Source organism: Bradyrhizobium sp. UBA2491, assembly GCF_002341725.1.
Taxonomy (GTDB): domain Bacteria; phylum Pseudomonadota; class Alphaproteobacteria; order Rhizobiales; family Xanthobacteraceae; genus Bradyrhizobium.
Map to the genome: position 1 here is coordinate 1 of NZ_DDOP01000023.1, position 56192 is coordinate 56192.

Consider the following 56192-nt stretch of genomic DNA (forward strand, 5'->3'; position numbering starts at 1 on the left):
GCGCCGGGCTGGGCGCCGCGGCGGCCGCGGGCTGCGGCTGCGCACCCGGATTGATCCAGCAGGCATGGATGCGGCCGTCGAGGCTGCCGCGCACCTTGTCGTCGATCTGGGCGCCGAACCGGGTCAGGCAGCGGAACGCGGCCTGGACGTGGCCGCCGGGGCAGCCGAACCGGTCATAGAGGTCGAGATGGCGGAAGGCGGTGTCGAGATCGTCGTTCCACATCAGGCGGACCACGCGACGGCCGAGCCAGACGCATTCCGGATTGCCGGCCGGGCCGTTGATGGCCTGCTGCGCCTCGACGAACTCCTCGACCTTGCGCTGGTTGGCCTCGCGCGCGGCATTGGCGTTGGCGTCGGCCTGACCGGGCTGCTGTTTGGCCTGGTCCGGCGGATTCGGCGTGCCGCTCTGGGCGAAAGCACTGCCGGCCCCGATCAGGAGGGCAACGCCAGTTACGACAAGGTGGCGCAAAGCCGTGTTCTTCAACTCAAGCAGCCGTCGACGCATGCATTCCCCGATATGTTCCTGCCCCCGCGGGATCATCCTAACGGCTCGCGTGATGCCGTCCAATTGGGTCTCCAGTGCGGCGGAGACTCTGGCGGAGTCAGATGACTGGAATTTGGAATTTTGTCCAGCAAACTCACAACTTTATCGACGCAGCGCAAAACTGTCGCAGGACAACCATGGTATTGACCTAATCCGACACTTGGCAGACGGGCCGTGACCGGCTAATTCGACGGTCCCCCGGAGGATGGAACCGATTTCGCTTCGTACGCCGCTGGCGCTTCTCCTGATCTCGCTCTCCGTGATCGCAGCCGTGTGGTGGTGGCTCGCCACGCCGATTACACTGGCGCGCGCGCCGATCGATCCCAGCGCCAAGCTGCAATGCGTGTCCTACACGCCGTTCCGCGGCGCCCAGACGCCGCTCGATCCGAGCACGCAGATTCCGGTCGAGCAGATCGAGCAGGATCTCACCGACCTCGCCAAGGTCACCGATTGCGTGCGCACCTATTCGATCGAGAACGGCCTCGACCTGGTGCCGGGCGTTGCGGCCAAGGTCGGCCTGAAGGTGATGCAGGGCATCTGGCTCGGCAGCAACCGCTTCAAGAATCTACAGCAGATCGCGATCGCGGTGCGGCTCGCCAAGGAATATCCCGGCGTCGTCACCTCGCTGATCGTCGGCAATGAGGTGCTGCTGCGCGGCGAGATGACCGCCGCCGATCTGGCCGGCAACATCCGCGCGGTGAAGGCCGCGGCGGGCAATGTCCCCGTCACCTACGCCGACGTCTGGGAATATTGGGTGAAGAACCGCGAGATCTATGACGCGGTCGATTTCGTCACCATCCATATCCTGCCGTATTGGGAGGACATCCCGATCAAGGCCAAATACGCCGCCGCGCATGTCGACGACATCCGCAAGCGGATGGCGGTGACGTTCCCGGGCAAGGAGATCCTGATCGGCGAGACCGGCTGGCCGAGCGAAGGGCGGATGCGGGAGGGCGCGTTGCCGTCACGCACCAACCAGGCGCGGGTGGTCTCCGAGATCCTCGATCTCGCCCGGCGCGAAGGATTCCGCGTCAATTTGATCGAGGCCTATGACCAGCCCTGGAAGCGCAAGCTCGAGGGTACGGTCGGCGGCTATTGGGGCCTGTTCGATTCGATCAAGCGGCAGGTGAAGTATCCGGCAGGGGTCGCGATCAGCAATTACCCCGACTGGAAGCTACAGATGGCGGGCGGCATGGCGCTGTCGGCCGTCACCTTCCTGGTGGCCTGGCTGACGCTGCGCCGCCGGCCCTGGACGCCGCGGCCGTCGGCCTGGGTCGCGGTCGGCATTTCGGCGACGACGGCAGGAGCGCTGCTCGGCATCGCCGGCGACAAGATGTATTACGAGAGCTACGGCGCCGCCGGCTGGCTGCATTGGGGCGTGCTGCTTGCGGCCGGCATTGCCGCGCCGTTGCTGACGGCGCATGCGCTGATCGCGGGGCGCTCGCTGCCGACTTTCCTCGAACTGCTCGGGCCGCGCGATTATCGCGGCAAGGGCGCGGCCGGCGCGCTGCTGGCGATCGTGCTGGCGGTCACCACCGTGCTCGCGGCCGAGAGCGCGCTCGGCTTCGTGTTCGATCCGCGCTACCGCGATTTCCCCTATGCCTCGCTGACCATGGCGGTGGTGCCGTTCGCGCTGCTGACCATGCTCAACCGCCCGAAGGAGGGCAGCCGGCCGCTCGCCGAAGCCGTATTCGCCGGCCTGTTCGCGATCGCGGCGCTCTATACGATCTACAACGAGGGCACCATCAACTGGCAGTCGGACTGGACCTGCGTGATGTACCTGTTGCTGGCGGCTACGCTGTGGCGGGCGCGGGCCGCGCAAAGCCCAGGATGAACAGCCCGATCGCGAGCCCCGACAGGATCACGTTGTAGAGCACGATCCCGAGCCCGGCGGCGATCAGGCCGCCGGTCAGCAGCACGATCGAGGGCCGCATCAGATTCAACAGCGCGATCACCAGCGCCGTGATGCCGAACACGGAATTCTTGAACAGCACGGTCGACAGCGCGCGCGCCTTGCAGATCATGGTCTGCGTGCCGGCATCGCAGGCCAGAGCGACCGGCGAGAACTCGATCGCCAGGTAGCGCACAAACAGTGCGTAGCCGACGGTGACGAAGCCGACGACCATCAGGAACTGGACCTGGTACGGGGAGAGGCGGAACGGAGGTTTTGTCATCGCGGCACTATGGTCGGGAACGGGGTCTGGGACAAGGCTCGGTCAAAGCAGCGAAATCGGTTGAGAATTGGGCCCCAAAGCCTTCGCTCCACGTGATTATTGGCTGTTTCGTCGGAACATCGAGGAGATCGTCGATGGCTCCGGCTTTTTCTCCTCGACCACCGGTGGCGGCGGCGCGGCGGCGCGCTTCGGCACCAGGCGCCGGTGCGGATGCGCCGGCTTGCCCGCGGCCGGCTCGTCCGCCTTCAGGGCGAGCTGCTGGCCGTCATAGATCGCGGTCTCGCAGGTCCGCTGCACCAGGCTGAGGCTGGCGCAAATCCTGGCGGCGGTCCCGGCGTCGTTCAGTGGTCCGGCCACCAGCCGCAGCTGCATGCCAAGTCCGTTGCCGCTTTCCTTGATCACGATGATCGGCCGCAGCGCTGCCAGCGCCGCGTTGGCCTTGGACTTCAACAGACCGCGCCACAGCGCCCGCAGCCCATTGACCGAGTTCGCGGTGCCGAGATCGACGCCGAACTCGGTGCGTTGCACCTGGGCCTTCGGCGCGCCGGCTTCGTCGTCCGTGTCGGCGTCCGGATCGGGCGTGACCACCAGCGGCACGATCGGCGCAGTGGTCACGTCCCTGGCGGTCGGTGGCTTGACGGTGTCGGTTGCCTTGCTCGCCGGCGGATCGAGCGCCGCCACCCGTGGCTTGTCGGCGGCCGGCGTGGCGGCTTTTGCATCCGCGGCGCTCGCCGCAGCGGCAGCCGTCATCGGACTGGCCGCTGGCGCAGCCGAGGCAGCAGCCAGCGGCGGCGTCTCGGCCGCTGGCGGCTTCTCCGACGCGGCCTGCGGTCTCGGCGCGGCGGGTGGTGGTTTCTTGTCAGTCACGACTGCCGGCGGTTTCTCGACCGCGGCGGTTGGCTTTTCGGGCGGAGGCGGCGGCTTGCCTTCGGCGGATCCTGGAGCCTTGTCCGCCATCGCCGGCCTGTCCGGTGCCGTAGGCGTCGTCGCTGTGGCAGCGGCAATGGCGGGCGCGGCAGCCGTCGGCGCCGCATTCGCGGAGGCAGGCGGCGGCGTGTGCGTCGCCGCTGCCGGCACAGATGCGGGCTGCTTTGCGATCGCGCCGGTCACGGAGTCCATGCCCTGCTCGAGCGTGGTAACGCGCGAATAGAGCCGGTCGCGGTCGCCGTTCAGCGTATCGATCGCGGCGGCGAGCCGCCGTGTCTCGTTGTGGCTCTCCTTGGCCAGCGTCTGCAATTGCTGGGCCTGGCGCGCGACGTCGGCTGCTGCGACCTGGTCGCGCCGCAGCGTCAGCGCCGACTGGTTGGCCATCACGGCGACCGCCACGGCGCCAATCGCGGCAAAGCCCCATGACCCGACCCGCCACAGCAAGCGGCGATCGAAAGCTTCCTCCTCGGCCAAAAAGCCGGTGGTGCTCTCGGTGTCGAAATGCGCCGCCAGATTGTCGCGATCTTTGGCCAAAGCCCCCTCGGCCCTCCTCAAGGCCCGCCGAATCACAAGGCAAAGATTAACAGGAAATCGACCGGGAACTTGAATCCGGGACGCCACGGAGGCGAATCGGTTTCTTCTGCCGGGGAAAACAATTAAAGACGCCTCGAAGAACGCCATGCGCAGCCAGCTGCGCGAGACATCGAGGAGCCGGAATGACTGCGCGAACCAGCCTGACAGTGGTGCTTGCGGCCGGCGAGGGAACGCGGATGCGCTCGTCGTTGCCGAAGGTGCTGCACCCGGTGGCCGGGCAGGCGCTGCTGGCGCATGTGCTCAACGCCGCCGCCAGCGGCGAGGGATCGCAGCTCGCGGTCGTGGTCGGCCCCGACCATGAGGCGGTCGCTGCCGAGGCGCGCCGGGTGCGGCCCGACGCCCGCGCCTTCGTGCAGCGCGATCGGCTCGGAACCGCGCATGCGGTGCTGGCGGCGCGCGAGGCGATCGCAGGCGGTGCCGACGACCTCTTGGTCGCGTTCGGCGACACCCCGCTGATCTCGGCCGAGACTTTTGCGCGGATGCGCGCGCCGTTGCGCGACGGTGCGGCGCTTGCGGTGCTCGGCTTCCACGCCGCCGATCCGACCGGCTACGGCCGGCTGGTGGTCGCGAACGGCAAGCTGGTCGCGATCCGCGAGCAGGCCGACGCCAGCCCTGAGGAGCGCAAGATCACGCTGTGCAACGCCGGCGTGATGGCGTTCGCCGGCAAGACCGCGCTCGCGATCATCGAGAAGATCGGCAACGCCAACGCCAAGGGCGAATATTATCTGACCGACGCCGTCGGCATCGTCAGGGACATGGGACTGGAGGCCGTCGTGATCGAAACCAGCGAAGACGAAGTCCGCGGCATCAACACTAAGGCGCAACTCGCCGAGGCCGAAGCCGTGATGCAGGCGCGGCTGCGCAAGGCCGCGCTCGAGGCCGGCGTGACCCTGATCGCGCCGGATACGGTCCATCTCGCGGCCGATACCAAATTCGGCAAGGACGTCACGATCGAGCCGTTCGTGGTGATCGGTCCGGGTGTATCGATCGACGATGGCGCGGTGATCCATTCCTTCTCCCACCTCGTCGAGGCGAAGGTCGGCAAGAAGGTGTCGGTCGGTCCCTATGCCCGGCTGCGGCCCGGCACCTCGCTCGGCGACGGCGCGCGGATCGGCAATTTCGTCGAGACCAAGGCGGCCGTGCTGGAAGCCGGCGTCAAGGTCAACCACCTCTCCTATGTCGGCGACGCCCATGTCGGCGCCAATTCGAACCTCGGCGCCGGCACCATCACCTGCAACTATGACGGCTTCCTCAAGCACAAGACCATGATCGGCGAGGCCGCCTTCGTCGGCACCAATACGTCGCTGGTCGCGCCGGTCACGATCGGCAACGGCGCCTATATCGGCTCGGGCTCGGTGATCACCAAGGACGTGCCCGACGACGCGATGGCCCTCGAGCGCAGTCCGCAGACCGTCCGCGAAGGCGGCGCCGCGCGCTATCGCGCGGCGAAGCTGAAGGCGAAGGCGGCGAAGGGGAAGTAGTTTTCTTCGTCGGCATTCCGGCGGGGCATAGGTTCTACGGCTCTCGGAGCCGGAGATTCGCTACTCAGGCCGCATTCTTCGCCTGACCCAGCTCGCTTGCGTTCGGCTCGGTCGGTCCGAGCAGTATGCGCCGCTGCATCTCGTCGAAGGCACGATCGGCGTTGTTCTCCCGCGTGACCAGCGACAGCAGGATCGCGACCGCGAAGGACAGCGGCATGCTGATGATCGCCGGATTACGCAGCGATACGAACCACCATTGATGCTCGATCGAGGCCAGCGGTTTGCCGAGAATGTCGACCTGGATGGTCGGCGACAGATAGATCAGCACCAGCGAGCTCAGCGTGCCGACCAGGATGCTCGCCACCGCTGCTGGCGTGGTGAAGCGGCGCCAGATGATGGCGAGCACCAGCGAAGGGAAATTCGCGGCGCAGGCGATCGAGAACGCGAGCCCGGCCATGAAGGCGACGTTCTGGCCCTCGAATGCGATGCCCAGAATGATCGCGAAGACGGCAATCATGACGGTCGCGACGCGCGCGACCTTGAGCTGTTCGGCCTCCGAGGCGGTGCCGTTCCGGATCACATTGGTCCAGACGTCGTGGCAGAGCGTGGCGACGCCCGACAGCGTCAACCCCGCGACGACGGCGAGCATCGTCGCGAACGCCACCGCGCAGATGAAGCCGAAGAAGGCGTTGCCGCCGACGGCGAGCGCGAGCAGCGGAGCGGCCATGTTGCCGCCACCGCCGGCCTTTGCGACGGCGTCGGGGCCGACCAGCACCATCGCGCCAAACCCGATGATGAAGACCATGAGATGAAAGATCCCGATCAGGCCGGTGGCATAGAGGATCGACAGCCGCGCGGCCTTGGCGTCCTTCACCGTATAGGCCCGCATCAGCACATGCGGCATCGCGGCGGTCCCGAACATCAGGCCGAGCCCGAGCGAGATGGCGTCCCATTGGCCCGAGACCACCTTCGATCCCGGTTGCAGGACCCTGGTGCCGTACTTCTCGGACGCCGCGGCGAACAGCTTCAGCGGGTTCATGTCGAAATGGGTCAAGACGAGGAAGGCGAGCAGGATGCCGCCGCCCATCAGCAGCGCGGCCTTCACCACCTGCACCCAGGTCGTCGCCAGCATGCCGCCGAACAGGACGTAGACCAGCATCACGCTGCCGACCACGACGACCGACCAGGTGTAGGGCAGGCCGAACAGCAGCTTGATCAGCGATCCCGTCGCGACCATCTGGGCGATCAGGTAGAACAGGATCACGGCAAGTGTGCCGACGGCGCCGGCGAGGCGCACCGGGCGCTGGCGCAGGCGATAGGCCACGACGTCGGCGAAGGTGAAGCGGCCGACGTTGCGCAACGGCTCGACGATCAGGAACAGGATGATCGGCCAGCCGACCAGCCATCCGATCGAATAGATCATGCCGTCGAAGCCGTTCGAGGTGACGATGCCTGCAATTCCAAGCAGCGCGGCGGCGCTCAGGAAGTCCCCCGCGAGTGCCCAGCCATTCTGCCACGCCGTGACCTGGCCGCCGGCGGCGAAGAAGTGTTCGGTGGTGCGGGTGCGCCGTGCGGCCCAATAGGTGATCGCCAAGGTCAGCGCCATGAAGGCGAAGAAGAACCCGATCGAGAGTGTGCTGCTGCCCATCTTCCCTGTCCCTTCAGCGAAGATCGCGGATGCCGGCGTCGAACACCCGGTTCGCCCACAGCACATAGATCAGGCAGAGCACGAAGGATGAGATGATGACCAGCGGGCCGAGCACGATGCAAAGCGACAGGCCGGGCGCCAGGATGGTGCCGAGCAGCGGCTTGTCGAACGCGAACAGGCCCATGAAGCCGAAATAGATCACGACCATTGCGGAGCTCAGCGCGAGCGCCAATGTCAGCCGCTTCTTCGCCAGCGCGACGCCGCGCCGCGCCGGATCGCCGTTGCCGGACGTAACCACGTTCATATCGACCCCCAAACCTTCAGCGCTTTTCGTTGCGCCAATCGGATGAGCTTCAGCCGGGCTCCGATGGAAGGGAACTATGGATTTCTGCAATCTGCCGTGCGCGGCTGCGGCAGGGCATCGGCCAGCGTGACCCGCATGTCGGGGTCCTGCTTCAGGGTGTGCTTCAGGAATGCGCGGACGGCGCGGATGCGCGGGGCAAATTGCAGGTCGCTGTGGACATTGAGCCAGACCTCGCGAACCGTGCCGGCGAGGGCCGGCAACACGGGGATGAGGTCGGGCCGGTCCCTGGTGGCAAAGCTCGGCAGCATCACGATGCCGAGGCCGCCCGCCGCTGCATTCATCTGCGCGATCATGCTGTTGGAGTGAAAGGCGACCTTCGGCTCCTCGATGACGTCGGCGAGCCAGCGCACTGAATCGACCTGGATCAGGTCCTCGATATAGGACACGAACCAATGATCCTCGAGGTCGCGAAGGCTCGCTGGCATACCGTGATGGTCGAGATAGCTTCGGCTCGCGAACAGCCCAAGCCGAAACTTGCCGATGCGCTCCGAGATCAGGCCAGGGCCGGGCGGTCGGAAGAAGGAGACGAACAGATCGGCCTCGCGCTTGTGGACGTAAACGGTCTGGGCCGATGTCACGAGTTCGACCGTGAGCTGTGGCGCGGTGCGGCGCAGATCGGCAAAGCGTTGCGCCAGGTAGAGCGAGGCGATCCCCTCCATGGTGGCGAGCCGCACGTTGCCCACGAGCTCCCGGGTGTCGCTGGCGCTGGCCTCCTCGCGGATCGCGATGACCGCGCTCTCGACCCGCTCGGCATGACGCAACAACCGCTCGCCGACTTCGTTGAGCTTGAGCCCGGTGCGGTGACGCTCGAACACCGCAACCCCGAGCGACGCCTCCATCTGAGCGATGCGCCGGCTGACGGTGGAATGGTCGAGCCGGAGCCGTTTCGCGGTCTGGCTCAGATTGCCGGCGCGAGCGGCGCACAGAAATACCCGCAAATCGTCCCAGTTGATCGTATCGAACATGACTTGCCTCCAGATTGCTCGGCCGCTCAGTGAAGCAATTCCCATTCCAGCGTACGTCAGTTCCGATCCTTCGCAACCGGCCTTGCGATAATTCCCGTGCCCGCCGGCAAGGCAGGGATGATACCGCTGCGCTTTCATCCCAGAGCGTTTCCATTCCGATTGGATCGGGACGGAGCTCTTGATCTTGTTTTGACGCGTTTTCTTCGCGCGAACCGGTATCCACTTCGCGGGAAAACGCTCTAGCCGGGATTCCTCGACATGCTCCCTCGTTTCAAGGCCGCGGCCGTCCATGCCGCGCCTGTCTTCCTCGACAGCCGGGCGACCACCGAAAAGGCGATCTCCATCGTCCGCGAGGCGGCCAGGGCCGGCGCCGAGCTGATCGCCTTTCCCGAAACCTATATTCCAGCCTTTCCGGTCTGGGCCGCGCTGTGGCCTCCGATCGACAATCACGATCTGTTCGTCCGCATGGCCGCGCAATCCGTGCTGGCTGACGGGCCGGAAGTGGCGCGGCTTTGCGCCGAGGCGCGCGGTCTCGGCGTCACCGTCTCGATCGGCATCAGCGAGCGTTCAGCCGTGAGCGTCGGGGGACTGTGGAACTCGAACCTGTTGATCGGCGAGACCGGGGAGGTTCTGGTCCATCACCGCAAGCTGGTGCCGACCTTCTATGAGAAGCTGGTGTGGTCGTCGGGGGATGGTGCGGGACTTCGGGTCGCGGAGACGCGGCAGGGCCGCATTGGCGCGCTGATTTGCGGCGAGAACACCAATCCATTGGCCCGCTTCGCGCTCATGGCGCAAGGCGAGCAGGTGCACATCTCGAGCTGGCCGCCGATGTGGCCGACCCGGCGCCCGGCAGGCGGCGGCAATTTCGACAATGTCGCCGCCAACCGCATCCGGGCCAGCGCCCATTGCTTCGAAGCCAAGGCATTCGGCATCGTCACCGCCGGCTACATGGACGAACCGATGCGCGCCTTCCTGATCGAGCGCGACAAGGCGATCGCCGACGTGATCGACCGGACACCGCGTGCGGCGAGCTTCTTCGTCGATCCGACCGGGACCGTCTTCGGCGATGAATTGCAGGACCAGGAGGGGATCGCCTACGCCGAGATCGATCTCAATCGGTGCGTCGAGCCGAAGCAATTTCACGACGTGGTTGGCTACTACAACCGCTTCGACATTTTTGACGTGACGGTCGATCGCAGCCGGCTTGCGCCAGCGCGATTCCGCGATGAAAGACGGCTCACCGCAGACGTGCAAGACGAGGCAATTCCGCCGATCGATGCCGACGCCGGATCGAACGGGCAGCTGCGCGATGCGACGAGGTTCAATTCCGATCGAAGCTGAAGCGAGTTGCGACGACGGCACGGCCCGACGCTGTGGATGGTCGGCAAGACAGTCCTGTTGCCAATGCGACAGCGTGTGACTACGCTTGCTCTCCATAGTCCCCCAAGCGCCACTGTGATCGCCCGGACGTTCATGGCCAAATTCCTTCGCATCGGAGTCCATCAGTCGAACGTCTCCGGATACACCTCGAAGGCATGGTGCATTCGGCGGGCCGGCTCGACGATCCATCTGAAGTGGGGCGCCGTCGAGGTGCAGGGTGCCGGCGCGGGGCGCAAGGTCTACTGGACGTTTCCGCCGCAGGAAAAGACCGTTCGCTGCCGCACGGTGCAGCGCGCCCAGGACTATGCCAGGGCCGCCGTCGCGCGGCGGCGCAGCCATCGCTATGAACCGCTGGTCGGCAATATCGCGAACCGGCGGAGAACCGCCGAGCGTGGCCCGGAGCTCAGGCAGGCGCTCGCCACCATCCTGTTCGTCGATATCGTCCGATCCACCGAGCAGGCCGCGCGGCTCGGCGATGCGCGGTGGGCGCAGGTGATGAACCACTATTACGCCGCCGTCCGCCGCGAGCTGAAGGCGCTGCGCGGCAAGGAGGTGGTGACGACCGGCGACGGGCTGCTGGCGACGTTCGGCGCGCCGGCGGCAGGGATCCAGTGTGCGACTGCGATCCGCGAGGCCGTCCGTACGCTGGGGCTGGAGATCCGGATCGGGATGCACGCGGGCGAATACAAGATGACCGGGAAAGAGGTGATCGGTCTTGCGATCCATATCGGCGCGCGCGTCGCGGCGAAGGCGCGGGCCGGCGAAGTGCTGGTCTCGAGCGCGGTCAAGGACCTGATGCCGGCGTCCGGCATCCGCTTCAGCGACCGCGGCGCCCACCAGCTCAAGGGCGTGCCGGAGCGGTGGCGCCTCTACCGGGTCGAACACGCAGGCATGATCCGGAAGAGTGCGAAGCGGATTTCCGCGTAGCGCTTTGCCCTGTCCGCTTTGCGGCGGTTGCCCGAGGACCGTGCTTCAGCCCTTGCGCGTGCCGATGCTCTCGCGAACCCGCTCCAGCCAACCGATGATCGCGCCGAGCGCCTGGTCGCCCTTGCCGAGCAGTCCTGCCAGTTCTCGCTCGGCCGAGCCGCGCCGTGTGGCGTCCGGATCGGGCAGCGGCGGCAGGATATGGGCGAAGTAGGTCTTGTCGAGCAGCCGGTGCAGCAGCCGTTCGCCCGGGAAGGGCTCGTTGTTGTTCAGGGCGCGGGCAGCCTTCAGCAGCGAGCGGATGTCATATTGCGTCGGGCTGATATCCGGCACCCGCTTGCGCAATTTGAGCAGCGTGTAGACCGCGACGCGCGCGGTGCGGATCGAGCTGTCCATCGTGAAGATGATGTCGTTCGACGTCTCCACGAACTGGCCCATCAGGCCGAGATTGGTGCAGCCGGCAGGCACGACATGCGGCCGGTCGCCGGCGGCGCGGGGCATGAACATCGCGGTGATGTAGGGCATCAGCGCCAGCCGCACCTTGGTGTTCGCGGCCACCTCGTCGAGCTTGTGCTCGATGCCGAGGTGATGGCACAGCTCGGCCAGGATTTCGCGGCCGGTGCAGGCCGGCATCGGCTTCTTGACGTAATTGCCCGGCTTGTCCATCAGCAGCGCGTAGACCCAGACCACGAGCACATCCTTTGGCTGGGTCGGGAAATGCGGCTGACGGTTGCAGGTGAAGCTCATCATCCAGTTGGAATCGGTGAAAGTGATGATGCCGCCGGTGACGGTCTTGCCCGAATAGGGATCGTTGACCGACAGTTCCTTCAGCCGGTCGACGAACGGAGACGGCTTGCAGGTGAGGGTGACCGATTCCCACATCGACTTGTCGACATCGCCGCAGAACTTCTCGGGCTTGCCGAAGATCGGCGACTTCCTGGCGAGGTTCTGCCACAGCGTCCAGTCACTGGCCTCACCGGGATCGTGCTTGCCGCGCGCGAGGACCGGCGCCTGGTCCATGTCGCCATAGGCGGTGCCCTCGGTCATCGATCCCGTGAGCGCAAACACCAGATCCTTCGGACCGACCGCGATGGTGGTGTCGGCGCCGCCCACCTTGGCCTTGATGCCGGTCACCGTGCGGGCTTCGCCGTCGGTCGTCATGTCGAGATCGTAGGCGCGGGTATCGAACTGCACCTTGACGCCGCGCTCGCGCAGATGCGTCATGAGCGGACGGACGAAACTGTCGAACTGGTTGTACTTCGGAAACACCAGCGCCGACATGTCGGTGAGCCCGTCGAGCGCGTCGAGGAAGCGATGCATGTAGAGCTTCATTTCGAGCAAGCTCTGCCAGTTCTCGAACGCGAACATCGAGCGCCACAGATACCAGAAATTGGTTTCGAGGAAGCCGGGGCTGAAATACTGCTCGATGGTGATGTCGTCGAGATCCTCCTTGCGCTTCAGCAGCAGGCGGATCAGCTCCCATTGCTGCGGCTTCGACAGGCCGAGCGTCGCGAAGTCGCGGATCTGGCCGCGCTTGTGCATCAGCCGCGCCTTGGAGAAATTCGGATCGTTGTCGTTCACCAGCCGGTATTCGTCGAGAACGCTGTAGCCCTCGGGCAGCTCGAGCGCCTGGATATCCTGGAACATGTCCCAGAGATTGTCGTAGTTCCAGTTCATCTCGCGGCCACCGCGAACGATGTAGCCGTTCTCGGGATCGCCGGCGCCGTCGAGCGAGCCGCCTTCGATATGCATGGTGTCGAGGATGGTGATGTCCTCGCCCTTCATGCCGCCGTCGCGGATCATGTAGAAGGCCGCGGCGAGGCCGGCGATGCCGCTGCCGATGATCCAGGCCTTGCGCGGCTCGGCCGGTTCGGTCGGTACCGGACGGTTGCGCATATAGGCGCCCATCATGTCGGGCGGAGGCAGGGTATCGTGGCTGCCCTTGTGCCAGTAGCGCGCGGTGGCGTCCGCCTCGACCTCGAAGTTGCTGTTCGGCGTGCTGGAAGGGGCGACATCAGTCATGGCGGCCTCGCTGGATGGAGTTCAGTCGCTGACGACCGTAGGCGTGCGAGCTGTCAATTTCATGGCCCTCCGGCGGTATTCGCGGAAGCTGCAACCAGAAAGCGATGCGGCGCAAGCCCGGGAGTGGCGGTCGGCCGGAGAATACCGCTCGGGCCTACCGCGCGCCGAGCACGCGCTGCCACAGCGTGCCGCCGACGACCTTCCAGCCGAGATAGAAATACAGAATGATCAGCGCGAACAGCAGCAGCGCCGGAGCGCCGGTCAAATTGAAGCCGTCCTTGGTGGTCTGGCCGGTGGCGGCGCCGATCGCATAGCCACCACCGAAGAACACGGTGATGAAATCGAGGAAGCCGGCAAGGCCGCGGCGCCAGAACGGTTTTGCGAGGGGCGGTGGCTGATCGTTCGACATCAAGGGTTCCTCGCCAGCGCGACAGACTATTCCGCCTATTCCGTATCGCCGGTCAGGTGAAGGCGACCTCGATCCGGTTGTCGGCCTTCCCGGTGATCCGGCAGGCGCGCGACACGGCATCGGCGGCGATCGCCAGCTTGAACTGATCGGGAATGCCGGAGGTCGACATCACCTCGATCGTCGCGCTATCGCGCGCCAGCCCGCGCACGGTGCAGTCGATCGATGAATGGCCGGCGTTGAAGCTGATCTTGCCGGCCTTGAACACGCGCCGCGCGGTCGGCGCGATCGACGGCGCCCGGTCGACCCAGGCCAGCGCCTGGTTGCGGCCGGCCTGCTTGGCGCCGTACATCGCAAGATCGGCGTTGCGCAGCATGTCGTCGAAGCAATTGCCGGGCGAGAGCGCCGCGCCACCGAGGCTACAGGTGACGTCGATTGTGCCGGCCGGCGTCTCGATCCGCGTCGCCGCGACGGCGGCACGCACCTTCTCGAGCACCGCCATCGCATTGTCGAGGCTGGTGTGCGGCAACAGAATGCCGAACTCCTCGCCACCGAGCCGGCCGATCACGTCGGAGCTGCGCAACGCGCAGTGCGCGGCGTTCGCGACCGCCGCCAGCACCATGTCGCCGATCGCGTGTCCATGGCGATCATTGACCTGCTTGAAGTGATCGACATCGAGCACGGCGCAGGACAGCGGGCTGAGATGCCGCAAGGCCAGCGCGGTCAGCCGTTCGCCTTCGCCGCGAAAGGCCCGCCGTGAGGAGGTGCCGGTAAGGCCGTCTTGCATCGACAGGTTTCGCAGCATCAATTCGTCGACCGCGATGGCGGCGAGATCGGTGAGCAGGCCGATGGCGTCGGCATCGAAATCGCGCGGGCGGGTGTCCATCGCACACAGCGTGCCGACCACCGCGCCGGATATTTTCAGCTGGGCACCGGCATAGAAGCGGATATGCGGCTTGCCGTGCACGAAGACGTTGTCGGCGAGGCGCGGGTCGCGCAGCGTGTCCGGAATGACGAGCGGCTGATCCTGTGCGATCGCGAGGTTGCAGAGCGCGGGTCCACGCGCGGTCTCGCGGTCCTCCATGCCCTCGGAGGCCTTGAACCATTGCCGATGGCCGTCGATCAGCGTCAGCGTCGACATCGGCACGCGAAAGATCTTTCGGCACAGTCCGGTCAGGCGGTCAAAGGCAAGCTCGCGCGGCGTGTCGAGGATGTCGAGCTCCGCCAGCACGTCGAGGCGCTGCGTCTCACGATCATGCGTGGTATGCATCGGGGTACCTCCGGCGGCGGGCACCCTCGCCGAAAGCCGTTAATGACGCGTTGACGCAACGTGCAATGCAATTCGCGGACAGCGAGTGCGTACCGGCAGATGCAATCAGACTTTGAACCCTGCGCGCAATGCAAAATGCGGGAAAAAGTCCGTGATCATCTCTCGCAGGTTGTGGCGTCGCGCGGCGGAGCGGGCTATCTGCCAGCGACAAGAAAATTGAACTGTCGATATCAGTGCTGGGAGGCAGCGTGAAAGTTCTAAAATTCGTGGAGCGGGTTCCGGGCGGGCTGATGCTGGTTCCCCTACTTCTCGGCGCGATCTGCAAGACGTTTGCGCCGGGTGCGGGCGCCTATCTCGGCTCGTTCACCAACGGACTGATCACCGGCACGGTGCCGATTCTGGCGGTCTGGTTCTTCTGCATGGGCGCCACGATCGACTTGCGCGCGACCGGCACGGTGCTGCGGAAGTCGGGCACGCTGCTGGTCACCAAGATCATCGTCGCATGGGTCGCAACCATGATCGCGGCGCGCTTCATTCCGGAAGCGGGAATAGCAACCGGCGTGTTCGCCGGGCTCTCGGTGCTCGCCATCACGACCGCGATGGACATGACCAATGGCGGTCTCTACGCCGCGATCATGCAGCAATATGGCAGCAAGGAGGAGGCCGGGGCCTTCGTCCTGATGTCGATCGAATCGGGACCACTGGTGAGCATGCTGGTGCTCGGGGCGTCGGGTGTCGCGGTGTTCGAGCCGCGCCTGTTCGTCGGCGCTGTGCTGCCGTTCATCATCGGTTTTGCGCTCGGCAATCTCGACAGCGATCTGCGCAAGTTTTTCGGCCAGTGCGTGCACCCGCTGATTCCGTTCTTCGGCTTCGCGCTCGGCAACGGCATCGATCTGAATGTGATCGCGCAGACCGGGGTCGGCGGCATCCTGCTCGGATTGGTCGTGATCGTGATCACCGGGATTCCGCTGATGTTGGCCGACCGCTTCATCGCCGGTGGAAATGGCACGGCGGGTCTCGCCGCGTCGAGCACGGCGGGTGCTGCGATCGCCAACCCGACGCTGATCGCCAACATGGTGCCGAGCTTCAAGCCGGTGGCGCCGGCCGCCACCGCGCTGGTGGCGACATCGTGCCTGGTGACGGCTATCCTGGTGCCGATCCTGACCGGATTGTGGGCCAAGCGCATGGGCCATGTACCGGCGGAGCAGTCCAAGCCCGGGGATTATCGCGCCGGCGTCGAGCCGATCTGAACCATCCTCGCAACGTCGCCCTGGCGTCACGCCCGGCGCTGGACCGGGCATCCACGTCTTCGCTTCGACCGAACAGGGAGAGGCGTGGATGGCCGGGACCCCGGCCATGACGGGGAGGTGATTGATGCTCAGAATGCTGGAAGTGGGCCTGACGATGCCGGCGATTTCCCCGTCACGCTCGCGAGGATGGTTAGCTGAAGTTAACCAGCCTTGCGCATCGGCGTTGCCGTTTAAGACTGTCGCAATCGGCAATAATTATTGAGTATCTTGCGACCGGCGATTCCCGTTAAGGGACCGTGTCGCCGCCTTGGCAAATTTTCGGCGATTTTTGGGGACATTGAACCGCATGTGCGGCATCGTCGGCATTCTTGGACGCGCTCCGGTCGCGGAGCAATTGGTGGATTCGCTGAAGCGGCTCGAATATCGCGGCTATGATTCCGCGGGGGTCGCTACGCTGGAGAACGGCGCCCTGGCGCGGCGGCGCGCCGAGGGCAAGCTGAAGAACCTCGAGACCCGGCTCGAGGCCAAGCCGCTCGGCGGCCACACCGGCATCGGGCACACCCGCTGGGCCACCCATGGCCGGCCGACCGAGAACAATGCCCATCCACACGCCACCGAACGCGTCGCCGTGGTGCATAACGGCATCATCGAGAATTTCCGCGAACTGCGCGAGGAACTCGAGGCCAAGGGCGCGGTGTTCTCGACCGAGACCGACACCGAGGTCGTGGTGCATCTGGTCGACAATCTGCTCAAGGGCGGCGTCGCGCCGGTCGAGGCGGTGAGGGCGGTGCTGTCGCAACTGCGCGGCGCCTTCGCGCTCGGCTTCATCTTCGCCGGCAATGACGACCTGATGATCGGCGCCCGCAACGGTCCGCCGCTCGCGGTCGGCCATGGCGAGGGCGAGATGTATCTCGGCTCGGACGCGATCGCGCTCGGCCCGTTCACCGACACGATCAGCTATCTCGAAGATGGCGACTGGGTGGTCCTGAACCGCAAGGGCGCCACCATCTTCGACAAGGACAACGCCATCGTCCATCGCGAGGCGATCAAGCACACCACGGCGACGGCGCTGGTCGACAAGGCGAACTATCGCCACTTCATGGCCAAGGAGATCCACGAGCAGCCGGAAGTGGTCGGACACACGCTGGCGCGCTACGTCGACATGGCGACCGAGCGCGTCGCCATGCCGGTCAAGCTGCCGTTCGACTTCAAGGACATCGAGCGCGTCTCGATCACGGCCTGCGGCACCGCGAGCTATGCCGGCTTCGTCGCCAAATACTGGCTGGAGCGGCTGGCGCGGCTGCCGGTCGAGCTCGATGTCGCCTCCGAATTCCGCTATCGCGAGGCGCCGTTGCGCAAGGGCGATCTGGCGATCTTCATCTCGCAGTCGGGCGAGACCGCCGACACGCTGGCGGCGCTGCGCTACGCCAAGTCGCAGGGCGCGCATACGCTGTCGGTCGTCAACGTGCCGACCTCGACGATCGCGCGCGAGAGCGAGACCGTGTTGCAGACGCTGGCCGGCCCCGAGATCGGCGTCGCATCGACCAAGGCGTTCACCTGCCAGCTGATGGTGCTGGCCTCGCTCGCGGTCGCTGCCGGCAAGGCGCGCGGCGAGCTGTCGGAAGCCGACGAGACCAAGCTGGTGCATGGCCTGGTCGAGATCCCGCGGCTGATGTCGGAGGCGCTGACCAACGAAGTGCAGATCGAGAAGCTGGCGCGCGAGATCTCGAAGTCGCGCGACGTGCTCTATCTCGGCCGCGGCACCAGCTATCCGCTGGCGCTGGAAGGCGCGCTGAAACTGAAGGAAATCTCCTACATCCATGCCGAGGGCTATGCGGCCGGCGAGCTCAAGCACGGGCCGATCGCGCTGATCGACGAGCACATGCCTGTGGTGGTGATCGCGCCCTACGACAAGGTGTTCGAGAAGACCGTCTCCAACATGCAGGAGGTCGCCGCCCGCGGCGGCAAGATCATCCTGATGACCGACGCCAAGGGGGCGGCGGAGGCGACCATCCAGTCGCTGGTGACGATCGTGATGCCGGACATGGGGGCGACCTTCGCGCCGATGGTCTACGCCGTTCCGGTGCAGCTGCTCGCCTACCATACCGCCGTGGTCATGGGCACCGACGTCGATCAGCCGCGAAATCTGGCCAAATCGGTCACGGTCGAATAGCCGCAAGCGGGGCCGCGACGTGGCCCCTTCAAAAACGCGTCAGAATGGCTTAGCTGGGTGTTGGACTACGGCCGCTTCGACGACCCTGGAACCGCAATGACTCCCAACCAAGTGCCTCCCGCCGCGACGGGTGAATTGCCCCCGGATGCCCCCCGCGGGTTGATGGCGCGTTTCCGCAACTATTTCCTGACCGGCCTGGTGGTGGCCGGACCGGTTGCGATCACCCTGTATCTGACCTGGTGGTTCGTGAACTGGGTCGACAATCTGGTCCGGCCGTTCGTCCCGACGGCCTACCGGCCGGAGACCTATCTGCCGTTCGGGCTGCCCGGTTCCGGCCTGATCGTTGCCGTCATCGCGCTCACCTTGCTGGGCTTCCTCACCGCCAACCTGATCGGGCGCACCCTGGTCGACCTCGGCGAGCGGCTGCTCGGGCGGATTCCCGCGGTGCGCGCCATCTATCGCGGCCTGAAGCAGGTGTTCGAGACGCTGTTCTCGGGCAATGGTTCGAGCTTCCGCCGCGTCGGCCTGGTCGAATTTCCCTCGCCGGGCATGTGGTCGATCGTGCTGATCTCGCAGGCGCCGAGCGCCGAGCTCTCGGCCAGCCTGCCGGGCGAGGAGGAGCATATTTCAGTGTTCCTGCCATGCGCCCCGAACCCGACCACCGGCTTCTTCTTCTACGTGCCGAAAAGCAAGATCATCGAGATCGAGATGAGCACCGAGGACGCCGCGACCCTGATCATGTCGGCTGGCGTGGTGCAGCCCGGTGCCAGCGACCAGAAGCGTGCGGCGACGCTCGCCGGCATGGCCAATGCCGCGCGGATCGCCAATCAGGCCTCCTTGCAGCCGGCAGCGCCGGCCAAGGTCGAGGGCTGATGCATTCCGGGCAGCCCGGCACGGCCGTTCGCATGTTGTCGCCCGACGAGGCGAGGCGCACGCTGGAGCAGGGCGGTGTCACCCTAATCGATGTCGGCGAGCCCTGGCAGCTGCTCGAGCGCGGCACCATCGCGGGCGCCCGCAATATCTGCCACACGGAGATCGCGGCCGTCGCCGCTTCCGACCCGGCGCTCGGCGACCGCGGGCATCCGGTGATCCTGACCTGCGGCGGTGGCGGCAAGGCCTCGCGCGTAGCGCAGACGCTGCGCGAGATCGGCTTCACCGACATCGCCGTGATCGAAGGCGGTTGCCGTGGCTGGCAGGCCGCCGGCCATGAGCTGGTACCGGTTGCATCGACCGAGGATGATCCCCGCTGACGCGTTGCCGGTTCACGCAAGGTGCTTGCTGAACAGGTCAACCACGCTCCCGGGCGCGCCGTCGCCGAAGAACTGCTCCAGGTTCGCAGCGGTCCGTTCGGCGACATCGGCGCTGCGCGGGAATAGCTCGCTTTCATAGCGGCTAAGCGCGGCTTCGACGTCGTCGGGAGCGGCAACAAGCGCGCGGGCCAATTCCGCGCCGTCGAGCATCGCGAGGTTGGCACCTTCGCCTGCGAAGGGCGACATCAGATGCGCGGCATCGCCGAGCAGCGTTGCGCCGGGCACGCGCTGCCATCGATGCCGGACCGGCAGCGCATGGATCGGGCGCAGCACGGGATCCGTTTCACCCTCCGTAATGAGAGCGGTAAGGTGCGGGGCCCAGCCGCGAAACTGTCCGGCAATATGCGCCAGGCCAGTTTTCGGGTCGCTGAAGTCGATGGAGTTGATCCAATCCTCCGGCTTCTTCAGGGCGACATAGGTGTGCAGCGTGCCGCTCGCATAGCGATGTGCCAGGATGCCTTTGCCCGGGGCGACGGCCATCAGCGTGCCGCTGCCGATCGCATCCGCGCTCGCCTTGTGCCGGGTGTCGCCGTCGAACAGCGACGTCTCGATGAACGAGACACCGGTGTACACAGGCTTTGACTGCGACAGTAGCGGACGGACCTTCGACCACGCGCCGTCGGCGCCGACGAGCATGTCGGAGGTGATCGTCGCGCCATGCGCAAAGGTGATGTCGTGCCGTGCGTCACTGCGCGTGGCGATCGACGTGACCTTGTGACCCCATCTGATCGCATCCGCGGGGAGCGAATCGATCAGCATGCGCCTGAGATCGCCGCGGTCGACTTCGGGGCGCGTGCCGGTGCGGCTGCCGGGATGGTCGAACAAGACGTTGCCGTCCTTGTCGACGACGCGCTTGGCATCTTCGCCGGGACGGATGAGGCCGAGGAATTCGTCAAACAGCCCTGCGGCCTTGAGTGCGATCTGGCCGTTGTGCTCGTGAATATCGAGCAGGCCGCCCTGTGTTCTCTGGCTCGCCGAAACCTCGGCTTCATAGATGGTTGCGGCAAAGCCGTGGAGATGCAGGACCCGCGCGAGGGTGAGACCGCCGAGCCCGGCGCCAATGATCGTAATCGGATTTCGCATGGTAGCGCTCCTGTGGTCGCAAGCATGCAGCGCCGGCGGCGCTGACGGCTGCGATGGCCTGACCGGTGTCAGGCGGTTGCTTTCGGAGACGCTGGCCGAACCACGCGAGGCGCGTGGTTGACGTGTACGCGACGGCCTGCCGGGCTTGCCGGTTCAGGCGGTCGTTTTTCGCGACGGCGGAGTGGTATACCGCTTGATGGGCAAAAGCAAGGCCGCGCCGATCGCTGGCAAGCTAGCCCGCGCCGATCAGCGGCACGGCTTCGTCGCGTTCATAGAGATAGAGCAGGACGCGCAGCGCTTCGCCGCGCTCACCCTTCAGCTTCGGATTGTCCTTCATGATCCGCAATGCCTCATCGCGGGCCTGGGTGATGAGCTGGCCGTGCACTTCGGAGCGCGCGATCCGGTAGCCGGGCAGGCCGCTCTGGCGGATGCCGAGCACGTCGCCTTCGCCGCGCAGCTTCAGATCCTCCTCGGCGATCCGGAATCCGTCCGTGGTCTCGCGGATCACCTTGAGCCGCGCCTTCGACATCTCGCCGAGCGGTTCCTTGTAGAGCAGGAGGCAGGTCGAGGCTTCCGAACCGCGGCCGATGCGGCCGCGCAATTGATGCAGTTGCGCCAGCCCAAAGCGCTCGGCGTTCTCGATCACCATGATGGTCGCGGCCGGCACGTCGACGCCGACCTCGACCACTGTCGTGGCGACGAGAAGGCCGATCTCATGCGCGGCGAATTGCGCCATCACGCGATCTTTCTCGGCGCCTTTCATCTGGCCGTGCACCAGGCCGACGCGATCGCCGAACCGCTTCTGCAAGCTCTCGAAACGTTCGGTGGCGTTGGTGAGGTGCTCGGTGCCTTCGGCCTCGGATTCGTCGACCAGCGGGCAGATCCAGTAGACCAGCTTGCCGGCGCCCAGCGCACGGCCGACGCCGTCCATGACGTCCTCGATCCGGCTCATCGGCACCGCGCGGGTATCGATCGGCTGGCGGCCGGCGGGTTTTTCGCGCAACTCGGAGACATCCATGTCGCCGAAATAGGTCAGCACCAGCGTGCGCGGGATCGGCGTGGCGCTCAGCACCAGCACGTCGACGGCCTCGCCCTTGGAGGTCAGCGCGAGACGCTCGCGCACGCCGAAACGATGCTGTTCGTCGACCACAGCGAGCGCCAGATCCTTGTAGACCACGTCGTCCTGGATCAGCGCATGGGTGCCGACCAACAGATCGATCTCGCCGGCTTCGAGGCGCGCCAGCAACTCGCGGCGCTCCTTGCCCTTCTCGCGGCCGGTCAGGATCGCAACCCGCATGCCGGCGCGTTCGGCCAGCGGCGCGATGGTCTTGATGTGCTGGCGCGCCAGGATTTCGGTCGGCGCCATCAGCGCCGCCTGCTTGCCGGCCTCGGCGACTGCGGCCGCCGCCAGCAGCGCCACCACGGTCTTGCCGGAGCCGACATCGCCCTGCACCAGGCGCAGCATCCGCACCGGCTGGCGCAGATCCTCGGTGATTGCGGCGACCGCCTCCTGCTGCGACTTGGTCAGCGCATAGGGCAGCGCATCGATGATCCGGTTGCGCAGATGGCCGTCGCCGGCATTGCGCACGCCGGCGGGCCGCCGCAGCGTGGCGCGGATCAGCGCCAGCGCGAGCTGGCCGGCCAGCAGTTCGTCGAATGCGAGCCGCGACCAGAACGGACCATCGGGCAGGATGTCGGTCAGCTCGACCGGAATGTGGACGCGGGTCAGCGCCTCCCGGATCGGCGGGAAGTTGCAGCGGCGCAGCACCTCGGGACTGATCCATTCCGGCAGGTCGGGCAATTTGGTCAGCGCCTGCGCGATGGCGCGGCGAAGCGAGCCGATCGCCAGGCCCTCGGTGAGCGGATAGACCGGATCGATGCCGGACAGTTTGGCAAAGCCGGCCTCGTCGACGACCCGATCGGGATGCACGATCTGCGGGATGCCGTCATACATCGCCAGCGTGCCGGAGACGTAGCGCTTCTCGCCGACCGGCAGCAGCTTCTCGACATAGCCGGGAGGGCTGCGGAAGAACGTCAGCACGACATCGCCGGTGTCGTCGCTGGCGTAGACCAGATAGGGCGCGCGCGAATTGCGCGGTGGCGGCGGGCGATGGCGATCGACGATGACCTCCAGCGTCACCATGGTTCCGACCGCGGCGTCGCGGATCTTCGGCCGGGCGCGGCGATCGATCACGCTTGCCGGCAGATGCAGCAGGAGATCGACCAGCCGCGGCGTCTCGCTGCGGTCGAGCAGATAGCGCAGCAGCTTGTCCTGCTTCGGGCCGACGCCCGAAAGCGTCGTGACCTGGGCAAACAGCGGATTGAGCAAAGCGGGGCGCATCGGCGTCCTTTACACACGACTCACGTCATGCGCGCAAGGAAACCCCAAAAGGCGGCGAATGAGGGCTGACATCGGCCGTCGCCGTCGCTATATCAAGCCCGCCCGGCACGTCCGGGCTTTTGGCGTTGAATGGATTTTGGCACATGACCGGATCGACACGATCGAGCCAGGGGCTCGATGACCGCCGCAAGCGGCTTCTGTTTCGCTGCTGGCACCGCGGCACCCGGGAGATGGACCTGATCCTCGGCCGCTTTGCCGATGCCGAAATCGCTGGTCTCACCGATCAGGAGATCGGCGAGCTCGAGCATTTGATCGAGGTGCCGGATCCGGACCTCTATGCCGCGCTGACCGGCGACAAGGTGCTGCCGGCCGAATACGCGACCGCGCTGTTTGCCCGCATCAAGGCGTTCCGGGTCGCGGATCCCCGCGCATGAAGCAGCCGATGAAATCGCCGGCCGCGATGCTCGCGCCCGGCCGGGTGCTGACCATCGCCAACGTCGCCGAGGGCGCCGAGGGGCTCGTGATCTCCGATCTGGCGCGCGCCATCGCCGCGCAGCCGAAGCGGCCGGCGGTGAGCCTCGCCGTGGTCTGCCGCGACGGTGCGCGGATGCAGCAGCTCGCCCGTGCGCTGGAGTTCTTCGCGCCCGATATTGCGGTCATGCAAATTCCGGCCTGGGACTGCCAGCCCTATGATCGCGTCTCGCCGCATTCCGGCATCCTGGCGCAACGGCTGACTGCGCTCGCAAAGCTGTCGCGGCTGACGGGCTCCGACAAGCCGCTGATCGTGCTGACGACGGTGAATGCCGTCGTGCAGCGGGTCCCGGCGCGCGATCAGGTCGCGGCGCAGGCGCTGTCGGTTGCGCCCGGCAATGTCGTGCCGATGGATTCGGTCGTGGCCTGGCTGGAGCACAACGGCTACACCCGTTCGTCCACGGTGCGCGAGCCCGGCGAATACGCCGTGCGCGGCGGCATCCTCGACCTGTTTCCTGCCGGCCTCGACCAGCCGGTGCGCTTCGACTTCTTCGGCGATAGCTTGGAATCGATCCGCACCTTCGATGCGGAGACCCAGCGCACGCATCTCGACATGCGCGGGCTCGACCTGGTGCCGGTCTCGGAATTCCAGCTCACCACTGAAACCATCCGCCGTTTCCGCATGGGCTATGTCGCGGCGTTCGGCGCGCCGGAGCGCGACGACCAGCTCTATGAGGCGGTCTCCGAGGGACGGCGCCATCCCGGCATGGAGCATTGGCTGCCGCTGTTCCAGGAGCGGATGGACACGCTGTTCGACTATCTCGACGGCGCGACGATCGCGATCGAGCCGCAGGGCGAGGACGCCGCGCGCGAACGCTTCACCCAGATTGCCGACTATTACGAAGCGCGCCGCGAGGCGCTGGACCAGCCGGGCAGTGGCGCGATCTACAAGCCGCTGCCGCCGGACAAGCTCTATCTGTCTGAGCCCGAGTGGACCAAGCTGCTCGGCGACGTGCCGCTGGCGCGGCTGACGCCGTTCGCAGTGCCGGAAGGCAGCAGCGAGGTGTTCGACGCCGGCGCGCGGCAGGGCCGCAACTTCGCGCCGGAGCGCGCCGACGGCAATGTCAACGTGTTCGAGGCCGTGGTCGGCCATATCGGCGCGCTGCAATCACAGCGCAAGAAGGTCATCGTCGCGCTGTGGAGCGAAGGCTCGCGCGATCGCATGGGCGCGATGCTGCGCGACCACAAGCTGCTCAACACCACCAGCGTCAACACCTGGCGGATCGTCCAGGCGACGCCGCGCAACGAGACCATGCTGGCCGTGCTCGGCATGGAGTCCGGCTTCGAGACCGGCGAATTCGCGGTCATCAGCGAGCAGGATATTCTCGGCGACCGCCTGGTGCGGCCGCGCAAGGCGAGCCGCAAGCTCGACAATTTCATCTCGGAGGTGACGAGCCTCGCGACCGGCGATCTGGTGGTGCACGTCGAGCACGGTATCGGCCGCTTCGTCGGGCTCCAGACGCTGGAAGTCTCCGGCGCGCCGCATGACTGTCTCGAATTGCATTATGCGGCCGAGACAAAACTGTTCCTGCCGGTCGAGAACATCGAGCTGTTGTCGCGCTACGGCTCCGACAGCGCCAATGTCGAGCTCGACCGTCTCGGTGGCGGCGGCTGGCAGGCGCGCAAGGCCAAGCTGAAGAACCGCATCCGCGAGATCGCGGGCGAATTGATCAAGATCGCCGCCGAGCGGCAGCTCCACGAAGCGCCGAAATTCCCGTTGCAGCCGCATGTCTATGACGAGTTCTGCGCACGCTTCCCCTATGACGAGACCGAAGACCAGCTTGGGGCCATCAACTCGACCTTGAAGGACCTCGAGATCGGCCGTCCGATGGACCGGTTGATCTGCGGCGACGTCGGCTTCGGCAAGACCGAGGTGGCATTGCGTGCCGCCTTCGCCGTCGCACTCGAAGGCAAACAGGTCGCGGTCGTGGTGCCGACCACGCTATTGGCGCGGCAGCATTCGCGGACCTTCACCGAGCGCTTCAAGGGTTTTCCGGTCAATGTCGCGCAGGCCTCGCGGCTGGTGTCGACCAAGGATTTGACCCAGACCAAGAAGGGGCTCGCCGACGGCAGCGTCGACATCGTCGTCGGCACCCATGCGCTGCTCGGCAAGGCGATCAAGTTCAAGGATCTCGGCCTCCTGATCGTCGACGAGGAGCAGCATTTCGGCGTCAGCCACAAGGAGCGGCTGAAGCAGCTCCGTGCGCAGGTCCACGTGCTGACGCTGTCAGCGACGCCGATCCCGCGCACGCTGCAACTGGCGCTGACCGGCGTTCGCGAGCTCTCGATCATCGCATCGCCGCCGGTCGATCGCCTTGCCGTGCGCACCTTCGTCGCGCCGCATGATCCGCTGATGATCCGCGAGGCGCTGTTGCGCGAGCGCTACCGTGGTGGGCAGGCCTTCTATGTCGTGCCGCGGATCGAGGACCTCGCCGGCGTCAAGGATTTCCTCGACAAGAACGTGCCCGAGATGAAGGTCGCGGTCGCCCACGGCCAGATGCCGCCGACCGTGATCGAGGACATCATGTCGGCATTCTACGACGGCAAATACGACATCCTGCTGTCGACCACGATCGTCGAGTCCGGTCTCGACATCCCGAACGCCAACACGCTGATCGTGCATCGCGCCGACATGTTCGGCCTGGCGCAGCTCTATCAGCTGCGCGGCCGCGTCGGCCGCTCCAAGTTGCGCGCCTATGCGCTGTTCACGCTGCCGGCACAGCAGAAGATCACCGCGCAGGCCGAGCGGCGGCTCAAGGTGTTGCAGTCGCTGGAGACGCTGGGCGCTGGTTTCCAGCTCGCCTCGCACGACCTCGACATCCGCGGCGCCGGTAATCTGCTCGGCGAGGAGCAGTCCGGCCACATCAAGGAAGTCGGCTTCGAGCTGTACCAGTCGATGCTGGAGGAGGCGATCGTCAACCTCAAGGCCGGCGTCGCCGAGCCCGCCGCCGACCGCTGGTCGCCGCAGATCACGATCGGCATGCCGGTTTTGATTCCGGAGGATTACGTCAACGATCTCAGCGTGCGGCTGTCGCTCTATCGGCGTCTCGCCGATCTCGACACCGACGAGGACATCGATGCCTTCGCCGCCGAGATGCGCGACCGCTTCGGCGTGCTGCCCGACGAGGTGCGCTATCTGTTCAAGGTCGCCGCGATCAAGGCCTATTGCCGCAGGGCCAATGTCGAGAAGATCGACGCTGGCCCGAAGGGCGCCGTAATCGCCTTCCGCGACAACAGCTTCGCGCATCCCGAACGTCTGGTGAGCTTCATCCGTCAACACGGCCAGGCGGCCAAGGTGCGGCCGGACATGAAGGTGGTATTCCTGCAGCAGTGGGACACGCCGGAAGAACGTCTCGCCGGCACCACCGAGATCCTGCGCCAGCTCGCCAATCTCGCGGAGAGCAAGAAGGCGGCGTGAGGCGACGGGGCCAGCGCACCTTCCGCGGTCGCGGAGAGATGGATGGCTTCGCCGCCCCGCAATGACTTGGAGGGGTGGCGCGGCCGATTCCGCTGGCAATACTATCCCACCGCAGGTTTCCTCGCCGAAGCAAACGGTCTGTAAAGCATGGGCCCCAATCTTCGGTTCAATGATCGGAAGCACTAAATCGCTAGTGGACATGCCTATCCGGAAGATGCCACCATAGGTTGTGGATTTCCTGGGCAGGGTCGAAAATGACCGACGGAATTTCCAGAGCTTGTGGACGTTCGCAGCCGATCGCCACGAGGTGTCATTTCAGATCGATCGTTCGGGCGATCGGAACCTGCGCTCTGCTGCTGCTGCCGCCGGGGACGCCCGCATTCGCCGCCGGCGTCGATCTGTCCCGACCCATCCGCTTCGAACTCGATATCGGCAATTTCGAGATTCCCTACGGATATCTCAAGATGCGGCCGCCACTCGCCATGTTGGAGAAACCGCATCGCCGATTCTGCATTCTCCCGGACATCGATTGCTTTCAATTGATCTTTGCGATGCCCGATGGCGGGTATTCTGACAAGGATGGAACGGACGCGCTGGTGATCTCGCGCGATGCCGATGGCCAGATCGATCTGTCTGTCCGAGCGCGTTACTTCGTAATCGCAGGCCCCGTGCAGCCAATCGGGCGGGAAGGATCTGCCGATCCGGTTCCCGAGCGGCAGCTACAGAACATTCATGCGACCGGGGTCGATCTCACCACGCCGCCGACGTTTGACGGCGCACCCCATGAACTGTACGCCCGCCCTTACCGACATCAGCCAATAGCGATCTACTACGCCTCGTTCCTGACGAACACAGCCGAGCCTCATCACATCTCGTATTTCATACAGTGCTACGAGGCCGGCACCGTTCCGAATCCGATGTGCCACGGCACCGTCGCGCTGTTCGCACATTCGGCGACCTCACACTTCGCGTTTCAGGCGCGGTATCTTGATCAGACGCCAGCAATTTTCTCGAAGCTCGATGAGCTGCTCACCTCGTGGAAGAAGTGAGCCTTATTCATCCAAGCCATTGCGAGGAGCAAAGCGACGAAGCAATCTACAGAGCCTCATTCACCAATGCGTGGATTGCTTCGCGGCGCTCGCAATGACGCGGAGATACCTCCGCTCTAGGACGCCGCGCGTTCCGCCGTTCCGAACAGACGTCCGAGCAGCGACATCGCGGAATCACTGGGGAGCAGCGTTGCGACGCTGACGGCGGGCTCGGCTCTGACATCGCGTCGGCCGTTCTGGGTGTGGCGCATCACGCTCGCCAATCGCCGCGTGATCGTCTGCGTGGTGCGCAGGTCGGTGCCGGCGAACGCCACCACCAGCGACCACTCGTCATACACGGCACCGAAATCGGCCTGCCGCATCAGCCGGCTGATGATCCGGGCGCCGTCGAACTGCGCACGGGGGTGCGAATTGTCGAAGCTGAAGCGCGCCACCGAGAGCGCGCCGCCGCGTTCGGCGGTCTGGTAGACGGCGGTGGCGAAATCGCGCTCGAACGCGGCCTTGGTCAATAGGCCGGTGCGGGGATCGATCAGGCCCTTGGCGTCGATCGCCTTGAGCATGCGGCCGAGCCGCGCCTCGAAGGCATGCTGGCGGATCATCGGCAGCGCCATGTCGGCGACCCGTGTCGGGCCGGCGGTGACGATCTCGAGATTGGGCAGCTCGTAGCGCGGGGCCAACTCGCCCGAGGTGACGATCACCGGCAGCGGGCGGAAGCGGACATCCTCGGTCAGCACGGTCAGGAAGGCGTCCATCACCCGCGTCGTGAAGCCTTCGGCCAGCACGATGCCGTCGATGTCGCGGTTGGACAGATGCTTGGCTGCGGCCTCGATGCTGAGCGCGCCGACCACGCCGGCGCGTTCGCCGAGCGCGACCGACAACGTCGGGTAGGCGCCGCCGCGACCGATCAGCAGCGTGGTGGCCTCGCCGACCGGATCGATATCGGTCAGCGCGACCGGGGCCGGCGGCACCAGCCGCCGCATCACGGTCGCATGCAGCGCGCGAACGCGCAGCGACGCATTGAGACGGGCCACCAGGCGATCCGGCAAGCCCTTGTTCTGGAAGAACGCGATCACGGTGTCGGGCAGGGTGGTCGCCGGATCGACCGCAATCAGCGGCAGATAGGGCGCACGCGCTGCGGCGCGCTTGGCGAGCGCCGACAAAGTGACGAAATCGATGCCCTCGGCGGCCGCGATGATCGCGGCCGGCTTGACCTGCTCGATCGCGCGTCCGACCTCGTTCCAGTCGGTGACGACGACCGGAAACAGCTTCGTCTCATCGAGGACAGCGGCGAACGACGGCCTTGGCGTCGCCGACACGATGAGAACCGGACCTTGTTGAGACATTCGAACGCTCGAAACCAATGCTTCAGATCAGCAACCGGCGCGATGCTAATTGGCATGGCTTAATGCGGCGTCAACACAATGCTAAGACTAACGCAATGATAAGATTTTAGCTCATCGCGGGGCCGCCGCGGTCGCGAAATGCCTCGACCATCAAGGGGTTAAGCCCAAGTTCTGTGAGCGCGTCGCGGGCCCGTGCGTTGTCCTGGGCGCGACCGGCGAGCCGGTGGCCGCTGAGCCGGTCGGGCAATGCCGTCAGCAGCGCGCCCTGGCCCAAGCGCCGCGACCATTCCTGCAACTCCTCGGCAAGGAAACGGTAGCCGCCGACGGTCATGACCCCCGACGGCGGGGCGGTGATGTTGATGGCGCCGGTCGCACGGTCGACCCGCGCGGCATATTCGGTGTCGACGTAATCCCGCGGCGGCGGCGCGATCAAGGTGTCGCCCGGAGGCGGCGGAGGCGCATAGGCGGCGACCGGAACCATAGGCCCACGCAGGCCGAGGGTGCCCTTCGGGGTCAGCAGGATCTCGCCGGCGATCGATGCGCCCGGAGCCTCGCGCGGCGCGCTGTGCGGGCCGGGCTTGATCGGGGCCGGGGCTCCGTCCTCGGCGTTGCGCCGGGCGCCGAACAGCCCGGCCTCTCCGAACAGATAGACGTCGGTCATGGACACGCGCCGCGAGGTCCAGGGCGCGCTGGAGCCGACCTGTTCCGGCGTCCGCCACAGGCCGATCACGTTGCGCAGCGTCGGCAAGCGCTCCGACAGGCCGCGCTCGTCGAGCCGCAACGCGAGCTGGGCGGGCACGATCAGCGTGTCACAGGCGTGATCGTTGAACTGGGCTTCGAATGCGTCCTCGTCGAACGGGTGATGCATGACGAGCGTGCCGCCCGACAGCAGCCAGGTCACCAGCGACGCGCAGATGCCGGCAAACGACATCGGCGCGAACGCCGACATGATGGTGGCACCTTGCGGCAGGTCGCTCTCCAGCGACATCGCGAGGCCACCGGCGATCAGGCCGAAATGCGCGCGCGGCACCGGGCGGAAGCCGTCGCTGGTGACGTCGAAGGAGATCAGCGCCGGCTTGCGGCCGTCCTGGATCATCGGGCGCGCGGTCCGGGAATCCTCCAGGATCGCCTGGTCGAGCGACGACATGCCTTCGGGCAGCTCGGCGCCGAAGCCGCAGACGTGACGGATCGAGAATGCTTCCGCCGCGGCGTTCATGGCGATGTCGGCATAGGAGACGCCGTCGATCTTGCTACAGGTGACGATCGCGCGCGCCGCGGTGCGGTTGAGCACGGATGTCAGCTCGGCCTGCCGCCACAGCAGCGGCAACGGCACCACCACGAGGCCGACCCGATAGGCGGCGAGGACCGTGAGGGCAAATTCGACCGTGCCGGGAAGCTGGACCGCGATCACGGTATTGGCCGGCAATCCGATCTCGACGAAGTGGGCTGCGATCGCCGAAATCGCGCGGTCGGCCTGGGCATAGGTCAGGCGCTTGCGAGGCTGTCCGGTGATGCGCTGCTTGTTGAGCGGATCGACCAGCGCCAGCGCTTCCGGCTGTCGCGCCAGCGTGCGCTTGAACAGGGTATCGAGCGTTGGCGAGGTGATCGACTGGTTCACAGGTTCAACGTCGGTTGCATCGCGTCGATCGGGTCCAGGTCTTGCCGTGTCAGGTCGCATCACCTGGCAGATCACTTGGATCGCGCGCCGGGTTTCTGCCACCAGGTCTCCGGCAGATAGCCCGTCAACGCCGTGGTCGAAGGCCGTTCTATCCGATTCCAGCGCGCGATCCATTGCTCTCCCAAGTTAAATAGGGGGATAGCGTAGAAGCCCGACATCAGGGCGCGGTCCAGCGCGCGCACCGCAGAGACGAAGGCCGGCCGCTCCCGTGCTGCCAGCAGCGCCGCGATCATGGCGTCGATCGCCGGATCCCTGGCGCCCATGTAGTTGCGGGTGCCCGGCGTATCGGCGGCCTGGCTGCTCCAGTAGAACCACTGCTCGTTGCCCGGCGACAGCGACTGGTCCCAGCGAACCGGGATCATGTCGAAATCATAGGCCAGCCTGCGCTGCTCGAACTGCACCGCGTCGACCACCCGGACCGTGCCCTCGATGCCGGCGCGCTTGAGGTCACGCTGATAGGCGAGGGCGAGCCGTTCATGCTCGCGCGTCGTCACCAGGATCTCGATGCGGAGCGGCGTGCCGGTCGATTGCTGCTTCAAGACCGTGCCGTCGAGCGCATAGCCGGCCTCGGACAGCAGCGCCAGCGCATTGCGCAGGATGGTGCGGTCGCGTCCCGAGCCGTCGCTGACCGGCAGGTGATACTTGCCCTCGAGAATGTCGGGCGGAATGTGCGCGAGATACGGTTTCAGCAATTCGCGCTCGCGATCGTCGGCCGGGCGGCCATAGGCCGACAGGTCCGAGCCGGCGAAATAGCCGCCGGCGCGCGAGAACAGTCCGAAATAATAGTTGCGGTTGACCCATTCGAAATCGAACAGCATCGCCAGCGCCTGCCGCACCCGGGGGTCGGCGAATTTCGGCCGGCGGCTGTTGAACACCAGGAATTCGGACGGCCGCGGCGTGCCGATCTTGATGGTGTCGCGGATCACGTCGCCGCTGCGCGCCGCCGGGAAGTCGTAGCCCTCGTGCCAGCGCAGCGGTTCGGTCTCGGTCCGGAAATCATACAGGCCGCGCTTGAAGGCCTCGAACATGCCGTTGGCCTCGCGGTAGTAATCGAGCCGGATCTCGTCGAAATTCCAGAGGCCTCGATTCACCGGCAGGTCGCGGCCCCAATAATCGGGATCGCGGGTGAAGGTCACGCTGGCGCCCGGCTTCACGGCCGTGACGCGGTAGGGGCCGGAGCCGATCGGCGGCGCCAGCGTCGTCTCCTCGAACTTGTCCGGATCGATGGCGTGCCGCGGCAGGATCGGCATCAGGCCGAGGATCAGCGGCAATTCACGATCCGCCACGCCGCCGAAATCGAACCGCACCGTCAACGGGTCGAGCGCCTCGGCCTTTGCGACTTTCGAATAATACTGATGGTGCATCGGACGGCCGTGGTCGCGCAGCAAGGCCAGCGAGAACAGCACGTCGTCGGCCAGCACCTTCTGGCCATCCGAGAAGTGCGCGCGCGGATCGATGTGGAAGGTGACGTAGCTCCTGGCATCGTCGGTCTCGACGCTGCGCGCGAGCAGACCGTACAGGGTGAACGGCTCGTCATTGCCGCGCGCCATCAGGCTCTCATAGACATAGCCGCGCTCATAGCCATAGCCGCGGACCTGCTGCACCGGAACGCCCCTGATGATCATGGGATTGAGGCTGTCGAAGGTGCCGATCACGCCCTGGACCAGCCGGCCACCCTTGGGGGCGTCGGGGTTGGCATAGGGCATATGGGTGAAGTCGGCCGGCAGCGCCGGCGCGCCGTGCATCGCGATCGCGTGGCTCTCGGCGGCCGCGGCAAGCCCACAGGTCAGGAACGCCAGCACAGATGCTAAGGCGAGCCAGACGGCGGCCAATGCGGCGCGGCCAACGCGCCCGGGAACGCATGTGCGAGGCGCCGGATTTGATTCGCGAAACGTCACACCGGGAGGTTTATCACAGGCTGCTGAAACCCGCCGTCCAGCGTGGCCAAATACTCTTGTCGGCATTGATCTTTCCGCGCGCCGCTGTATTGAAGGCGTGCAATTCGAAGGCGGGAACGCCTGTCACGTATCCGCCTCAATTGACTAGGAGACAGCCGCCCAAACGGCTATGTGTCGGCGCCTGCAGCGGTTTCGGGCGCTGCCGTTCAGAAAGGGTTTTCCGCAATGAATTTCCGTATCTTGGCCGCCCCGGTCCGGCCGCATGGGCGGGTTGTCGCCCTGATGGCGGCGACGGCTCTGTCTGCAGCGCTCCTGGTTCCTGCCGCTCAGGCCCAGCAGCCGGCGGCGCCCGCGGCACCGAAGGCTGCGCCCAAGGCGGCACCCAAGGCAGCGCCGAAGGCGCCGGCCCCGGCAGCCCAGGCTGCTCCGCAGGCCCCGGCCGGTCAGCCACCCGCCGCTGCGGCCGGCCAGCAGCCGCCCCAGGATCAACAAATTCAACTCATCTACGCCCCCTGGACCAAGTTCTGCCTGAAGGGCCAGGAAGCCAACGCCAAGCAGGTCTGCTTCACCGGCAAGGACGGCCGCATCGAGTCCGGCCAGCCCGTCATTGCCGCCGTGATCATCGAACCGGAAGGCGAGCCGAAGAAGATCCTGCGCGTCACGCTGCCGCTCGGCATGCAGCTCGTCCACGGCACCCGGATCATCGTCGACGGCAACCCGCCGCAGCAGGCGCCCTATGTGATCTGCTTCCAGAACGGCTGCATGTCCGACTATGAGGCCACTCCCGAGCTGATCGCCGCCATGAAGAAGGGCCAGAACCTCGTCGTTCAGGCGATCAATTCGAACGGCGCGCCGCTGACGCTGCCGCTGCCGCTCAACACCGAATTCGCCAAGGCCTATGACGGCCCGCCGACCGATCCGAAGGTGTTCGAGGAAAACTCGAAGAAGCTGCAAGAAGAGTTGCAGAAGCGCGCCGAAGAGCAGCGCAAGAAGCTGGAAGGCGCGGGCGGTGGTGCTGCGCCGGCTCCGGCCAACCCGGCGGCCAAGTAAGTCGTCATCAAGTAAGTCGTCATCAAGTAACTCGTCACAAGATCATCGCAATCGAAAGGCGCCCGGAAGGGCGCCTTTCTTGTCATGCGATACGGTCTGGCTGATGGCAGCTGGCCGCGCTGGTGAAGCTGCGGTTGACGTGCGATGTTCGTGACGCGGCATTTCGATCGCGCCGAGTCGCGTGCGCGTCGCTGATGCTGGGTCCGGACAGTTCCGGCGTCGAAGCACAATCATAACACCGGTACGGGAGGCCAGACGAACGCGCGGAGAGCGCCTTCGATGCGCGAAGCTGCGTGCGTGGTTCCCTGCGAACCCTGGCCGTCCACCGTTCGCAGCCATGGAAGTCGTGCAATGTCCCAGCAAGTCAACATACAGCGGCGGGAACCGGTTTCCCAGCCTTCGGCGCAGCCGGACGGCGGTTCCTCGGTTGCTGCTGGTGGCCACGTCAACCAGGACAATGTGCCCGGGGCGTTCCATCCGGGCATTGTCCATCTCGCGCTGGCGATGGGCGGATTTGCGATCGGCATCGCCGAATTCGCGACCATGAGCCTGCTGCCGTACTTCGCCCACGATCTCAACGTCAGCGAACCCGCGGCCGGCCACGCGATCAGCGCCTATGCCCTCGGCGTCGTGGTGGGCGCGCCGGTGATTGCGGTGCTGTCGGCACGCATGGCGCGGCGGACGCTGCTGATCGCGCTGATGGGCTTCTTCGCGCTGATGAACGGTCTGTCCGGGCTCGCGCCCGACTATCGCACCATGCTGGTGCTGCGCTTCCTCGCCGGCCTGCCGCATGGCGCCTATTTCGGCATCGCCATGCTGGTCGCGGCCTCGCTGGTGCCGATGGACAAGCGCACGGCGGCGGTCGGCCGCGTGCTGCTGGGCCTCACCATCGCGACGACGATCGGCGTGCCGCTTGCCAACGGCGTGGGGCAGGCGATCGGCTGGCGCTGGGCGTTCGCGATCGTCGCCGGCCTCGCGCTCCTGACCGCCATACTGGTGCTGCTGTTCGCTCCGCGTGATGCCGCCAATACCAACGCGAGCCCGTTGCGCGAATTGTCGGCGCTGGGGCGCAAGCATGTCTGGCTGACGCTGGCGATCGGCGCCATCGGCTTCGGCGGGCTGTTCTCGGTGTACACCTACCTGGCGTCGACCATGCTCGCTGTCACCCACGCCTCGCCCGCGCTGGTGCCGGTGACGCTGTGCGTGTTCGGGGCAGGCCTCACCGCCGGCAACATCATCGTGCCGCGCTTTGCCGACCGTGCGCTGATGGCGACCGCCGGCGGCCTGCTGCTGTGGTCGGCGGCGACGCTGGCGCTCTATCCGCTGGCGGCGGGGAATTTCTGGACGCTGAGCGCCGACGTGTTCCTGATCGGGCTGGGCGGCGCGCTTGCGACGGTGTTGCAGACCCGGCTGATGGATGTCGCGGGCGAGGCGCAGAGCCTGGCTGCGGCGCTCAACCATTCCGCCTTCAACGTCGCCAATGCGCTGGGGCCGTGGCTCGGCGGAATGGCGGTTGCGGCCGGCTATGGCTGGACGTCGACCGGTCTCGTCGGCGCAGGACTGGCGCTGACGGGCTTTGCCGTCTGGGTGATCGCGGTGGTGCTGGCGACGCGTGAGGGCGTCTGACTGCCGGCGGCCGTCAGTTCAGCGACGGATTGCGCGGACGGTAGCCGCCCGACTTGTCCTTCACGAAGATCTCGGCCACCTGCGAATGCCGGATCGGCTCGCCGGAATCATCCGGCAGCAGGTTCTGCTCGGAGACATAGGCGACGTACTCGGTCTCCGAGTTCTCCGCGAGCAGATGATAGAACGGCTGGTCCTTGTGGGGCCGCATGTCCTCGGGGATCGACAGCCACCATTCCTCGGTGTTGTTGAACTCCGGATCGATATCAAAAATCACGCCCCGGAAGGAGAACACCCGGTGACGGACGATCTGCCCGATCTGAAACTTGGCGGTGCGCGCTTTGATCATGGTTCGTCGATAGACCAACATTGTGGCCGATGCTAGGGGCAAGGCGGCGAATTAACCCCCGGTTTACCGATTCTAGCCGGGCGAAAACGACCCGAAATCCGGCCGAGAAACTACTTTCAGAATGATCGATATCCTCAATCTGGCGTTGCCGTATTTCGGCCTGATCTTCATTGGCTACGCGTGTGGAAAAGCCAAGGGTTTGCCCGAGAGCGGGCTCGCCTGGATGAATTTCTTCCTGCTTTACGTTTCGTTGCCGGCGCTGCTGTTCGGGATCATGTCGAAGACGCCGTTCGCCGAGCTGAACAACCCGCCATTCCTGATCGCCACCACGCTCGGAACCGTGATCGCGTTCTTCCTCGCGATGGTCGGAGGCAAGATGATGGGACGCCTGACGCTGCGCGAGGCGACGCTTGCGGGCCTGTCGGGCGCCTACGGCAACATCGGCTATATGGGTCCGGGACTGGCGCTGGCCGTGCTCGGCACCAAGGCGGCGGCGCCGACCGCGCTGATCTTCTGCTGCGACAGCATCTTCCTGTTCTCGATCGTACCGCTCCTGATCGAGCTCACCGATCGCGACCATCCCTCGCTGCTGCACGCGTTCGGCGTGGTGCTCAGGCAGATCGTGCAGAACCCGCTGATCATGTCGGCCGTGTTCGGTGCGCTGGTCGCCGCGTTCCACATTCCGCTGCCGACGGCGCTCGATCACACCATCCAGTTCCTGCAAAACGCCGCCGCGCCGATGGCGCTGTTCGTGCTCGGCGTCACCGTGGCGCTGCGCCCGTTCAAGCGGGTGCCGTGGGAGGTCCCGGGCGTGGTTGCGATCAAGCTCCTGATCCATCCAATGCTGGCGTTCGGACTGATGCTGCTGTTCGGGCCATTCGCGCAGCCCTGGGCGGCGACCGCGGTGCTGATGGCCTCGCTGCCGCCGGCGCTCAACGTGTTCGTGATCGCCCGGCAGAACGATACCTGGATCGAGCCGGCATCGGTCGCGGTGCTGATCGGCACCTTCGCGTCCGTGGTCACGCTGACCAGCGTGATGTGGTTCATCCAGAGCGGGCGGCTGGTGTTTCCTTAAGAGGAGATTCTTGGTTGACGCGTTTTCTTAACGCGAACCGGTACTCACTTCGCTTGAAAACGCTTGGTTACCGCCGCCATGACGGCGCGAGCCCCTCGCGCATCGCGAGCCGCCGCAGCGGGCCGAATGCGCCGAGCAAATGCAGGCCGGCGGCGCGCGCCGTCTGCACGCCGAGGAAATCGCTCAGCAGCGAGCGGTTGGCGATGTCGATCGCCCAGGTCCGGCTCGCAACGTCCGGCCGCCGCGCGGCGTGATAGCGCGCCAGCACGTTGGGCGCGCCGGGATCCTCGCCGCGGCCGAGCGCCTGGCCCACGATCTCGGCAATGTCGGCCGCGTCGCGCAGTCCCATGTTGAGGCCCTGCGCGCCGATCGGCGGCAGCACATGGGCGGATTCGCCGACCAGCGCGATACGGTCCCTGGCGAATTGCCGGGGTCGCTCGATCGCCAGCGGAAATACATGCCGTCCGGGCTGCACCTCGACGCGGCCGAGAATCGAATGCGATTGCCGCTCCGCCGCGCCAGACAATTCGTCATCGTCGAGCGCCATCAGCCGTTCGGCCTCCTTGGGTGCCGAGACCCAGACCACGCTGCTCCGGTTGCCGCTGAGCGGCACGAACACGCACGGACCGTGCCCGGTGTGAAACTCGGTCGAGATGTTGTTGTGGGGCCGGCTATGCCTGATGTTGAAGGTGAGGGCGGATTGCCCGAGTTCGCGGCTTGTGACCGCGATCCCGGCGGCCTCGCGGCACATTGAGTTGCGCCCGTCGGCTCCGACCACCAGCCGGGCCGAAAGGGACTGGCCCTGCCGTGTCACCACGGTGACCGCGGCACTCTCCGGCTGGACCGACGCTGCCTCGTCATCGAACCGCGTCAGCGCGGCGATTTCGGCGGCGCGATCCTCGAGCGCTGCGACCAGCGAGCGGTTGTCGATGTTGAAGCCGAACTGCTCGCGGCCGATCTCGTCGGAGGAGAACCGCACTTCCGGCGCGCGGATCAGGCGCCCGGTGTCGTCGACCAGGCGCATCGTCTTGAGTGCCGCCGCGCTATCGCCGCAGCGCCGCCAGACGTCCAGCCGCTCCAGGACCTCGGTCGAGGCGCCGAGCAGCGCGGTGGTCCGGTTGTCGGCATAAGGCACGCGGCGCGCCAACAGCGCGGTCCGTGCGCCGGCGTCGGCGAGGGCGATCGCGGCCGTCAATCCGGCCGGGCCGCCGCCTATTACGATAACGTCATAATCGAGCGAGCTGTCGGTCATATCAGGACATTTGACACGCTTGGCCCGATTTTCAAGTGATCGGTAACCAGCAAAGCTTTCCAGTGATTTGCGCGGCGGAACGCCGCAAGACTGCATATGCAAACGGCACCGATTCCTGATAGCACTGGCCGCCTATGGAGCAGACCGGCCAGCCTGACGCTTTGCCAGAACGGATGCGGACCGCCGCATTCTCCGTTCATATTTTCACGGCGCTCGGCGCCGGGGTGGCACTGCTGGCGATGCTGGAAGCGGTGCGCGAGCACTGGGCCAACATGTTCGCCTGGCTCGGGGTTGCGCTGATCATCGACGGGATCGACGGCCCGTTGGCGCGCCGGCTCGATGTGGTGCGGCTGCAACCGAACTGGTCGGGCGAGGTGCTCGATCTGGTGGTCGATTTCGTCACCTATGTGTTCGTTCCGGCCTATGCGATCACGGCGAGCGGCATGCTGCTGCCGCTGGCGGCGCCGATCCTCGGCATCGGCATCGTGGTCTCCAGCGCGCTGTATTTCGCCGACCGCCGCATGAAGGCCGACGACAATCATTTCCGCGGCTTCCCGGCGCTGTGGAATGCCGCGGCATTCTATCTGTTCCTGCTGCACCTGCCGCCGGTGCTGTCGACGATCGTGGTCGCGCTGCTGATCGCCTTGACCTTTGCACCGTTCCACGTGCTGCACCCGTTCCGCGTGGTGCGGCTGCGCTGGCTGACGCTGTGGCTGCTCGCCGCCTGGGCGGTGCTTGCCGGATATGCGCTGGCCAACGACTTCGTGGTCGGCGCGCCCGTCACTTTCGGGCTCTGCATCATCGCGGCCTACATTGTCGGCAGCGATACCCTGATCCGTCGGATGAAAGCCTTTAGAGCATGATGGAATTGATCAGTAGCCCGGAAGCCTGGGCCGCGCTGTTGACGCTGACGGCGCTCGAGATCGTGCTCGGTATCGACAACGTGATCTTCCTGTCGGTGCTGGTGTCACGGATCCCGCAGCCACAGGCCAACCGCGCGCGGCAGATCGGGCTGTTGCTGGCGCTGGTGTTCCGCATCCTGCTTCTCTCGATCCTGGTCTGGCTGATCGGCCTGACCCAACCGGTGATCACCATCCAGAGCGTCGCGCTGTCGTGGCGCGATATCATCCTGATCGGCGGCGGCCTGTTCCTGATCGCCAAGGCGACCCACGAGATCCACGCCGAAGTCGAGGTACGCGACGCCGAGGAGAAGACCAAGCCGAGCCCCAACGCGTTCTTCTGGGTGATCGTGCAGATCATCATCGTCGATCTGGTGTTCTCGCTGGACTCGATCATCACCGCGATCGGCATGGCGCAGGACCTCGAGATCATGATCGCGGCGGTCGTGATCGCCTGCATCGTGATGTACGTGTCGTCGGGACCGGTGGCGCGGTTCGTCGCGGAGCACCCGACCACCAAGATGCTGGCGCTGGCGTTCCTGGTCCTGATCGGCGTGGCGCTGGTGGCCGACGGCTTCAAATTCCACATCCCGCGCGGCTACATCTACTTCGCAATCGCGTTCTCGGCGGCGGTCGAGATGTTCAACGTGCTGGCCCGGCGCAACCGCGGCAAGGTTGCGCGCTAAGGCGTTTTCCAGCGAAGTGGGCACCGGTTCGCGTGGAGAAAACGCGTCAAAGCAAGAATCTGGAGCCTCGTTCCGATCCAATCGGAGCGCAAAGGCGCTGGGCCGCGGTTCCGGGCCGCTTGGTTGACAAGGCGGTGCCGATGGCCTTCGCTCGCATGATACGAATTTGAGGGGAGTGATCGAGATGACCAAGGCCGTGCGCGTGCACCAGGTGGGGGGCCCGGAGGTCCTGACCTATGAGGACGTCGAGGTGGGCCCGCCCGGCAATGGCGAGGTCCGCATCCGCCAGCATGCGGTCGGGCTGAACTTCATCGACGTCTATTTCCGCACTGGCCTCTACAAGGCGCCCGGCCTGCCGTTCATCGCCGGCAACGAGGCCGCCGGCGAGGTCCTGGCGGTAGGGCCGGGGGTGACCAACTTCCATCCTGGGGACCGCGTCGCCTATTACTCCAACCTCGGCGGCTACGCCTCCGAGCGCGTCATCCCGGCCGACAAACTCGTCAAGCTGCCCGACCACATCACCTATGAGCAGGGCGCCGTGCTGATGCTCAAGGGGCTCACGGTCTGGTACCTGCTGCACAAGACCTTCAAGGTCGAGCAGGGCCATCGCGTCTTGATCCACGCCGCGGCCGGCGGCATCGGGCTGCTGGCCTGCCAGTGGGCGCGGGCGCTCGGTGCGCATGTCATCGGCACCGTCGGCTCGAAGGCCAAGGCCGATCTCGCGCTCGCCAATGGCTGCGATCACGTCATCCTCTACAACGAGGAGAACTTCGTCGAGCGCGTCAAGCAGATCAGCCGCGGCGAGCTCTGCGACGTGGTCTATGACGGCGTCGGCAAGACCACCTTCCCAGGATCGCTGTCCTGCCTCAGGCCGCGCGGCCTGTTCGTGTCGTTCGGCAATGCGTCGGGGCCGGTGCCGCCGTTCCCGCTCGCCGAGCTCAACAACCATGGCTCGCTGTTCGCGACACGGCCCAAGCTCAACGACTACGTCGGCACCCGCAAGGAGTTGCTCGAAGGCGCCGACACGCTGTTCGCCGCCGTGATCAACGGCAAGCTGCACGTGCCGATCAACCACGCCTATGCGCTGAAGGATGCGGCAAAGGCGCATATCGATCTGGAGAGCCGGGCGACCACCGGTGCGGCGATTCTCAGGCCGTAACTCTCGCCGTCATTGCGAGGCGCGAAGCGACGAAGCAATCCATCTATCCCCGAGCGGTGATGTGGATTGCTTCGCTTCGCTCGCAATGACGCGCGTGTCGGCGCTTACGCCACCCGCCTTGCTGCGCCGACCTTGGTCAGCACCGTATCCAGGCAGTCGACGACAGCGGATATCTCCTCCCGCGTGACATTGAGCGCCGGCATGAAGCGCAGCGTGTCCGGCTGCGGCGAGTTGATCAGCACGCCGGCTGCGAACGCTTCGGCGACGATGGCGGCGCCGATCGGCATCTTGAGATCGAGCGCGAGCAGCAGGCCGCGGCCTCTGATCTCGCCGAGTCCATGCCGCGCCGACAGCCGCTGCAATTCGCGCTCGAGCAGCAGGCCTGCGTCGACCACCGATTTCAGGAATTCGGGCCGGCTGACCTGATCGAGCACGGCGAGTCCGGCGGCGCACATCAGCGGATTGCCGTTGAAGGTGCCACCCTGATCGCCGTGGTCGAAGCACGAGGCGTGCTCGGTCGCGAGCAGGGCCGCGAGCGGCACGCCGCCGCCGATGCCCTTGCCGAGCGTCATGATGTCGGGCGCGATCTCGGCATGCTCATAGCCGAACAGCTTGCCGGTCCGGCCGATGCCGGTCTGGATCTCGTCGACGATCAGCAGCAGGCCACGCTGCTGGGTCAGTGCGCGCAACTCCTTCAGGAACGCGTCCGTCGCGGGCCAGACGCCGGCCTCACCCTGGATCGGCTCCAGCATGACCGCGACCGTCGACGACGAGATCAACTTCCGCACCGACTCGATGTCGTTCAGCCGCGCTTTCCGGAAGCCCGAGACCTTCGGCTCGAACAGCGGCTCGAATGCCTTCTTGCCCGAGGCCGACATGGTCGCGAGCGTCCGGCCGTGGAAGCCGCCTTCGAAGGTAATGATCTCGTGCGCGCCACCCTTGTACTTGGCACCAAATTTGCGCGCGAGCTTGATCGCGCCCTCGTTGGCTTCCGCGCCGGAATTGGCGAAGAACACCTGATCGAAGCAACTGTTGTCGACCAACAGTTTTGCCAGTTTCAGGCTCTGCTCGTTGTAGAAGGCCGGGCTCGGGGTGAGCAGCCGCCGGGCCTGGGCCGCCAGCGCATCGGCGACGATGACGGGCGAATGGCCGAGTGGGTTCACGGCCCAACCCTGCACGAAATCGAGATAGCGGTTGCGGTTGTCGTCCCACAAATACGAGCCGGCGCCGCGCACGAACACGACCTCGGGGCGGGCGGTGATGTCCATCAGCGCGTCGAACGGATGGGGAGCATTGGTCATGTCGTTCTCCTCTTGGGGGCAGTCGTTGGGGAAAAAGCAGGCCGAAAAAGCAAGAAGGCCGCGCTTTGGGGGCGCGGCCTTCTCGAAAACCTTGGCTGATTTGATCGGATCAGCGATGGCGTCGGACACGGCGCAGCCCAGCATCGTCGCGGGTGCGACGACGGTTGATGGCGCGGCGGTGGGTCCGGTTCAGCTTCATGGCGCAGGCCCATACAGCCGAACGGCCGGCGGTGTCAAGCGGGAGCTGCTATCGTGACCGAGCGGCGCCCCGGAGCGTGTTAGGCTGCGGCGAGGCAATCCTGGAGGTGGAGCCATGATCAAGCTTCTGATCGAACGAGATCTTCCGGCCAATTTCGATGTGACCGATGATGCCCAGGCGGCGCGTCATGCGCGGATTGCGTTGGACGCCATCGTTGCAACGCAGGGCAAGATGCACTGGCTGTGCACCTACGCCACCGATGACCGCAAGCTGTTCGGCCTCGTGGTGGTCGAGAGCGAGGAGGTCATCGATGCCTATGTGCGCAACGCCGGCATCGGCAGCTCGGTGCGTATCCATCGCGTGCTGCGCACGCTGGACCCGGCGCTCGCCGCGCCGCCGACGGCCAACTAAAGCATGATGAGATTAGGTTGAGATGGAACGGCGTCGAAAGTTCACCTCTCCCTCGGGAGAGGTCGATTTGCTTAGCAAATCGGGTGAGGCGGTACGGTCTATCGAGGGAGCAATAGCCCTCACCCGGCGCTCCGCGCCGACCTCTCCCCGACGGGGAGAGGTGGACCGAGAGCGTGCCCAGCCGATTCAACCAAAACTCATCCCGCTTTAGTGGTTCATCACAGCAATCTTCACTGCATCAAGACGTCAAAATCACGGTGATGAAACGGCTCTTGGCGTGGTTCGCCGGAACGGAAACAGCGCATCCGCGAGGGACGCGATGAACAGTCTCGAGATCGTCAGGCCCGCGATCGTGTTAGCGTTGTTCACGCTGGCGATCTTGCTTCTGATGGGGATCAGGAGGGGCTTGTCCAAGGAAACAACCGCCGACGACTACCGGCTCGGCGAATCGCATCGGGTTCCGCCTGCGGTCAGCGTCATCAACCGCAACTACATGAACCTGCTGGAATCGCCGGTACTGTTCTACACGGCCAGTCTCCTGATCCTCATCCTCCAGAGGTCCGACACTGTTTTTGTGAGACTGGCCTGGGCCTATGTTGCGCTGCGTATCGTTCACAGCGCCGTCCACCTGACGTATAACAGCGTACTTCACCGGCTGCTGATTTTCGTGGCGAGCAATGTCGTGCTCGTCGTCATGTGGCTGCGCATCCTGTTCATGACCTGGTGAAAAATCGAACCACCAGGTGACATCAGAATCCGGCGACGGTCCCGTGCAGATCGTATTCGTCGGAGCGCTCGATCTTGGCGGTGACGATCTCGCCGACCTTGAGCGGGCGGCGGCTGGTCAGATAGACGGCGCCGTCGATGTCAGGCGCGTCGGCCTTTGACCGGCCCTTGGCCACGGTCGGTCCGACCTCGTCGATGATCACCTGCTGGCGGGTGCCGACCTTGCGCTTGAGGCGGCGGGCCGAAATCTTCTGCTGCCGTGCCATCAGCGCATTCCAGCGCTCCTGCTTGACCTCGTTCGGCACGGCATTGGGAATCGAGTTCGACGTCGCGCCGGCCACCGGCTCATATTTGAAGCAGCCGAGACGGTCGATCCCGGCTTCATCGAGCCAGTCGAGCAGATAGGCGAAATCGGCATCGGTCTCGCCGGGGAAGCCGACGATGAAGGTCGAGCGCAGCGTCAGCTCGGGGCATTGCTCGCGCCATTTCTGGATCCGCGCCAGCGTCTTCTCCTGCGCGGCCGGGCGCTTCATCGCGCGCAGCACGTCTGGGCTCGCATGCTGGAACGGGATGTCGAGATAGGGCAGCACCTTGCCTTCGGTCATCAGCCCAATGACCTCATCGACATGCGGGTAGGGGTAGACGTATTGCAGCCGCACCCAGGCGCCGAGCTCGCCGAGCTCTTTTGCCAGATCGTAGAACTTGGCGCGGACGCTGCGATCCTGCCAGGGGCTCTCGGCATATTTCAGATCGACGCCATAGGCCGACGTGTCCTGCGAGATGACGAGCAATTCCTTGACGCCGGCCTTCACCAGCTTCTCGGCTTCGCGCAGCACGTCGTTGGCCGGCCGCGACACCAGGTCGCCGCGCAGCTTCGGGATGATACAGAAGCTGCAACGGTTGTTGCAGCCCTCCGAAATCTTCAAGTAAGCGTAGTGGCGCGGCGTCAGCTTGACGCCCTGCGGCGGCACCAGGTCGATGTGCGGATTGTGCGCCGGCGGCAGCGCGCGGTGCACGGCGTCCAGCACGCTCTCATATTGCTGCGGCCCGGTGATGGACAGCACGCCGGGGTAGGCGGCCTCGATCTGCTCCGGCTCGGCGCCCATGCAGCCGGTGACGATGACCTTGCCGTTTTCGGCCATAGCTTCGCCGATCGCAGCGAGCGATTCCTGCTTGGCGCTGTCGAGGAAGCCGCAGGTGTTGACGATGACGATGTCGGCGCCGTCATGCTTGCGCGCGAGCTCATAGCCCTCCGCGCGCAGCCGGGTGATGATGCGCTCGGAATCGACCAGCGCCTTGGGGCACCCCAAGGACACGAAGCTCACTTTCGGCGCGGCGGCCTCTTGCATATCTTCCCAAATCTGCCTGATTGATGGGCAGGAGCTAGTCCCAATTGCCGAGAATTACAACCCTTTCCCGGGGCTTCCGGCGTGATATGGATGCTGTGCCGGGCCCTTAGAGTTGTCGATGAGCGCTGAGTCGTCTCCCAAAATCGTCATAGTCGACGAGAGCCCGATCCGTGCGGCCATCCTGGAGGAGGGACTGCGGGAGGCCGGCTACACGGACGTGGTCCACATCAGCGAGATGCAGAGCCTGCTGTCGCGGATCTATGCGCTCGACCCCGAGATCATCGTGATCGACCTCGAGAACCCCAGCCGCGACGTGCTGGAACAAATGTTCCAGGTCAGCCGGGCGGTCCGCCGGCCGATCGCGATGTTCGTCGACCAGAGCGACGCTGCCTCGATCCAGGCCTCGGTGGAGGCCGGCGTCTCCGCCTACATCGTCGACGGTCTCAAGAAGGAGCGGATGAAGCCGATCCTCGATCTCTGCGTCTCCCGCTTCAATGCCTTCTCCAAGCTGCAGGACGAACTCGACCGCACCAAGCACGCGCTGGAGGAGCGCAAGGTGATCGACCGCGCCAAGGGCATCCTGATGAAGGTCAAGGGGCTGACCGAGGAGGAGGCCTATGTGCTGATGCGTTCGACCGCGATGCGCGAGAAAAAGAAGATCGGGGAGATCGCGCAATCGATCCTGACGGCGTCGGAGCTGCTGAAATGACCACACAATTGCGCATCGGATTCATTCCGCTGGTCGATGCCGCTGCGTTGATCACAGCCGTCGACAAGGGCTTCACCGCCGCCGAAGGTCTCGACGTCACGCTGGTGCGCGAGGTGTCGTGGTCGAACGTCCGCGACAAGCTCAATATCGGGCTGTTCGATGCCGCCCATCTGCTGGCGCCGGTGGCGATCGCCTCGAGCCTCGGGCTTGGCCATGTGAGGGTGCCGATCGTGGCGCCGTTCAATCTCGGGCTCAACGGCAACGCCATTACGGTATCGCCGGCGCTGCACGCCGCGCTGATGGCTGAGCTCGACGGCGATCGCGTCGATCCGATGGCCACCTCGCGTGCACTGGCGCGCGTGGTCGCGAAGCGGCGGCAGAGCGGGGCGGAGCCACTGACGTTCGGCATGACGTTCCCGTTCTCGACGCACAATTATCAACTGCGGTTCTGGATGGCGGCCGGCGGCGTCGATCCCGACGAGGACGTCCAGCTCGTGGTGCTGCCGCCGCCCTACATGGTCGACAGCCTCGCCAACGGCCATATCGACGCGTTCTGCGTCGGCGCGCCCTGGAATTCGATCGCGGTCGATCTCGGCATCGGTCACATCCTGCACTTCGTGTCCGACATCCTGCTCAGCGCGGTGGAGAAGGTGCTGGCGGTGCGCCAGACCTGGTCGGAGACACATCCCGACGTGGTGGCCGCGCTGGTACGTGCGCATCTGCGCGCCGCCGAGTTCATCGAGCAGCCCGAGAACCGGCCCGAGGTGGCACGCATCCTCAGCTCACCGGAACGGATCGGCGTCGATGCCAGCGTCGTCCAGCGCACGCTCGACGGCCGGCTCAAGATCTCGCCAGACGGCACCATGCGCGAGAGCGGCCGCTACCTCCTGGTCGGGCGCGAGGCGGCGGCACGGCCCGATCCGGTGCAGGCAGCCTGGCTCTATGCCCAGATGGTTCGCTGGGGCCAGACGCCGTTCCGGCCCGAGGCGCTGAAGGCCGCCATGGCCGTGTTCAGGCCTGACCTGTACGACGCCGCATCGGGACAGCCGGCGGGCGCCGCCAATGCCATCGGCGCGTTCGCCGGTCCTCCGTTCGATCCCGCCGACGTTCAGGGGCATCTGGCTGCGTTCAAGATCGGGCGCTGGAAGCCCTGAAGGCGACGCGGCGGCGGCACCTCCGGCTGCTTTGCATGGGGTTGTTTTCAGGATTTTCGATTGGCTCCGGACCAGCGCGGTTCCCGGTGCCTCGAATTGCAGCGAATGGAATTCTCGGGCGAACCCGCGGGGAGGAATATTCCTCTCGGAACCGAGTGCCTCGAGGTAGCGGCGTCGCTATTTTCGCCGCCCGCTTGAATCCGCCCGCGAACGATATTCCATATCCACGACAATGGGGCGTTGGAGATCGACCATGCGCGAACTATCGGCGGAAGCCCGCCTGCACTTTTACGCGCGACAGATTGCAAGGAAGTCCGGGAGCGGAATTCACACCGTGGCGCTCTACAGCGCCTTCGCGGTGATCGCGGCGATCGTGTTCGGCACGCTGTCCGTCCACCCGTTCTGACCCCTCAATTCAAAAGCCGCCGTCTGATGGCCTCAGGCGGCGGCTTTGTGTTGGCTGGATACCGAGAGTTCAGTAGCCGTAACCGTATCCGTAGCCACGTCCGTAGCCGCCGCAGGTGTTGCAGGTCTGCTGGACCGGCGCGTAGTAGGAATAGCCCGGCGAGACCATCTGGGTGCGTTCCTGGGTGGCGTATTGCGGCGGGATGCGCTCATAGGCGACGCCTTCGGGCGCGACCATCACGGTCTTCGGCACCATCACGGTGCGATACTGCGCCGGCGTGCGATGCGCGACGACGCGGCCCGGCGCGACCATCACGGTTTCCTGCACGGTGCGATATTGCGGTGGCACGGTCTGCACCTGATAGCAGGTCGTGCAGGGTTGCGGCGGCGGCGTATAGCAGCTGTAGCAGCCGGCCGAGGCCGCGCTGGTGAAGGCGGCGGTGGCAACCGCGGCAATGGCGAGGGAGAGCGTGGTGCGGAACATGCTTTCGTACCCAATTTCCTGAGAGGACAATCAAAGGCTCGGAAGCAGCACCTAGCAATCAAACGGCAAGTTTGGGTTTAAGAAGACTCTTAACGGAATCTAAAGGGGCCGGCGCGGCGACCGGCCCACGTCAATGCTGCGGATCGGCGGCTCAGTGCGCGGTCTTGAACGGTGCGACTGTGATACCGGCTTGCTTCAGCGCCTCACGCACATTGCGGGCGATCTCCACGGCGCCCGACGTGTCGCCATGGATGCAGACGGTATCGGTCTGCATCTTGATCACCTTGCCGGTGACCGAGACGACGGCGCCGTCCTGCACCATCCGTACCACGCGATCGGCGATCACCCTCGGGTCATGCAGCACCGCACCGGGCTTCTTGCGCGACACCAGATTGCCGTCGTCCTCATAGGCGCGGTCGGCGAACACCTCGTGCGCCATTCGAAGATTGGCGGCTTCGCCGGCGCGCACCAGTTTCGAATTGGCGAGCACCACGAACACGAGACTGCCATCGACCGCCTTGATCGCGCTGGCGATCGCCTTCGCGGTCATGTCGTCTTCGCAAGCGACGTTGGAGATCGCGCCATGCGCCTTGACATGGGTGACCTTGTGGCCGGCCGCGGTGGCGATCGCCTGCAAGGCGCCGATCTGATAGGCGATCAGGTTCTCGATCTCCGAAGATGTCAGTCCCGGCATCGGGCGGCGGCCAAAGCCGTGCAGGTCGCGATAGCCAGGGTGCGCGCCGACGCTGACACCGCGCGCCTTCGCCAACTCGACCGTGCGCCGCATGATATCGGCATCGCCGGCATGAAAGCCGCAGGCGACGTTGACCGAGGTCGCAAGCTCGATCATCGCGGCATCATTGCCCATCTCCCAGGGGCCGAAGCTTTCGCCGAGATCGCAATTGAGGTCGATGGTTGAGGTCATGACGATCGATCCGCTTGTTGTTGGTATTTGCTTCAGGGTAGCGCAACTTGCCAGGTCGACACATCGACGGCGCTGATGGCCTGACCCGCGACATTCGCATCCCGCAGCGCCTCGATGTTGAGGCCGAAATCGTCGATGCCGCGGAGCCGGTCGGGGAGCGAACGCAACAGCTCATGGTACTTGATCGCCTCAGCCTGCGCCTCCGCGATCGTGAGAGCCTTGAAGCGAAACGGCCGGCCGGCGGAGATCTGCGCGAAGCGGCCGAAATCGGCGGTGATGACGGTCGCGATCTTGGGATAGCCTCCGCTGGTGCCGCGGTCCGCCATCAGCACGATCGGCTGGCCATTGCCGGGCACTTGGATGCTGCCGTTCACGGTGCCGTCGGAGACGATGTTGTGGCCGTCGAGATGCTTGATGACCGGACCTTCGAGGCGGTAGCCCATGCGGTCGCTGGTGGCCGAGATCTTCCACTCGCCGTCGACGAGCAGCTTCTTGTGCTCCTCTGCGAACTCGTCGTCCTGCGGCCCGAACACGATGCGAATCGGTGCATCGCTGGCAGCCGGCAATTCGATACGGCGCTCGGGCGCGCCGCTGGCGGCCTGCGTCTTCAACGTATCACCGCTTTGCAGCGGGCGCGGGTAGGGACTGCCGAGCCCGGCGCGGGCGTTGACGGCGAGGCTGCCGAACATCGGCTCGCCCTCGATGCCGTGTTCGATCGCGAGGTAACTGAACGATCCGCCGCGCGCAAAGCCGAGACTGAGGGTCTCGCCTTCGGCGAGGGTCGCCGAGCTGTCGAACGCGACGGCGCGGCCTCCGATGTCGGCGTTGCGCGAGGCGCCGGCGAGGCCGATGCGCACAGCGCCGCCGCGTGCCGTGAACGTGGCGCCGAACGGGCCGATTTCCACCGCGGCGGCAAACGGGTCATTGCCGACCAGCGTATTCGCGGCAGCGAGCGAAAGCCGGTCCATCGCGCCGCTCGGCGTCAGGCCGTAGCGTTGCGAGCCCGGACGTCCGCCGTCCTGCACCGAGCTCGCAGGGCCGATCGAGGTGACCACCAGACTGCTCATGGCGTCACCAATTCGGCGACGAACTCGCCGGCTTCGGCGGCGCGGTCCTGTTCCGCGAAGGTCTTGGCGTCGATCGCCGTGAAGGTGATGGCGTCGCCCGGCTCCAGCAGGAAGGTCGGATCGCGATGCAACTGGTAGGTCCTCACAGGGGTGCGGCCGAGCAGGTGCCAGCCGCTCGGGCCGGCCAGGCATTGCACGCCGGTCTGGATTCCACCGATCGAGATGGTGCCCGCCGGGGTGACGAGCCGCGGCTCCTTGCGCCGGGGCAGGTGCAGGGTGCTGTCCAGGCCGCTGAGATAGGACCAGCCGGGCGTGAAGCCGATCATGGCAACGCGATAGTCGCTGGCGACATGGCGCGCCACGATCTGGTCGGGCGTGGTCTGGAGCGCTTTCGCCACATCCTCGAGGTCGATGCCGTGCTCGCCGCCATAGGTGACGGGAATTCGCCAGCGCCGCGTTCCGGTCTCAGACGGCGGCGCCTTGGCAGCGCGCGCGAGCAGCTGCTCGCCGAGCGCATCGAAGCCGATCTGCACGGGGTCGTAGTGTACCAGCAGGGACCGATAGGTCGGCACGGTCTCGGTGATGCCGGCGATCGGCTCGGCCGAAATCACGCGGTCGAGCGCGAGCACCCGCCGGTTCGCGGCGTCGTCGATGGTGCGGCTGAATTCCACCGTGATGGCGCTGTCGCCACTCGGCAAAAGGCGGGGGAGACTTAAGGGTTCGGCCATGGGGTCAAAGCGGACTTGGTCGGAGCATCAAGCTAGCGTGTTTTGAATCGAAACGGAATTCGCTTCGTGCAAAATGATGCAGCAACTTCAATAAATTAATCGGCATGCGATCGATAAATTGGGCTGATCGCAGGTTTTTCTCGCAGCCCTTGACGCAACGCCTTCGCCCGGCAACATGCGGCGGTCTTTTCCTCCCATCGGAGCAAGCTTTCCAGATGTCACTGTCCACTGAGGCGATCGCGACGCTGTCGCACGTGTCCACCGCCACCATCACCACGGTCCTGCTCAAGAAGGGGCTTCGCAACATCTGGATGCGTGGCACCAAGCCCTTGAAGCCGGGGCAGGAGCGGCTGGTCGGGCCTGCTTTCACATTGCGCTTCGTGCCGGCCCGCGAGGATCTGGCGACGCCGGAATCCTGGTCGTCGCCGATCTCGACCCGGACCGCGATCGAGGCGATGCCGGCGGGCTGCATCGCGGTGGTCGATGCGATGGGCATCACCGATGCCGGCATCTTCGGCGACATCCTGTGCGCGCGCATGGTCAAGCGCGGAGTGACGGCGCTGATCACCGACGGTGTGGTGCGCGACGTCGAGGGTGTGCTCGGCACCGGCCTGCCGGTGTGGTGCGATGGCTACGCGGCGCCGCCGTCGGTGGCAGGGCTGACCTTCGTCGGCTGGGGTGAACCGATCGGTTGCGGCGGCGTTGCCGTGTTTCCGAACGACGTGGTGGTAGCGGATCAGGACGGCGCGGTGCTGATCCCGCAGGCATTCCTCGAGCACGTGCTGGCCGAAGGGTCCGAGCAGGAGCGGATGGAGGCCTGGATCGTCAACGAGGTCAACAACGGCGCCCAGCTGCCCGGCCTGTACCCGATGAATGCCGAGACCAAGGCGCGCTACGCCGCGACCAAGAAATAACGTCAAGAAAGGGAGGTAACCCCATGGATATCCACGTTTCCGGCTCGCGGCCGACCCGCCGCGCGCCGAAGGAAAATTTCACCGGCAGCGTGCTGCAGGACCCGATCAACATGGCGCCGGCGCCGGCCCGGCTGAACGCCTCGCGCGTGTCGTTCGAACCTGGCGCGCGCACCGCCTGGCACACCCATCCGCTCGGGCAGACGCTGTACGTGATCTCCGGCATCGGTCGCGTGCAGGCCAAGGGCGGCCCGATCCGGGAAATCCGCCCCGGTGACGTGGTCTGGATTCCGCCGAACGAGAAGCACTGGCACGGCGCCTCGCCGGACAACAGCATGACCCACATCGCCATGCAGGAGGCGCTCGACGGCGTGTTCTCGACCTGGATGGAGCACGTCACCGACGAGGAATACAACGACAAGGTCGGTTGAGACGCTGCTGCTCTACAAATGAAAGCCCCGCTCTTGAGCGGGGCTTTCTGTCTCTGGGGCTTGCCGCATGCGCATATTCGCCGCGCGCTATTCGAACCACGCAGCGTAGATCTTCGCGTAGCTGCCATCCTCGCGCGCGATGTGGAGCCACTGGTCGACGAACGCCTTCAGGGCGACGTCTCGCTGCATCCAGTAGGCCTTTTCCGCGAAGTCGAACGGCTTGTCGGGATGCACGGCGCACAGCACGCCGGGATGCAGCTTCTGCTGATAGCGCGTCTCGGATGCGTCGGTCATCATCAGGTCGGCGTCGCCCTTGGCGATCTCGTCGAAGATTTTGGTGTTGTCGCCGAAGACGCGGATATCGGCCGCCTTCACGTTGGCGCGGGCAAACCGCTCGTTGGTGCCGCCGGGATTGACGATGACGCGGGTGCCGGGCCTGTCGATCTCGGCGAGCGTGTCGTACTTGCCCTGGTCGGCGCAACGCGCGATCGGCGTCTTGCCCTCGCGCATGATCGGCATCGAGAACAAGCCCTTTTTCTGCCGGTCGAAGGTGATCGAGATGCCGCCCATCGCGATGTCGAAATTGTCGGCCTCGAAATCCTTCATCATCTGCGGCCAGGAGGTCGGGACGAATTCGACCTTGACGCCGAGCGCCTTGCCGAGCGACTGCGCCATGTCGACATCGAAGCCGCGGAAGGCCTTGGTCTCCTTGTCGAGGGAAGTGAAGGGCAGGTAGTCGCCGGTCATGCCGACGCGCAGCGTGCCGCGCTTGACGATCTCGTCGAGCCGCGACGGGGCCTGCTGCGCATGCGCGGCGGATAGCAGAAATGCGAGAGCGAGGCCGGCCAGCGCGCGAAGCATTCGAGTGTTCTCCATCCCACTTTTTTTGCAGCGGCTGTGTTTTCGCAGCGCCCGTAATGTCGTCGTGGCTCAGACGTCGTTGCTATCCCTGCGCGCCTGCAACAGGGACGCGCTGCGGCTGATCATCTCGTGCTTGAAATGCTCGAAGCGCTGCCGTGCTTCGGCCTCGCGATCGTCGACGAATTTGATCGCGGCGTCGCTGTCCATCGGGCCGTTGACGAGCGGGGTCGATCCCTGACCGACGGTCTCGTCGACATAGTATTGGCCGTTGTCCTCGCGCACCGTCCAGTGGAAGCGCAGTGCCGCCATCGGGCCGGGGCCGGATTTGGAATAGCCGTTGGCCTCGACGGGGGCTTGCGGTTGAATCGGCTCCGGCTCGCTCGACTCCGGCTCGGTCACTGCTGCTTCGGCGAATAGCGGTTCGTTGGCTTCGGGTTCGTTCGGCTCGGCCTGTTCGGCTGGCTCGGCCTGTTCGATCGGCGGCGGCTCGGCCGGCGATGGCTCGGCGGGCGCCGCCTCGGTGGTGGACACGGTCGTAATGGACACGGCTTCGACCGTAACGATCTCGACCGACGTTGGCAGGGGCGGCGGCATCGCGATGGAGACCGGCGGATCCCCGGCTGGTTCGGCTGCCTTGTCTGCCGTCCTGTCGGTTGGCTTGGCCTTCTCGGGAGGTGTCCTCGTCTGATCGAGAATGCTCGCGATCGTAGCAAGCGCATCGTCGGTCGGGTCGCTCACGGTTCGGTCTCCCAGTCATGACGCCGACGGAATCGTGCCGACGCCATTCCTATCTACCTGATCCGACTACCCTTTGTCAGCCCGGCGTCGCCCTTTGGTTAGCTCGGGCGACGCTGCCAAATTGTCAGGCGCAGACCGGCGGCCGCTTGTCCTTCCAGGGGCGCGCCTGCTCAAGCTGGGCGGCGAGACGGAACAGCAGCCCTTCCTCCCCAAGCTTGGCCGCGAACATCATGCCCAGCGGCAGACCCGCCTTGTTCCAGGCCAGCGGCATCGACATTGCGGGTTGGCCGGACATGTTGAACATCGAGGTCCCCGGCATGTAGCGGCGCAGCACCGGCGCGATATGGGTCAAGTCCTCGGCCATCGTGTTCAGCTCGCCGAGACGGAGCGGCGGCGCACACAGCGTCGGGCTCAGGAAGATGTCGCAACCTTCGAAGAAGGTGGCAAGTGCACGCGAGATCTGGAATGCCGCGAGCTGTGCGGCGACGTAGTCGGCGGGGGTCATCTTGGCTGAGTTCTGGCCGCTGGCGAGCGTCAGCCGCTCGACATCGTCCGAGGTCAGAGTGCGGCCGACGCGCTGCTCGAGCAGGCGGATGGTCAGCGCGGTGTTGCCGCCAACGATCGTGGTCATGACCGCGGCCGGATCCGCCGCAAGCGGCGGGGCGCGCTCCTCGACATGATGGCCGAGGCCCGCGAGCAGTTTGGCGATGTCGCGCACCGCTTCCGCGATCTCGGGATCGATCGCGTCGCCATAGGGCGACTTGTCGGTGAAGCTGATGCGGAGCTGGCCGGGATCGCGGCCGACCTCCTGGGAAAACGGCCGCTCGGGCGGTGGCGCGACATAGATGCTCGACGGCTCCGGACCGTGGATCGCGTCCATCATGACCGCGCTGTCGCGGACGCTGATGCTGAGCACGTGGCCGACGGAGAAGCCGCCCCAGCCTTCGCCGCGATCGGGGCCGCAGGGATTGCGGGCGCGCGTCGGCTTCATGCCGAACACGCCGGAGGCGGATGCGGGAATGCGGATCGAGCCGCCGCCGTCGCTGGCATGCGCGACCGGCAGGATGCGAGCCGCGACCGCGGCACCGGCGCCGCCTGACGAGCCGCCCGAGGAATGGTCGAGATTCCAGGGATTGCGGGTCGGGCCGAACAGGCGGGATTCCGTGGTCGGCATCAGGCCGAATTCCGGGCTCGAGCTCTTGCCGAAGATGGTGAGGCCGGCGTCGAGGAAGCGCTGCGCCAGGGTGCCGTTGTGGTCGGCGACGAAGTCCTTCAGCAGGCTGGCGCCCGAGGTGGTGCGGGTGCCCGCGAGCAGGTCGAGATCCTTCAGCAGGAACGGAACGCCGGTGAACGGGCCGTCAGGCAACCCCTTGGCGATCTGGCGCTCGGCGTAGTCGTAGTGCTTGACGACGACCGCATTGATCTTGGGGTCGACGGCGGCGGTGCGCGCGATCGCTTCGTCGAGCAGCTCCTTTGCCGTCACGTCCTTGTTGCGGACGAGCTCGGCGAGACCGACCGCATCGTAGTTGCCGAATTCCTTGAAGGCCATTTGAGTACTCCGCATCGCCGGGCCGATCCTGCCGATCGGCCGCGGCGCGAACGAGGAAGGCTGGAAGCTAGAGCGCGATGCGATCAGGTTGAACCGTCATCGCGCTCTTGTTTCTTGTTTGCACATGATCTTTCCGGAAAACCGCTTTCGCACTTTTCCGGATCATGCTCTAGCCGAGGACGTCCTGGTTGATGACATTCTGGCGCAGCGGATTGCCGTCCAGCACGCTCAGAATGTTGCGCGCGGTCTGCTCGCTCATGCGATCGACCGCCTCGACGGTCACGCCGGCCACATGCGGTGCCATGATCACGTTCGGCAGCGCGTGCAGCGGCTGGCCGACCGGCGGCGGCTCGACCTCGAACACATCGAGGCCGGCGCCGGCGAGCTTGCCCGACACCAGCGCGTCGTGCAGCGCCTTCTCATCGACGATGCCGCCGCGGGCGGTGTTGATGAGATAGGCGGTCGGCTTCATCAGCCCGATCCGCGCCGCGTTGAACAGGCCGACCGTCTCGGGGTTCTTCGGGCAGTGGATGGTGACGAAATCCGCCCGCGGCAGCGTCGCTTCCAGGCTCGACACCGGCTCGCAGCCTGCCGCGGTGATCTCGCTGGCCGGCTTGTAGGGATCATAGACCAGCACGTTCATTTCCATCGCAAGGCAACGCTTGGCGGTGCGGGTGCCGATCCGGCCGAAGCCCACGATCAGGACGGTCTTGCCGTAGAGGTCGAACGGCAGCACGCCGAGCCGGCTCGCCCAGGTGCCGTCCTTGACCATCGTGTGCATTTCCTGCGCGCGCTTGGCGAGCGTCAGCATCATGAACAGCGCCTGTTCGGCGACCGATGGCGAGTTCGCGGTGCCTGCGACCATCAGCGGCACCTTGCGGCGGGACAGCGCCGGTACGTCGACGGCGTCGTAGCCGACGCCGATCCGGGTCACCACCATCATGCCCTTGGAGGCCTCGAGCTCGGCCTCGCCAAATCGGGTCGCACCGAGCGCAACACCATGGACCGGCGCGTGCCGCTCCAGCATCGCCTGGAAGTCCTTGGCGGAGATCAGATTGGGAAATTCGATGAGTTCTACGTCGTCCCGCTGGTCGAGGAGCACCCGTGCCCCCGGCGACAGAGTCTGGGTGATGAAAATCTTCTTCTTGTTGGTGGCCATTTCCTGCCCTTGCGGTTTCTTGTACGCCGTCAAAGGACGGCGCCGGTCACCTCGTTTAGCAAATGCATATTGTTGAGGTCCACTGCCAATCGGAGCGGGCTGCCATCCTGCGCCCCCGCATTGGGATTGACCCGGCCGCAGAGCTGACTGCCCTCCAGCGTGAAATAGACCAGGGTCTCCATCCCCATCGGCTCGGTGACGTCGAGCATCGCGTCGAAC

Annotated in this window: 52 protein-coding genes (1 of these 52 running past the window's edge); 25 read left to right on the forward strand and 27 right to left on the reverse strand. The window is 65.7% G+C overall.

The window, feature by feature from the left end; translation table 11 throughout:
* Positions 1-505: beta-1-3, beta-1-6-glucan biosynthesis protein (locus B2W55_RS06770; protein WP_291532200.1), on the reverse strand; the 505-nt coding region annotated here is incomplete at its 3' end.
* 244 nt (positions 506-749) lie between these two features.
* Here B2W55_RS06770 and B2W55_RS06775 point away from each other — a divergent pair.
* Positions 750-2378, forward strand: a complete 1629-nt coding sequence (locus tag B2W55_RS06775) for a beta-1,6-glucan synthase (protein WP_024584022.1) — start codon at positions 750-752, stop codon at positions 2376-2378.
* On the opposite strand, the gene B2W55_RS06780 is transcribed toward B2W55_RS06775, so the two are convergent.
* Positions 2338-2718, reverse strand: a complete 381-nt coding sequence (locus B2W55_RS06780; protein WP_024584023.1) for a hypothetical protein — start codon at positions 2716-2718, stop codon at positions 2338-2340. The two genes, B2W55_RS06775 and B2W55_RS06780, sit on opposite strands and share 41 nt — an antisense overlap.
* A gap of 96 nt (positions 2719-2814) precedes the next feature.
* Complete coding sequence (locus B2W55_RS06785; protein WP_291532201.1) at positions 2815-4326, reverse strand: hypothetical protein; 1512 nt, start codon at positions 4324-4326, stop codon at positions 2815-2817.
* A 35-nt stretch (positions 4327-4361) separates the two neighbouring features.
* Here B2W55_RS06785 and glmU point away from each other — a divergent pair, with 35 nt between their 5' ends.
* The gene (glmU, locus tag B2W55_RS06790; protein WP_024584025.1) at positions 4362-5720 is read left to right on the forward strand and encodes a bifunctional UDP-N-acetylglucosamine diphosphorylase/glucosamine-1-phosphate N-acetyltransferase GlmU; all 1359 of its coding nucleotides are present in this window, start codon (positions 4362-4364) and stop codon (positions 5718-5720) included.
* 64 nt (positions 5721-5784) lie between these two features.
* Here glmU and B2W55_RS06795 read toward each other — a convergent pair whose 3' ends face one another.
* The 3 genes from B2W55_RS06795 to B2W55_RS06805 form a co-directional block, all read right to left on the reverse strand.
* Complete coding sequence (locus B2W55_RS06795; RefSeq protein WP_024584026.1) at positions 5785-7368, reverse strand: solute symporter family protein; 1584 nt, start codon at positions 7366-7368, stop codon at positions 5785-5787.
* Between the two features lie 13 nt (positions 7369-7381).
* Entirely contained in the window at positions 7382-7672 is a 291-nt protein-coding gene (locus B2W55_RS06800) for a DUF485 domain-containing protein (protein WP_024584027.1), read from the reverse strand.
* A 74-nt stretch (positions 7673-7746) separates the two neighbouring features.
* Positions 7747-8988 (reverse strand): LysR family transcriptional regulator, encoded by a 1242-nt coding sequence (locus B2W55_RS06805; protein ID WP_343206189.1) that lies wholly within the window; start codon positions 8986-8988, stop codon positions 7747-7749.
* Between B2W55_RS06805 and B2W55_RS06810 the strand changes: the two genes are divergently transcribed.
* Both B2W55_RS06810 and B2W55_RS06815 read left to right on the forward strand, forming a co-directional pair.
* On the forward strand, positions 8956-10038 hold the full coding sequence (locus tag B2W55_RS06810; protein ID WP_024584029.1) for a carbon-nitrogen hydrolase family protein: 1083 nt from the start codon (positions 8956-8958) through the stop codon (positions 10036-10038). The two genes, B2W55_RS06805 and B2W55_RS06810, sit on opposite strands and share 33 nt — an antisense overlap.
* A gap of 132 nt (positions 10039-10170) precedes the next feature.
* Positions 10171-11004, forward strand: a complete 834-nt coding sequence (locus B2W55_RS06815; RefSeq protein ID WP_024584030.1) for an adenylate/guanylate cyclase domain-containing protein — start codon at positions 10171-10173, stop codon at positions 11002-11004.
* A gap of 45 nt (positions 11005-11049) precedes the next feature.
* Here the strand turns inward: B2W55_RS06815 and B2W55_RS06820 are convergent, their stop codons facing one another.
* The 3 genes from B2W55_RS06820 to B2W55_RS06830 all read right to left on the reverse strand — a co-directional run bounded on the left by B2W55_RS06820 (position 11050) and on the right by B2W55_RS06830 (position 14699).
* On the reverse strand, positions 11050-13023 hold the full coding sequence (locus B2W55_RS06820) for an oleate hydratase (RefSeq protein WP_024584031.1): 1974 nt from the start codon (positions 13021-13023) through the stop codon (positions 11050-11052).
* Positions 13024-13177: 154 nt separating this feature from the next.
* Positions 13178-13432: a hypothetical protein gene (locus B2W55_RS06825; RefSeq protein ID WP_024584032.1), complete on the reverse strand. Its 255-nt coding sequence runs from the start codon at positions 13430-13432 to the stop codon at positions 13178-13180.
* A gap of 52 nt (positions 13433-13484) precedes the next feature.
* Positions 13485-14699: a sensor domain-containing diguanylate cyclase gene (locus B2W55_RS06830; protein WP_024584033.1), complete on the reverse strand. Its 1215-nt coding sequence runs from the start codon at positions 14697-14699 to the stop codon at positions 13485-13487.
* A 248-nt stretch (positions 14700-14947) separates the two neighbouring features.
* On the opposite strand from B2W55_RS06830, the gene kdgT reads away from it, so the two are divergent.
* From kdgT to B2W55_RS06850, 4 genes are all read left to right on the forward strand, one after another.
* Entirely contained in the window at positions 14948-15949 is a 1002-nt protein-coding gene (gene kdgT / locus B2W55_RS06835; protein ID WP_024584034.1) for a 2-keto-3-deoxygluconate transporter, read from the forward strand.
* Between the two features lie 346 nt (positions 15950-16295).
* Positions 16296-18122 carry a glutamine--fructose-6-phosphate transaminase (isomerizing) gene (glmS, locus tag B2W55_RS06840; protein ID WP_024584035.1) on the forward strand — a complete coding sequence of 609 codons (1827 nt, stop codon included), beginning with the start codon at positions 16296-16298 and terminating at the stop codon, positions 18120-18122.
* A gap of 96 nt (positions 18123-18218) precedes the next feature.
* Positions 18219-18995, forward strand: coding sequence for a DUF502 domain-containing protein (locus B2W55_RS06845; protein ID WP_024584036.1), 777 nt, complete (start codon positions 18219-18221; stop codon positions 18993-18995).
* Positions 18995-19372: a rhodanese-like domain-containing protein gene (locus B2W55_RS06850; protein ID WP_024584037.1), complete on the forward strand. Its 378-nt coding sequence runs from the start codon at positions 18995-18997 to the stop codon at positions 19370-19372. Before B2W55_RS06845 ends, B2W55_RS06850 begins: the two co-directional genes overlap by 1 nt.
* 12 nt (positions 19373-19384) lie before the next feature.
* Here B2W55_RS06850 and B2W55_RS06855 read toward each other — a convergent pair whose 3' ends face one another.
* Positions 19385-20515, reverse strand: coding sequence for an FAD-dependent oxidoreductase (locus B2W55_RS06855; protein ID WP_024584038.1), 1131 nt, complete (start codon positions 20513-20515; stop codon positions 19385-19387).
* Positions 20516-20747: 232 nt separating this feature from the next.
* On the reverse strand, positions 20748-22856 hold the full coding sequence (recG, locus tag B2W55_RS06860) for an ATP-dependent DNA helicase RecG (RefSeq protein WP_024584039.1): 2109 nt from the start codon (positions 22854-22856) through the stop codon (positions 20748-20750).
* A gap of 143 nt (positions 22857-22999) precedes the next feature.
* Between recG and B2W55_RS06865 the strand changes: the two genes are divergently transcribed.
* The 3 genes from B2W55_RS06865 (at position 23000) to B2W55_RS06875 (ending at position 27854) form a co-directional block, all read left to right on the forward strand.
* Complete coding sequence (locus B2W55_RS06865) at positions 23000-23290, forward strand: succinate dehydrogenase assembly factor 2 (protein ID WP_024584040.1); 291 nt, start codon at positions 23000-23002, stop codon at positions 23288-23290.
* Positions 23287-26805, forward strand: a complete 3519-nt coding sequence (gene mfd / locus B2W55_RS06870) for a transcription-repair coupling factor (protein ID WP_024584041.1) — start codon at positions 23287-23289, stop codon at positions 26803-26805. The genes B2W55_RS06865 and mfd overlap by 4 nt, the downstream gene beginning before the upstream one ends.
* Before the next feature lie 254 nt (positions 26806-27059).
* Positions 27060-27854: a hypothetical protein gene (locus B2W55_RS06875; protein WP_024584042.1), complete on the forward strand. Its 795-nt coding sequence runs from the start codon at positions 27060-27062 to the stop codon at positions 27852-27854.
* Between the two features lie 116 nt (positions 27855-27970).
* On the opposite strand, the gene B2W55_RS06880 is transcribed toward B2W55_RS06875, so the two are convergent.
* From B2W55_RS06880 to B2W55_RS06890, 3 genes are all read right to left on the reverse strand, one after another.
* The gene (locus B2W55_RS06880; protein ID WP_024584043.1) at positions 27971-29197 is read right to left on the reverse strand and encodes a hypothetical protein; all 1227 of its coding nucleotides are present in this window, start codon (positions 29195-29197) and stop codon (positions 27971-27973) included.
* A gap of 106 nt (positions 29198-29303) precedes the next feature.
* Positions 29304-30815 (reverse strand): class I adenylate-forming enzyme family protein, encoded by a 1512-nt coding sequence (locus B2W55_RS06885; RefSeq protein WP_024584044.1) that lies wholly within the window; start codon positions 30813-30815, stop codon positions 29304-29306.
* 71 nt (positions 30816-30886) lie between these two features.
* Entirely contained in the window at positions 30887-32620 is a 1734-nt protein-coding gene (locus B2W55_RS06890) for an extracellular solute-binding protein (RefSeq protein WP_244442308.1), read from the reverse strand.
* Positions 32621-32998: 378 nt separating this feature from the next.
* On the opposite strand from B2W55_RS06890, the gene B2W55_RS06895 reads away from it, so the two are divergent.
* Entirely contained in the window at positions 32999-33823 is an 825-nt protein-coding gene (locus B2W55_RS06895) for an invasion associated locus B family protein (RefSeq protein ID WP_024584046.1), read from the forward strand.
* Positions 33824-34174: 351 nt separating this feature from the next.
* Positions 34175-35449 carry an MFS transporter gene (locus B2W55_RS06900; protein ID WP_024584047.1) on the forward strand — a complete coding sequence of 425 codons (1275 nt, stop codon included), beginning with the start codon at positions 34175-34177 and terminating at the stop codon, positions 35447-35449.
* Positions 35450-35462: 13 nt separating this feature from the next.
* Here B2W55_RS06900 and hspQ read toward each other — a convergent pair whose 3' ends face one another.
* Positions 35463-35795, reverse strand: a complete 333-nt coding sequence (hspQ, locus tag B2W55_RS06905) for a heat shock protein HspQ (protein WP_024584048.1) — start codon at positions 35793-35795, stop codon at positions 35463-35465.
* 121 nt (positions 35796-35916) lie between these two features.
* Here hspQ and B2W55_RS06910 point away from each other — a divergent pair, with 121 nt between their 5' ends.
* Entirely contained in the window at positions 35917-36870 is a 954-nt protein-coding gene (locus B2W55_RS06910; protein WP_024584049.1) for an AEC family transporter, read from the forward strand.
* Positions 36871-36937: 67 nt separating this feature from the next.
* On the opposite strand, the gene B2W55_RS06915 is transcribed toward B2W55_RS06910, so the two are convergent.
* Positions 36938-38122 carry a UbiH/UbiF family hydroxylase gene (locus tag B2W55_RS06915; protein ID WP_024584050.1) on the reverse strand — a complete coding sequence of 395 codons (1185 nt, stop codon included), beginning with the start codon at positions 38120-38122 and terminating at the stop codon, positions 36938-36940.
* A 134-nt stretch (positions 38123-38256) separates the two neighbouring features.
* On the opposite strand from B2W55_RS06915, the gene pcsA reads away from it, so the two are divergent.
* From pcsA to B2W55_RS06930, 3 genes are all read left to right on the forward strand, one after another.
* The gene (gene pcsA, locus B2W55_RS06920; protein WP_024584051.1) at positions 38257-38985 is read left to right on the forward strand and encodes a phosphatidylcholine synthase; all 729 of its coding nucleotides are present in this window, start codon (positions 38257-38259) and stop codon (positions 38983-38985) included.
* Positions 38982-39707, forward strand: coding sequence for a TerC family protein (locus tag B2W55_RS06925; RefSeq protein WP_024584052.1), 726 nt, complete (start codon positions 38982-38984; stop codon positions 39705-39707). The genes pcsA and B2W55_RS06925 overlap by 4 nt, the downstream gene beginning before the upstream one ends.
* Before the next feature lie 184 nt (positions 39708-39891).
* The gene (locus B2W55_RS06930) at positions 39892-40866 is read left to right on the forward strand and encodes a quinone oxidoreductase family protein (RefSeq protein ID WP_024584053.1); all 975 of its coding nucleotides are present in this window, start codon (positions 39892-39894) and stop codon (positions 40864-40866) included.
* A gap of 104 nt (positions 40867-40970) precedes the next feature.
* On the opposite strand, the gene B2W55_RS06935 is transcribed toward B2W55_RS06930, so the two are convergent.
* Entirely contained in the window at positions 40971-42167 is a 1197-nt protein-coding gene (locus B2W55_RS06935; RefSeq protein WP_024584054.1) for an acetylornithine transaminase, read from the reverse strand.
* Here B2W55_RS06935 and B2W55_RS06940 point away from each other — a divergent pair.
* The 3 genes from B2W55_RS06940 to B2W55_RS06950 all read left to right on the forward strand — a co-directional run bounded on the left by B2W55_RS06940 (position 42166) and on the right by B2W55_RS06950 (position 43504).
* Complete coding sequence (locus B2W55_RS06940) at positions 42166-42423, forward strand: hypothetical protein (protein ID WP_145987173.1); 258 nt, start codon at positions 42166-42168, stop codon at positions 42421-42423. The two genes, B2W55_RS06935 and B2W55_RS06940, sit on opposite strands and share 2 nt — an antisense overlap.
* A 57-nt stretch (positions 42424-42480) precedes the next feature.
* A complete protein-coding gene (locus B2W55_RS06945; RefSeq protein ID WP_024584055.1) occupies positions 42481-42777 on the forward strand; it encodes a hypothetical protein in 297 nt (98 codons plus the stop codon).
* Positions 42778-43096: 319 nt separating this feature from the next.
* Positions 43097-43504 (forward strand): MAPEG family protein, encoded by a 408-nt coding sequence (locus B2W55_RS06950; protein WP_024584056.1) that lies wholly within the window; start codon positions 43097-43099, stop codon positions 43502-43504.
* 22 nt (positions 43505-43526) lie between these two features.
* Here B2W55_RS06950 and rimO read toward each other — a convergent pair whose 3' ends face one another.
* Positions 43527-44852 carry a 30S ribosomal protein S12 methylthiotransferase RimO gene (rimO, locus tag B2W55_RS06955; protein ID WP_024584057.1) on the reverse strand — a complete coding sequence of 442 codons (1326 nt, stop codon included), beginning with the start codon at positions 44850-44852 and terminating at the stop codon, positions 43527-43529.
* 118 nt (positions 44853-44970) lie between these two features.
* Here rimO and B2W55_RS06960 point away from each other — a divergent pair, with 118 nt between their 5' ends.
* The 3 genes from B2W55_RS06960 (at position 44971) to B2W55_RS06970 (ending at position 47121) form a co-directional block, all read left to right on the forward strand.
* The gene (locus B2W55_RS06960) at positions 44971-45561 is read left to right on the forward strand and encodes an ANTAR domain-containing response regulator (RefSeq protein WP_018271619.1); all 591 of its coding nucleotides are present in this window, start codon (positions 44971-44973) and stop codon (positions 45559-45561) included.
* Positions 45558-46715 (forward strand): CmpA/NrtA family ABC transporter substrate-binding protein, encoded by a 1158-nt coding sequence (locus B2W55_RS06965; RefSeq protein WP_024584058.1) that lies wholly within the window; start codon positions 45558-45560, stop codon positions 46713-46715. Before B2W55_RS06960 ends, B2W55_RS06965 begins: the two co-directional genes overlap by 4 nt.
* Positions 46716-46968: 253 nt before the next feature.
* Positions 46969-47121 (forward strand): hypothetical protein, encoded by a 153-nt coding sequence (locus B2W55_RS06970; protein ID WP_168200211.1) that lies wholly within the window; start codon positions 46969-46971, stop codon positions 47119-47121.
* 69 nt (positions 47122-47190) lie between these two features.
* Here the strand turns inward: B2W55_RS06970 and B2W55_RS06975 are convergent, their stop codons facing one another.
* The 4 genes from B2W55_RS06975 to pxpB form a co-directional block, all read right to left on the reverse strand.
* Complete coding sequence (locus tag B2W55_RS06975) at positions 47191-47604, reverse strand: hypothetical protein (RefSeq protein ID WP_024584059.1); 414 nt, start codon at positions 47602-47604, stop codon at positions 47191-47193.
* A 151-nt stretch (positions 47605-47755) separates the two neighbouring features.
* On the reverse strand, positions 47756-48529 hold the full coding sequence (locus B2W55_RS06980; protein ID WP_024584060.1) for a LamB/YcsF family protein: 774 nt from the start codon (positions 48527-48529) through the stop codon (positions 47756-47758).
* A gap of 32 nt (positions 48530-48561) precedes the next feature.
* Positions 48562-49596, reverse strand: coding sequence for a biotin-dependent carboxyltransferase family protein (locus B2W55_RS06985; protein WP_024584061.1), 1035 nt, complete (start codon positions 49594-49596; stop codon positions 48562-48564).
* On the reverse strand, positions 49593-50324 hold the full coding sequence (pxpB, locus tag B2W55_RS06990; protein WP_024584062.1) for a 5-oxoprolinase subunit PxpB: 732 nt from the start codon (positions 50322-50324) through the stop codon (positions 49593-49595). Before pxpB ends, B2W55_RS06985 begins: the two co-directional genes overlap by 4 nt.
* Before the next feature lie 215 nt (positions 50325-50539).
* Here pxpB and B2W55_RS06995 point away from each other — a divergent pair, with 215 nt between their 5' ends.
* Together B2W55_RS06995 and B2W55_RS07000 are read left to right on the forward strand one after the other, a co-directional pair.
* Positions 50540-51238 (forward strand): ribonuclease activity regulator RraA, encoded by a 699-nt coding sequence (locus tag B2W55_RS06995; protein WP_024584063.1) that lies wholly within the window; start codon positions 50540-50542, stop codon positions 51236-51238.
* A gap of 23 nt (positions 51239-51261) precedes the next feature.
* Positions 51262-51666, forward strand: coding sequence for a (R)-mandelonitrile lyase (locus B2W55_RS07000; RefSeq protein ID WP_024584064.1), 405 nt, complete (start codon positions 51262-51264; stop codon positions 51664-51666).
* Positions 51667-51753: 87 nt separating this feature from the next.
* Here the strand turns inward: B2W55_RS07000 and B2W55_RS07005 are convergent, their stop codons facing one another.
* From B2W55_RS07005 to B2W55_RS07025, 5 genes are all read right to left on the reverse strand, one after another.
* A complete protein-coding gene (locus tag B2W55_RS07005; protein WP_100555052.1) occupies positions 51754-52527 on the reverse strand; it encodes a transporter substrate-binding domain-containing protein in 774 nt (257 codons plus the stop codon).
* 69 nt (positions 52528-52596) lie between these two features.
* Positions 52597-53265, reverse strand: a complete 669-nt coding sequence (locus B2W55_RS07010; protein WP_024584066.1) for a hypothetical protein — start codon at positions 53263-53265, stop codon at positions 52597-52599.
* Between the two features lie 124 nt (positions 53266-53389).
* Positions 53390-54814 carry an amidase gene (locus B2W55_RS07015; protein ID WP_024584067.1) on the reverse strand — a complete coding sequence of 475 codons (1425 nt, stop codon included), beginning with the start codon at positions 54812-54814 and terminating at the stop codon, positions 53390-53392.
* Positions 54815-54983: 169 nt separating this feature from the next.
* A complete protein-coding gene (locus B2W55_RS07020; protein ID WP_024584068.1) occupies positions 54984-55973 on the reverse strand; it encodes a hydroxyacid dehydrogenase in 990 nt (329 codons plus the stop codon).
* A gap of 29 nt (positions 55974-56002) precedes the next feature.
* Positions 56003-56192 carry the end of an ABC transporter ATP-binding protein gene (locus B2W55_RS07025; protein ID WP_024584069.1) on the reverse strand. Its footprint extends 911 nt past the window's final position, so 190 of the gene's 1101 nt are visible here — the last part of the coding sequence; its start codon lies beyond the right edge, outside the window; it ends in the stop codon at positions 56003-56005.

Excerpts from the sequence above, each read along its gene's own strand:
- B2W55_RS06775 (WP_024584022.1), top strand. The coding sequence starts at position 750 with ATGGAACCGATTTCGCTTCGTACGCCGCTGGCGCTTCTCCTGATCTCG.
- B2W55_RS06780 (WP_024584023.1), bottom strand. The coding sequence starts at position 2,718 with ATGACAAAACCTCCGTTCCGCCTCTCCCCGTACCAGGTCCAGTTCCTG.
- B2W55_RS06785 (WP_291532201.1), bottom strand. The coding sequence starts at position 4,326 with ATGGCGTTCTTCGAGGCGTCTTTAATTGTTTTCCCCGGCAGAAGAAAC.
- glmU (WP_024584025.1), top strand. The coding sequence starts at position 4,362 with ATGACTGCGCGAACCAGCCTGACAGTGGTGCTTGCGGCCGGCGAGGGA.
- B2W55_RS06795 (WP_024584026.1), bottom strand. The coding sequence starts at position 7,368 with ATGGGCAGCAGCACACTCTCGATCGGGTTCTTCTTCGCCTTCATGGCG.
- B2W55_RS06800 (WP_024584027.1), bottom strand. The coding sequence starts at position 7,672 with ATGAACGTGGTTACGTCCGGCAACGGCGATCCGGCGCGGCGCGGCGTC.
- B2W55_RS06810 (WP_024584029.1), top strand. The coding sequence starts at position 8,956 with ATGCTCCCTCGTTTCAAGGCCGCGGCCGTCCATGCCGCGCCTGTCTTC.
- B2W55_RS06805 (WP_343206189.1), bottom strand. The coding sequence starts at position 8,988 with ATGGACGGCCGCGGCCTTGAAACGAGGGAGCATGTCGAGGAATCCCGG.
- B2W55_RS06815 (WP_024584030.1), top strand. The coding sequence starts at position 10,171 with ATGGCCAAATTCCTTCGCATCGGAGTCCATCAGTCGAACGTCTCCGGA.
- B2W55_RS06820 (WP_024584031.1), bottom strand. The coding sequence starts at position 13,023 with ATGACTGATGTCGCCCCTTCCAGCACGCCGAACAGCAACTTCGAGGTC.
- B2W55_RS06825 (WP_024584032.1), bottom strand. The coding sequence starts at position 13,432 with ATGTCGAACGATCAGCCACCGCCCCTCGCAAAACCGTTCTGGCGCCGC.
- B2W55_RS06830 (WP_024584033.1), bottom strand. The coding sequence starts at position 14,699 with ATGCATACCACGCATGATCGTGAGACGCAGCGCCTCGACGTGCTGGCG.
- glmS (WP_024584035.1), top strand. The coding sequence starts at position 16,296 with ATGTGCGGCATCGTCGGCATTCTTGGACGCGCTCCGGTCGCGGAGCAA.
- B2W55_RS06845 (WP_024584036.1), top strand. The coding sequence starts at position 18,219 with ATGACTCCCAACCAAGTGCCTCCCGCCGCGACGGGTGAATTGCCCCCG.
- B2W55_RS06850 (WP_024584037.1), top strand. The coding sequence starts at position 18,995 with ATGCATTCCGGGCAGCCCGGCACGGCCGTTCGCATGTTGTCGCCCGAC.
- B2W55_RS06855 (WP_024584038.1), bottom strand. The coding sequence starts at position 20,515 with ATGCGAAATCCGATTACGATCATTGGCGCCGGGCTCGGCGGTCTCACC.
- recG (WP_024584039.1), bottom strand. The coding sequence starts at position 22,856 with ATGCGCCCCGCTTTGCTCAATCCGCTGTTTGCCCAGGTCACGACGCTT.
- B2W55_RS06865 (WP_024584040.1), top strand. The coding sequence starts at position 23,000 with ATGACCGGATCGACACGATCGAGCCAGGGGCTCGATGACCGCCGCAAG.
- mfd (WP_024584041.1), top strand. The coding sequence starts at position 23,287 with ATGAAGCAGCCGATGAAATCGCCGGCCGCGATGCTCGCGCCCGGCCGG.
- B2W55_RS06875 (WP_024584042.1), top strand. The coding sequence starts at position 27,060 with ATGACCGACGGAATTTCCAGAGCTTGTGGACGTTCGCAGCCGATCGCC.
- B2W55_RS06880 (WP_024584043.1), bottom strand. The coding sequence starts at position 29,197 with ATGTCTCAACAAGGTCCGGTTCTCATCGTGTCGGCGACGCCAAGGCCG.
- B2W55_RS06890 (WP_244442308.1), bottom strand. The coding sequence starts at position 32,620 with ATGCACGGCGCGCCGGCGCTGCCGGCCGACTTCACCCATATGCCCTAT.
- B2W55_RS06895 (WP_024584046.1), top strand. The coding sequence starts at position 32,999 with ATGAATTTCCGTATCTTGGCCGCCCCGGTCCGGCCGCATGGGCGGGTT.
- B2W55_RS06900 (WP_024584047.1), top strand. The coding sequence starts at position 34,175 with ATGTCCCAGCAAGTCAACATACAGCGGCGGGAACCGGTTTCCCAGCCT.
- hspQ (WP_024584048.1), bottom strand. The coding sequence starts at position 35,795 with ATGATCAAAGCGCGCACCGCCAAGTTTCAGATCGGGCAGATCGTCCGT.
- B2W55_RS06910 (WP_024584049.1), top strand. The coding sequence starts at position 35,917 with ATGATCGATATCCTCAATCTGGCGTTGCCGTATTTCGGCCTGATCTTC.
- B2W55_RS06915 (WP_024584050.1), bottom strand. The coding sequence starts at position 38,122 with ATGACCGACAGCTCGCTCGATTATGACGTTATCGTAATAGGCGGCGGC.
- pcsA (WP_024584051.1), top strand. The coding sequence starts at position 38,257 with ATGGAGCAGACCGGCCAGCCTGACGCTTTGCCAGAACGGATGCGGACC.
- B2W55_RS06925 (WP_024584052.1), top strand. The coding sequence starts at position 38,982 with ATGATGGAATTGATCAGTAGCCCGGAAGCCTGGGCCGCGCTGTTGACG.
- B2W55_RS06930 (WP_024584053.1), top strand. The coding sequence starts at position 39,892 with ATGACCAAGGCCGTGCGCGTGCACCAGGTGGGGGGCCCGGAGGTCCTG.
- B2W55_RS06940 (WP_145987173.1), top strand. The coding sequence starts at position 42,166 with ATGTCGTTCTCCTCTTGGGGGCAGTCGTTGGGGAAAAAGCAGGCCGAA.
- B2W55_RS06935 (WP_024584054.1), bottom strand. The coding sequence starts at position 42,167 with ATGACCAATGCTCCCCATCCGTTCGACGCGCTGATGGACATCACCGCC.
- B2W55_RS06945 (WP_024584055.1), top strand. The coding sequence starts at position 42,481 with ATGATCAAGCTTCTGATCGAACGAGATCTTCCGGCCAATTTCGATGTG.
- B2W55_RS06950 (WP_024584056.1), top strand. The coding sequence starts at position 43,097 with ATGAACAGTCTCGAGATCGTCAGGCCCGCGATCGTGTTAGCGTTGTTC.
- rimO (WP_024584057.1), bottom strand. The coding sequence starts at position 44,852 with ATGCAAGAGGCCGCCGCGCCGAAAGTGAGCTTCGTGTCCTTGGGGTGC.
- B2W55_RS06960 (WP_018271619.1), top strand. The coding sequence starts at position 44,971 with ATGAGCGCTGAGTCGTCTCCCAAAATCGTCATAGTCGACGAGAGCCCG.
- B2W55_RS06965 (WP_024584058.1), top strand. The coding sequence starts at position 45,558 with ATGACCACACAATTGCGCATCGGATTCATTCCGCTGGTCGATGCCGCT.
- B2W55_RS06970 (WP_168200211.1), top strand. The coding sequence starts at position 46,969 with ATGCGCGAACTATCGGCGGAAGCCCGCCTGCACTTTTACGCGCGACAG.
- B2W55_RS06975 (WP_024584059.1), bottom strand. The coding sequence starts at position 47,604 with ATGTTCCGCACCACGCTCTCCCTCGCCATTGCCGCGGTTGCCACCGCC.
- B2W55_RS06980 (WP_024584060.1), bottom strand. The coding sequence starts at position 48,529 with ATGACCTCAACCATCGACCTCAATTGCGATCTCGGCGAAAGCTTCGGC.
- B2W55_RS06985 (WP_024584061.1), bottom strand. The coding sequence starts at position 49,596 with ATGAGCAGTCTGGTGGTCACCTCGATCGGCCCTGCGAGCTCGGTGCAG.
- pxpB (WP_024584062.1), bottom strand. The coding sequence starts at position 50,324 with ATGGCCGAACCCTTAAGTCTCCCCCGCCTTTTGCCGAGTGGCGACAGC.
- B2W55_RS06995 (WP_024584063.1), top strand. The coding sequence starts at position 50,540 with ATGTCACTGTCCACTGAGGCGATCGCGACGCTGTCGCACGTGTCCACC.
- B2W55_RS07000 (WP_024584064.1), top strand. The coding sequence starts at position 51,262 with ATGGATATCCACGTTTCCGGCTCGCGGCCGACCCGCCGCGCGCCGAAG.
- B2W55_RS07005 (WP_100555052.1), bottom strand. The coding sequence starts at position 52,527 with ATGCTTCGCGCGCTGGCCGGCCTCGCTCTCGCATTTCTGCTATCCGCC.
- B2W55_RS07015 (WP_024584067.1), bottom strand. The coding sequence starts at position 54,814 with ATGGCCTTCAAGGAATTCGGCAACTACGATGCGGTCGGTCTCGCCGAG.
- B2W55_RS07020 (WP_024584068.1), bottom strand. The coding sequence starts at position 55,973 with ATGGCCACCAACAAGAAGAAGATTTTCATCACCCAGACTCTGTCGCCG.